Consider the following 57,377-nt stretch of genomic DNA (forward strand, 5'->3'; position numbering starts at 1 on the left):
CGCCAGGTAGCCGGCGTTGGTGGCGGTGGCCGGGTTCGGCTTCTTCCACGACTGGTAGCAGGCCCGGCCGGCGAACTCGGCGAGCGCCTGGCCCCCCTCGGCGTCGGTCGACCACGGCACGTCGTCCGGGGCCGCGAACTGGGTCCACGCGATCAACTTGACCTGGGGCTGCACCATCTCCGGCATTCCTGGGACTGTAGTGGCGCGACGCCTCCCGACCCAAGTCAGGCGCGCCCCGTGCAATGTCGATCACTCAGGCAGCGTCGTCGGTGCCGGGCGGACAGTGCCAGCGGCGTCCTTTGGAGCTGAATCGTCTGCGACATCAGTCACCGGCGAACGACCGGCCCGGCGAACAACCGGACCCGCGGCCAGCGGACCAGGCGGCCAGCGGACCAGGCGGCCAGCAGACTAGCGGCCCAGCGGACCAGGCGGCCAGCAGACCAGCGGCCCAGCGGACCAGGCGGCCAGCAGACCAGGCGGCCAGCAGACCAGCGGACCAGGCGGCCAGCGGACCAGGCGGCCAGCAGACCAGCCGGCCAGCGACCAGCGACCAGCGACCAGCGACCAGCGACCAGCGGACGAGACAGCATGAGCGGCCGAGCGGGAGGTGGTCGACTCGCCGCGATGTCCGGCGGAGGGAGACGAGTGATGTCGTAAACGACTCAGCTCCAAAGGGCCCGAACAGCACATGCCGACCGAGCGCCAGACTCGCGGGCGCGGCGCGTCGGGGGACGGGTCAGACGTAGAGCGAGGTGAACGGCGCCCAGGGCAGGTTGCGCAGCACCGAGAAGGCCAGCCACGCGGCCAGGAACCCGCCGATGACCTTCGAGCTGATCCGCAGCTCGGGCAGGCGCCAACCGAACGCCTGGTTTCCCGCCCACGCCACGAAGAGGTACGCGAGGAACGGCAGCGCGAAGACGAACAGGAAGTGGTGCCGGGCAGCGGCCGGCAGGTCGCCGTGCAGCACGTACCAGAGTGCGCGGGTGCCGCCGCAGCCCGGGCAGTCCAGCCCCGTGGTCAGCTTGAGCAGGCAGGTGGGCGCGGCGTCCGGGTCGGCGTGGGTCGGGTTGCTGAGCAGCGCGTAGCTCATCCCGATGGCGACGCAGCCGACGGCGGCCAGCGGCACCGCCCAGCGCGGCGAGCGCTCGTAGAGCCGCAGCACGAACCGGGTGAGCCGGTCCGGCTCGGGCGCTGGATAGCCGCCCGGCGGGGTCGTCGGCCAGCCCTCCAGGCCAGCGCCGCCGGGAGCCGTGCCGCCGCCGGAAGCCGTGTCGTCGGGAGCCGCTGCGCCCGGAGCACCGTCAGTCGGCATCGTGTGCACCGCCCCGGGGGCGGGCTGCGGCTGGTCGACCGGTCCGGGAGCGCTCGTCACGCCGCTCACGGTACACCGGACACGCCGGCCAACGCGGCGGTGAGCGGACCGGCCAGGTCGCCGGCCGCGGGCGGTGCCACCGCGTCCAACCCCAGCCAGCCGGCGAGCCGGTACAGCTCGGCGGCGAGTGCCAGGGCGGTCTCCCCGGGCTCGGCCCCGGGCTCGACCCAGGCGGCCGGCACCAGCAGCACCCCGGCCTTGCGATCGGCCTTCAGGTCGACCCGGGCGGTGAACCGATCGCCCTGGAGGAAGGGCAGCACGTAGTAGCCGTACACCCGCTGGGGCGCCGGGACGTAGATCTCGATCCGGTAGCTGAAGTCGAAGAGCCGTTCGGTGCGGTTGCGCTCCCAGATCAGCGGGTCGAACGGACTGACCAACGTGTTGCCGCGGACCCACCGGGGCAGTCGGGCGGACGCGTGCAGCCACGCCGGCTGCCGCCAGCCCGGCACGGTGACCGGCAGCAGCTCACCGGCCTCGGCCAGCTCGGCGACGGCCTGGCGGGCACCGGCCAGCGGCAGCCGGAAGTAGTCACGCAGCTCCGGCTCGGCGGCCACCCCGAGGGACCGCGCCGCAAGGACCACCAGGGCGCGGTACGCCTCGGCGTCGGTCGGGGTGGGCGCGGCCAGCACGGCCGGCGGCAGCACCCGCTCGGGCAGGTCGTAGCGGCGCGCGAAGGAGGTGCTGCGTTCGGCGGCGGTCACCTCGCCCGCCCAGAACAGGTATTCCAGCGCCCGCTTCACCGCCGACCAGTTCCACCCCCAGTTGCCGGTCTCCCGGGGAGCGTCGTGCTCGATTTCGGCGGCGGTCAGCGGACCACGGGCGGCCACCTCGTCGCGCACCCAGGCGACCAGCTCCGGCTGCTCCTGGGCGATCCGCCGCATGCCACCCCAGGACTCGCTGTGCGCCCGGGCCATCCGCCAGCGCAGCAACGGGTGCAGCCCGACCGGGACCAGCGACGCCTCATGGCCCCAGTATTCGAACAGCTCCCGTGGGCGGCGGTAGGCGGCCTGGTCGAGCAGCGATGTCGGGTACGGGCCGAGCCGGCTGTAGAGCGGCAGGTAGTGCGCTCGTTGCAGCACGTTGACCGAGTCCATCTGGATCAGAGCGACCCGGTCGAGCACCCGGCGCAGATGCCGGCGGGTCGGCACACCGACCGGTGCCGGGTCGGCGAAGCCCTGGGCGGCGAGCGCCACCCGCCGGGCCTGGGCGAGCGAGAGTGATTCCGGTGCGGCCATCGTCGGGACCCTAATTCATTGGTACGACGCCGGTGCGGGAAGCTGGACGTGACGGCCACCGGGGCATAGAACGGTGCAATGCTGACCATCCGCCGGGAGGAGCCGGACGACGCCGAGGCGGTCGCCCGGGTGCACGTGCACGGCTGGCAGGCGGGCTACGCCGGCTTCATGCCGGACGAGGTGCTCCGGCGGCTCAACGTGCTGGCCTGGGCACAGCGCCGCCGCGACGTCGGCACCGCCGATCCGGAGCATCCGTTCACGACCCTGCTCGGGGAGGTGGACGGGCTGGTGGTCGGCTTCACCACCTTCGGGCCGTACCGGCGAAACCAGGACCGCGACGACCTGGACCCGACGGTCGGCGAGGTGCTGGCGCTCTACGTGGAGCCGGCCCGCTGGGGCGACGGGACCGCCGCCGCCCTGCTGGCCGCCGCCCGAGCCGGGCTCGCCGAGCGGGGCTGGACCGGCTACCGGCTGTGGGTGCTGGCGGAGAACCTCCGGGCCCGCCGGTTCTGCGAGCGGGCCGGGCTGTCAGCGGACGGTGAGCGGTCGACCTACCACGTGCCGCTCGCCGGTGGGAGCCCGCCGGTCGGGCTGGTCGAGCTGCGGTACGCCGGACGCCTCGACCACTGACCCGCCCGGTGTCAGCCACCGGCGCACCGGCAGGAAGGCCAGCAACGCCAGGCTGATCCAGACGTAGGCGTTGCTGCCCAGGAAGCCGTCGACGCCGGTGAAGTCCTTCTCCCAGAACCAGACGGTCCGGCTGATCAGCAGCGCGTACCCGACGGTCGCGGCGGCCAGCAGGACGCGCCGGCGGCGGCCGGCCGGAGCGGCCATCGCGTTGTCGACCAGCAGGATCAGCGCGGGCAGCAGCCAGACCAGGTGGTGAACCCAGGTGACCGGGCTGACCAGGCACATCACCGCGCCGGTCAGCGCCAGGCCGGTCGCCTCGTCGCCGGCCGCGACGGCGGCACGGGACCGCCAGGACCAGAGCGCCAGTGCACCGAGCACCAGCAGGAGCCAGAGCAGCGTGCTCGGATGCTCCGGGTTGAGCCGGGCGACCACGCCGCGCAGCGACTGGTTGGACACGAACGCCAGCTCGCCCACCCGGCCGGTGTTCCACAGCGCCTCGGTCCAGAACTCGCGGGACGCGTCCGGGAAGAGCGCGCCGGCCAGCAGCGACACTCCGGCGGCCGCGCCGCTGGCGGTGAGTGCCGCCCGCCACCGCCCGGTGACCAGCAGGTAGACGATGAAGATGCCGGGGGTCAGCTTGATCGCGGTGGCCAGCCCGATGCCCACTCCGGCCCACCGGTTGCCCCGGGGCAGCAACCGCAGCAGATCCACCGCCACCAGGAAGAGCAGCAGCGTGTTGACCTGGCCGAAGTTGACCGTCTCCCGCATCGGCTCGAACGCGGCGGCCAGGCAGAGCGCCACCGCGAGGGCGTACCACCGGGTCCAGCCGGCCCGGCGGGCGATCGGGTCGACCAGCCACCAGATCAGCACCGTGGTGGTGACCACGCTGGCGAGCACGCTCACCACGATCGCGGCCGACCACGGCAGGTACGCCATCGGCAGCATGACCAACGCGGCGAACGGCGGGTACGTGAAGCCGTACTGGGTGCCGGGCTTGAGGTAGTCGTAGATCTCCCCGCCGTCGTGCACCCACCACGTCAACGCGCCGTAGTAGACCTTCAGGTCGAAGAAGCCGTGCCGGACGGCCGCCATCGAGAGGAAGATGGTGACCGCGGCGGCGAGCCCGACCACGCTGGATACCTGCCCGACCGTCCTGTTGGCACCCTGCGCCACCGTCGCCTCCCTGGCCCTGCGTAGGCTTCCGTCCCATGGCTCTCGGGTACGTCCGCCCGGCGCGTCCCGAGGACGCCGGCGAAATCGCACGCATCCAACTCGCGACCTGGCGGGTCGCGTACCGCCGGATCCTGCCTCGGCACGTGCTCGACAACCTGGACGAGGCCTTCCTCGCCCGGCGGTGGAGCGCCGCGGTGCTGGAGCCGCCCTCGGGCGCGCACCGGGTGCTCGTCGCCGTCGAACAGGCCGAGCAATCGTATCTGGTGGGTTTCGCCGCCTCCGGCCCGGCCGACGCCGAGGCGCTCGCCCCGGGCGAGCCGGCCGACGCGCTCGGCGCGGACGTGGCCGCCGTGACCGATCTGCTGGTCGAGCCGCGCTGGGGTCGGCGTGGGCACGGCAGCCGGCTGCTCGCCGCCGCCGTCGACCTGTGGCGGTCCGACGGCCTGACCCGGGCGGTGGCCTGGACGTTCGAGGGTGACGAGGCGACCCGGAAGTTCCTCACCAGCACGGGCTGGGAACCCGACGGCGCGGCTCGCGCGTTGGACGTCGATGACATGCTGGTGCCCCAGGTTCGCCTGCACGTGGGCGTGCCGGCCGAGAAGGTGCCGGCCGACGACTGACCTTCCACCCCTCGTACCGCAACAGCGAGGAGAGCATCGTGTTCACAGACACCAGGGCGTTCAGCGGGTTCTCGGTCGACGACACCGACCGCGCCGAACGGTTCTACGGCGAGACACTCGGTCTGCGGGTCACCCGGGACGACGCGATGGGCGGGTTGCTGACCCTGCACATCGCCGGTGACCGACCCGTGCTGGTCTATCCGAAGAAGGACCACATCCCCGCCACCTTCACGGTGCTCAACTTCCCGGTCGACGACATCGACCGGGCGGTCGACGAGCTGATCGCTCGCGGTGTGAGCTTCGCCCGCTACGACGGGATGCCGCAGGACGAGAAGGGTGTCCTGCGCGGGCAGGGACCGGCGATCGCCTGGTTCACCGACCCGGCCGGCAACATCCTGTCCGTGCTCCAGCAGGGCTGACCGGTGCGGCGGCCCCTTCGCGGGGCCGCCACACCCGCCACGTCAGCCCTTGTCCGATCCGTCGTTGGCGTCCCGGACGAAGTACCGCTGGAACACCACGAAGATGATCGCCACCGGAATGGTGGCCAGCAGGGCGGCACCCAGCTTGAGCGGGTACTGGGTGCCCTTGCCGAGCGAGCCGCTGACCAGGTCGGCCAGCCCTCGCGGCAGGGTGAACAGGTCCGGGTCCTGCACCGACACGAGGCTGTGCGGAAACTCGTTCCACGAGCCCTGGAACGACAGGATGGTCAGGGTGATCAGCGCCGGCTTCGCCATCGGCAGCACCACCGACCAGAAGGTACGGAAGATGCTCGCCCCGTCGATACGGGCAGCCTCCTCGACGCTCAACGGGATCGACTCGAAGAACTGCTTCATGATGAACACGCCGGCCGCGTCGGCCAGCAGCGGCACCACCAGACCGGCGTAGCTGTTGTAGATGCCGAGCTGGTTGAGCACCAGGAACTTCGGGATCAGCAGCACCACCCCGGGCACCGCCAGCACCGCGATCACCGCGGCGAACAGCCCGCTCCGTCCCCGGAACCGCAGTCGCGCCAGCGCGTATCCGGCAAGCGAGTCGAAGAACACCCGACCGATGGTGACCAGCACCGTGACCAGCAGTGAGTTGCCCAGCCAGAGCGGGAAGTTGGTGCCGGCGAAGATCCGCTCGAAGCCGGCCAGCGTGAGCGGGTCCGGGATCGGCGACAGCGGGTTGGCCGCGGCGTCCGGTTCGGTCTTGAGCGCGTTGCCGATCTGGATGACGAACGGGTAGAGGAACACCAGCCCGAAGAAGATCAGCGTGGCGTACCCCAGGAAGCGGGTGGCCAGGGTGCGGGCCGCGCGCTGGTCGCGCCGCGCGGGCGCCGCCGCCGGCGGGCGGTCGGTCAGCACGGCCATCTCAGGACCTCTCCGGTACGCGCCGACGCCGCCAGCCGCGGCGCGGCCGGTCGGTGTCCCGCTCGGCCAGCGCCCGACGCTGGATCAGCGTGAGCACGATGATGATCAGGAACAGCACGAAGGAGATCGCCGCTCCCGAGCCGTAGTCGAAGTCCCGGAAGGCGGTCCGGTACGACAGGTACGCCGGGGTGAGGGTGGTCTTGGCCGGGTCGCCCTGGCTCATCACGTACACCTGGTCGAAGACCTGCCAGGAGCCGATCAGGCCGAGGGTGAGCACCAGGAAGGTGGTCGGCTTGAGCAGCGGCAGGGTGACGTGCCGGAACCGCTGCCACCGGGACGCGCCGTCGAGGGTGCTCGCCTCGTCGAGGGCCACCGGCACGTTCTGCAACCCGGCCAGGAACATCAGCATGAAGGTGCCGGAGGTGGTCCAGACCACCAACGTGATGATCGACATCATGGCCACGCTGGGTCCGGCCAGCCAGTCCCACCAGCTGAGCCCGAACGGGCCGCCGCCGGTCAGCCCCGCCGGGGGCGAGTCGACGCCGACGGCGCCGAGCAGCAGGTGCAGCACCCCTCGGGAGTCGGCGAACCACTCCGGGCCGTCGATGCCGAGGAAGGCGAGCAGCGCGTTGACCGCGCCGGAGTTGGCGAAGAGGAACAGGAACACCACGCTGATCGCGACGGAGCTGGTGACCGACGGGAAGTAGAAGGCGCTGCGGAAGAAGCTCTTGCCCTTGAGCATCCGGTTGTTGACGACCAGCGCCAGCCCGAGGGCGAGCAGGGTCTGCGCCGGCACCACGATCGCCACGTAGTAGATGTTGTTGCGGATGCTGGTCATGAAGTCGCGGCGGGCCAGCCCGTCCTCGGTGAACAACTGGGTGTAGTTGTGCCCGCCGACGAACGGGACCTCACTCGTGAACGGGCTGCCCTGGCCGTTCCAGTCGGTCAGGCTGACCCAGAACGCCATCAGGATCGGCAGCAGCAGGAACAACCCCAGGATGACGATCACCGGCGCGACGAAGAGCCAGCCGGCGACCGTCTCGTCGCGGCGGATACCGCTCCGACGCCGGCGCGGGCTCTTCCCCCGCGCGGTCGCCCCGGCGGTCAGTGTTTCGGTTGCCATCTCCCCTCCCCTCCTCCCTCGGGCCGACGATGAGGCGGAGGCCCCGGTGCGCCCCGGACCCCCGCCGTCACCTCAGCTGGTGCCGAGCGCCGCCTTGGCGTTCTTGTCGAAGTTCTGCAGCACCGTCTTCGGGTCGCCGTTGGCCAGGCCCTGCAGGCCGGTGTCCAGGTCGAGGAGGACGCTGTCCATCTTCGGGGCGTTCACCGGGCCCTGCGCGTACGCGGCACCGTCGATGAAGGGCTTGTCGGCCGGGAACGCGGCGGTGTACTGGTCGCGTACCGACTGGCGGGACGGCATCACGCCGAACGCCTTGGCGAAGGCCATCTGCTGCTCGCCGCTGGTCATCGCTTCGACGAACTTGATCGCCTGCTCCTTGTACCTGCTCTTCGCCGCGATGCCCCAGCACTGGGTGAAGGAGAGCGTGCCCTGACCCTTCGCACCGGCCGGCAGCGGGACGACCCGGTACTTGATGTTCGGGAAGTCGTTCTGCAGGGCGCCCTTGATCCAGTTGCCCTCGATGGTCATCACGGCCTTGCCCTTGCCGAACGCCTCACCGGACCAGCCGGCGTCGAGCTGCTTCGGGTACTTGGCCAGGCCGGTGGTGAGCATGGTCTTGACGTACTGGAGGGCGGCAAGGTTCTCCGGGGTGTCGGCCGTGGCCTGCTTGCCGTCCTTGCTCAGCAGCCAGCCGCCGTTCTGCACCATGAAGGCGCCGATCCGGTCGCGGGTGTCGCCGAGGGCCAGCGGGACCTGCCCCTTGGCCCTGATCTTCTGGGCGGTCGCGGTGAGCTGCTCCCAGGTGGTGGGCACGTCGGCGTCGGTCAGCCCGGCCCTGGTCCACAGGTCGGTGTTGATCTGCAGGGCCAGGGTGGAGAAGTCCTTCGGCGCGCAGTAGAGCTTGCCGTCGTAGGAGAACGTCGTGCGCAGGCTCTCGTAGAAGTCGCCCGAGTTGCTGATCTTGTCGCCGTACGGCTCCAGGGCGCCGACGCTGGCGTAGTCGGCGAACCGGGCCGCGTCGACGTAGAACACGTCCGGCGGGGTGCCACCGGCGAGGGCCTGGCCGAGCTGCTGGGTGAGGTCCTGCGCGGGCGTGACCGTGGCGGTGTTGCCGGAGCTGCCGGCCCACTTCGCCGCGGCGTCCTGCACGGCCTTGGTCTCGGCCTCACCGGAGGAGCCGATCAGGATCTGCAGGCTCGCCGGGCCGCTGGACTGGGCGGCGTCGCCGGAGGAGTCGTCGAACCCGCTGCCGCAGGCCGCGGAGCCGAGAAGGGCGACGGCGGCGAGGCCGGCCACCGCCACCCGGGTCAGGTTTCGAGGTGCCATGGGTTCTCCTGGTGGGGGAAGGGACTACGCGGTGTGCCGGAGCGCCAGCGCGGGCTGGAGCAGCACGTGGGTGGGGGTCTCGTGGTTGCCGTCAAGGACCCCGGTGAGCAGGTCCACGCAGCGGGCGGCGGCCTCGCCCAGCGGTTGGCTCACGCTGGCCAGGCCGACGGCGGCGGCCACCGGCGTGTCGTCGAAGCCGATCACCGACACGGGCGGTTCGGTGCCGCGGATCGCCTGGAGGGCGCCGAGAGCCAGGGAGTCGCTGGCGCAGACCACGGCCGTCGGCTCCACGGCGGCGAGCAGGTCGCGCATCAGTCGCTCGCCCTCGGCGATGCCGTCCTCGGTCTCCCGGTGCAGCCCGGTCGGGTCGACGCCGGCCGCGTGCAGTGCGTCGCGCCAGCCGGCCCGGCGGTCGTCACCGACGCCGGATCCGAGCGGCCAGCCGATGAACGCGATCCGCCGGTGCCCGGCGGCCAGCAGGTGCCGGGTGGCCTGCGCTGTGCCGGCGGCGCCGTCCACGTCCACCCAGGGGTGGGCGTCGAGGGCGTCCCACGGGCGGCCGAAGGTCACGAACGGCACGTCCCGGCCGGCCAGCCAGGCCGTACGCGGGTCGCCGTGCTTCGTCCCGACGAGCACGAACGCGTCCAGCTCGTACGTGCCGAGCAGGTCGTCGTAGGTGGCGATCTCGCGCTCGTCGTCGGTGGCCGTGTAGAGCAGCACCCGGTAGCCGGCGGCGTCGGCGGTCTCGGTGAGGCCGTGCAGGAAGCGGTCGAGCACCGAGCCGTTGATGCCGTCCCGGGTGGGCTCGATCCGGGCGGCGATGAGCCGGGACCGGCCGGTACGCATCTGACGGGCGGCCTGGTTGGCCCGGTAGCCGAGTGCGCTGATCGCGTCCTGGACCCGCAGCCGGGTCTCCTCGCGCACGATGTGCGGGGCGTTGAGCACGTTGGACACCGTCTGGCGGCTCACGCGGGCGTGCCGGGCCACCGTCGCGATGGTCACCTTTTCGGCCACTTAATCCCTCTCGCCATCTTGAACGATCCAATTTGGATAAGGCAGGATTAGATCGTTCAAGTTTCTGGAATGTTTCGCACTTTGCACCGCCGGGGGCGGGTTGTCAAGACGTCCGCCCCGCACCCTCAGGATCTGGAGCCGCACCGTGATCGAACGCCAGCTGCAACCCCTTCTGCACGAGTTGGTGGGGGTGGTCCTCGCCCCGACCAGCGCACTGGGGGAAGCGACCGGGCAGATCCGCCCGACAGGCGTCCAGGGCGTCTTCCACGCCGACGCCCGGGTGCTCTCCCGAGCCGAGCTACGCGTCGACGACCGGGAGCCCGAAGGGCTGACCCGTGGCGACGACGGGCCACACGGCGCCCGCTTCGTGAGCCTGGCGCGCTGGCTCGGCGACCCCGTGCCCGACCCCACCGTCCGGGTCGACCGGCTCCGCCGGGCCACCCGCAACGGCCTCACCGAGGAGCTGCGGATCGTCTCCACGGCCACCGTCGGCGTACGCGCCACCGTGAGCATCGACCTCGGCTGCGACCTGGCACCCATCGAGGTGGTCAAGTCCGGTGGCGCCGTGTCGCCGCTGGAGGCCAGGACCGCTCAGCCCGGCGTCCTCACCTGGTCGGCGGAGGGGATCAGCGTCACCGTCACCGGCGCGGGCGCCGACGTGCTCGCGACCGGAGAGCGGATCACCGCCCCCCGGCTCTCCTGGCCCGTCGAGCTGCCCCCGGGCGGCGAGACGGTGCTGCGCTGGCACCTGACCGTCGAGGACCCGCACGCCGTGGTGGTCGGCCCCGCCGGCGAGCCGGAGTGGTCCCGACCCGAGGTGACCGCCGACGACCGGCGACTGGTCCGGCTGCTCGATCGCAGCCTCGACGACCTGCGCGGGCTGCGACTGGCCGAGACCGGGGCACCGTCGGACGTCTTCCTCGGCGCCGGGGTGCCCTGGTTCCTCACCCTGTTCGGCCGGGACAGCCTCTGGGCCGCCCGGATGATGCTGCCCCTCGGCACCGACCTGGCCGCCGGCACACTGCGGGTGCTCGCCCGGCGACAGGGCACCCGCGTCGACCCGGCCACCGGTGAGGCCCCCGGCAAGATCCTGCACGAGCTGCGCCGGCACGAGTTCGCGCTGCCCGACGACGGGCTGCGCCTGCCACCGGCCTACTACGGCACCGTCGACGCCACCATGCTGTGGGTCAACCTCCTGCACGACGCCTGGCGCTGGGGTCTGCCGGCCGAGCAGATCGAGCCGCTGCTGCCGCACCTGGAGACGGCGCTGCGCTGGCTCGGCGAGCACGCCGACCCGGACGGCGACGGGCTGGTCGAGTACGTCGACACCACCGGGCACGGGCTGTCCAACCAGGGCTGGAAGGACTCCGGCGACGCCGTCCGGTTCCACGACGGCTCGTTGGCCACCGCGCCCATCGTGCTGGCCGAGGTGCAGGGGTACGCGCACGAGGCCGCCGTGAACGGCGCCGCGCTGCTGGACGCCTTCGGTCGCCCGGGCGGGGACCGCTGGCGCGAGCACGCCGCCGCGCTGGCCCGCCGTTTCCGGGAGAGCTTCTGGGTCGACGGCCGGTACGGCCCGCAGCCCGCGCTGGCCCTCGACCGCGACAAGCGCCCGGTCGACTCGCTCACCAGCAACATCGGTCACCTGCTCGGCACCGGCCTGCTGACCGGCGACGAGGAGGACCAGGTCGCCCGCCTGCTCACCACCGACACGCTGGCCGGTGGCTTCGGTCTGCGGACCATGTCCACCGACGACGCCGGCTTCAGCCCGCTGTCGTACCACTGTGGGTCGATCTGGACCCACGACACCGCCGTCGTCCTCGCCGGGCTGGCGCGTGCCGGGCACCGAGACGCCGCTCTCGCCCTGGCCGAGGGGCTGCTCAGCGCCGCCGAGGCGTTCGACTACCGGCTGCCCGAGCTGTACGGCGGCGACGACCGGTCGCTGGTGAACCGTCCGGTGCCGTACCCGGCGGCGTGCCGGCCACAGGCGTGGGCCGCCGCCGGCGCGGTGCTGCTGCTCCAGGCCGCCACCGGGCTCTACCCCGACGTGCCGTCCGGCACGGTCCGGCTGGCACCCCTGGCGGGTGCAGAACTCGGTGCCATCGCGGTCAACGGCCTCCGCGTGGCCAACACCCCGGTTAACGTCACGGTCAACCGCACCGGCGAAGCCACCATCGACGGCCTCCCCACCCCCCTGACCCCGACCCCAACCCTCCCCACCCAACGCCGCCCCACAACCCCGTCCCTCCCCCGCTAGGCCGGGCCCAACACCCCGGCGATCTTGCAGTTTCGGTCGTCGATATGCGGAACATGCGCCTTATGTCGCGACAGAAAGTGCAAGATCGCGGGGGCTCAGTTCGGCGATCAGCTCGTCGTCGTCGAACGCGCCGGTGGGGTGGAAGCCCAGGGAGGTGTAGAGGGCGGCGGCCGGGGTGTTGTCGGGGTGGTACGAGAGGCGGACCGGGGGGTTGCCGTCTCGGGCCGCCAGCCACGGGGCCAGCGTCTGCACGGTGGCTCGGCCGACGCCTTGGCCCTGCTCGGCGGCGTCGATGAGCATCCCGCCGATCCAGTGCGAGCCGTCGTCGTCCACGCCCCACATGACGTGGCCGACGACGGTCTCGTCGGCGTACACCGCGAGCGAGGTCCACACCTCGGAGCGGGTGCTGAGCAGCAGGTAGCGGGCGGCCAGCGCGGCCACGAACCGGCGCTGGTCGTCGCGCGGGGCGACGTCGGCCACCGCCCGCCAGTTGTCGTCGTCCACCGGCCGCAGGGTCACCCTGCGGCCGGCCCGGTCACCACGTCCGCCATCGATCATCGGGGCAGCCTAGGGGCGGCCGGGACCGTCCCGCGAGCAGGTTTCGCCCGCCGGGGACGGCCCGTCAGTCGAGCAGGGCGTCCAGGCCGACGGTGAGGCCGGGGCGGTTGCGCACCGCGCGGACGGCGAGCAGCACACCCGGCATGAACGACGCCCGGTCGTACGAGTCGTGCCGGATGGTCAGCGTCTCCCCGGTGGTGCCGAAGAGCACCTCCTGGTGGGCGACCAGCCCGGTGGCGCGCACGGCGTGGACGCGTACCCCGTCGATCTCGGCGCCGCGCGCACCCGGCACCTCGTCCCTGGTGGCGTCCGGCACCGGGCCGAGGCCGGCCTCGGCGCGGGCCCGGGCGATCTGCCGGGCGGTGTGGGTGGCGGTGCCGCTCGGGGCGTCCAGCTTGCGCGGGTGGTGCTGCTCGATGATCTCGACGGACTCGAAGTGCCGGGCGGCCCGCGCGGCGAACTGCATCATCAGCACCGCGCCGATGCCGAAGTTCGGGGCGATGACCACGCCCACCCCGGGCTTGTCGGCCAGCCAGCGGCGCACCTGCTCCAGCCGCTGCTCGGTGAAGCCGGTCGTGCCGACCACCGCGCTGATGCCCTGCTCGATGCACCACTGGAGGTTGTCCATGACGACGTCCGGCGTGGTGAAGTCGACGACCACCTCGGCGGTGGAGACGGCGGAGCGGCTGTCGCCCTGGTCGATCGCCGCGGCCAGGGCGAGATCGTCGGCGGCGTCGACCGCCTTGCAGACCTCGACGCCCATCCGGCCGCGCGCACCAAACACGCCGACCCGCAGCGGCTCGGCCGGGGTCTTTCGCTGCTCGTCAGTCACGGGCACAACCTATCCCAATAGGGACGTGCCCCTTCGGCCGGGACGTTTTCCCCGACCAGCGGTGGCGGCCCTCAGACCGCGAAGTCGCCAGCGCCGAACGGGCCCACCACGGCCAGCGACATCGGCCGGCTGAGCAGCTCGGCGGCGAGGACGTTCACGTCCTCCACGGTGACCTCGTCGACCCGGCGGAGCAACTCGTCGACCGGCATCAGATCGCCGTAGAGCAGCTCCCCCTTGGCCAGCCGGCTCATCCGGGAACCGGTGTCCTCCAGGCCGAGCACGAACGAGCCCTTGCTCATCCCCTTGCCCCGGGCCACCTCGGCCTCGGTCAGCCCGTCGGCGGCGACGCGGGCCAGCTCGGCGCGGGTCAGGGCCAGCACCTCGTCCACCTTGCCCGGCGCGCAGCCGGCGTAGACGGCGAACAGGCCGCTGTCGGCGTACTGGCTGGCGTAGGAGTAGACCGAGTAGGCAAGGCCGCGCTGCTCACGGATCTCCTGGAACAGCCGGCTGGACATGCCGCCGCCGAGCACGTTGTTGAGCACGCCGAGGGCGAAGCGCCGCTCGTCGAGGCGGTCGATGCCGGGGCAGCCGAGGATGACGTGCGCCTGCTCGGTCTCCTTCGGCTCCACCAGGGTGGTGGCCGGCCGCGTCCGTACCGCCGGGGTGGCCCCGCGGTGCGGTGCCGGGGTCGCCGGGTCGCTGTCCAGCGGGGTGCCGCGCACCGCCTGGCGGACCAGCTTGACCACGGTGGCGTGGTCGAGGTTGCCGGCGGCGGCGATGACGATCTCCGGCGCGGTGTAGCGGCGGCGGTAGAAGCTCTGGATCTGCCGCCGGGTCATCGGCGTGACGGTCTCCTCGGTGCCGGAGATCAGTCGGCCCAGCGGGTGGTCGCCGTAGGCGGCGCGGGCGAAGAGGTCGTGCACCTCGTCACCGGGCTCGTCGTCGTGCATGGCGATCTCTTCGAGGATCACGCCGCGCTCGGTCTCCACGTCGGCCGGCTCCAGCAACGAGTCGGCGACCAGGTCGCACATCACGTCGATCGCCAGCGGCAGGTCCTCGTCCAGCACGCGGGCGTAGTAGCAGGTGTATTCCTTCGTGGTGAAGGCGTTCGTCTCGCCACCGACCGCCTCGATCTGCGAGGAGATCTCCAGGGCGGTGCGCTTGTGGGTGCCCTTGAAGAGAAGGTGCTCCAGGAAGTGCGCGGCGCCGGCCTGCGGCCGGGTCTCGTCCCGCGAGCCGACCGACACCCAGACGCCGAAGGAGACGCTGCGCATCGCCGGGATCGCCTCGGTGAGCACACGCAGGCCGCTGGGCAGCACGGTACGTCGTACCGTGCCACCCAGCGGGTCGTCGCTGAGCGTCCGGGTCACCGCCCGGGCGGTGCCGCCGGAGCGGCCCGCCCCGGTGTCCCGGGACGCAGCCACCCCCCGTCGATCCGGTGGAAACGGCGCACTGAAGGCCCGACTCACGTACTGCTCCCAGATCGACGAGGGGTGGGTGATGCGATGGTGGACGGTCAGCTGTGCCGGGTCCGGCGGCGCGGACGCTCGCCGCCCTCACCACCACCCTCGCCGCCGCCGCCCTCGCCACGGTCGCCGCGCTCCGGGCCACGGCCGCCCCGGTCGCCACCGCGCTCGCGGTCGCCCCGGTCACGCGGACCGCGGTCGCCCCGGTCACGGCCAGCCGGCCGGTCGCCGCCAGCCTCACCGGCGGACTCGCCGGCGGCCGGCGCCTCGGCGCCCTCCGGGCGGACCTTGTCGAGGTAGATCTTGCCGCGGGCGTCGATGTCCGCGATCTCGACCTCGACCCGGTCGCCGACGTTGAGGAAGTCCTCAACGCGCTCGACCCGCTTGCCGTCGCCCACCTTGGAGATGTGCAGCAGGCCGTCACGGCCCGGCAGCAGCGAGATGAACGCGCCGAACGCGGCGGTCTTGACCACCGTGCCGAGGAACCGCTCGCCCTGCTTCGGCAGCGTCGGGTTGGCGATCCCGTTGATCCGGTCGACGGCCGCCTGGGCCGACGGGCCGTTGGTGGCGCCGACGTAGATCGTGCCGTCGTCCTCGATGGAGATCTCGGCGCCGGTCTCGTCCTGGATCGCGTTGATGGTCTGCCCCTTCGGGCCGATCACCATGCCGATCTTGTCGACCGGGATCTTGACGGTGGTGACCCGCGGCGCGTAGTCCGACATCTCGGCCGGAGCCTCGATCGCGGCCTTCATGACGCCGAGGATGACCTGCCGGGCCTCGTTCGCCTGCTGCAGCGCAGCGGCCAGCACGTCCGACGGGATGCCGTTGAGCTTGGTGTCGAGCTGGAGCGCGGTGACGAATTCCGGCGTGCCGGCGACCTTGAAGTCCATGTCACCGAACGCGTCCTCGGCACCGAGGATGTCGGTCAGCGTCACGTACTGGGTCTTGCCGTCCACCTCGTCGGAGATGAGCCCCATCGCGATGCCGGCGACCGGCGCCTTCAGCGGCACACCCGCGGAGAGCAGGCCCAGCGTCGAGGCGCAGACCGAACCCATCGAGGTGGAGCCGTTGGAGCCGAGCGCCTCGGAGACCTGCCGGATGGCGTACGGGAACTCCTCGCGCGACGGCAGCACCGGGATCAGTGCCCGCTCGGCGAGAGCGCCGTGGCCGATCTCGCGCCGCTTCGGCGAGCCGACCCGGCCGGTCTCACCGGTCGAGTACGGCGGGAAGTTGTAGTTGTGCATGTAGCGCTTGCGGTTCTCGGGGGACAGCGTGTCCACCATCTGCTCCATGCGGAGCATGTTCAGCGTGGTCACACCCAGGATCTGGGTCTCGCCCCGCTCGAACAGCGCCGAACCGTGCACGCGCGGCAGCACGCCGACCTCGGCGGTCAGCGGGCGGATGTCCCGCGGGCCACGACCGTCCATGCGGACCTGCTCCCGCAGTACGCGGTTGCGCACCTCGGACTTGGTCAGCGACCGGAAGGCGGCGCTGAGCTCCTTCTCCCGGCCCTCGAACCGACCGGACAGCTCGTCGGCGACCCGGGCCTTGACCCGGTCCAGGGCCTCCTCGCGGTCGGCCTTGCCGGCGATGGTGATCGCCTCGGCGACCTCGCCACGAACCAGCTCGGCGACCGCGTCGTACACGTCGTCCTGGTAGTCCAGGAAGACCGGGAACTCGGTGACCGGCTTGGCGGCGACCTCGGCCAGCTCGCTCTGCGCGCGGCACAGCTCACGGATCGCCGGCTTCGCGGCCTCCAGGCCGCTGGCCACGATCTCCTCGGTCGGCGCGGTGGCGCCGGCCGAGATCAGGGCGACGGCGTTCGGCGTGGCCTCGGCCTCGACCATCATGATCGCGACGTCGCCGTCGTCCAGCGTGCGGCCGGCCACGACCATGTCGAAGGTGGCCCGGGCCAGCTCCTCCAGGGTCGGGAAGGCAACCCACTGGCCGTCGATGTGCGCGACCCGGGTCGCACCGATCGGGCCGGAGAACGGCAGGCCCGACAGCTTGGTCGACATCGAGGCGGCGTTGATCGCCACGACGTCGTACGGGTGCTGCGGGTCGAGCGCGAGGACGGTCTCGACGACCTGGACCTCGTTGCGCAGGCCCTTGACGAACGACGGGCGCAGCGGCCGGTCGATCAGCCGGCAGGTGAGGATCGCGTCCTCGCTGGGCCGGCCCTCACGGCGGAAGAACGAGCCGGGGATCCGGCCCGCGGCGTACATCCGCTCCTCGACGTCGACGGTCAGCGGGAAGAAGTCGAACTGCTCCTTCGGGTGCTTACCGGCGGTCGTGGCGGAGAGAACGACCGTCTCGCCCAGCTGGGCGATGACGGAACCGGCGGCCTGGCGAGCCAGCCGGCCGGTGGAGAAGGTGATCTCGCGGGTGCCGAAGGACCCGTTGTCGATCACGGCGGTACGGGATTCGGTGCCGAGTTTGGTCTCGGTCATGTGCTGTCGTGCTCCTTCGCGTCGTGGGCCCCACGACACGGGGAACTGCTCAGCCGGCCGGTCTTCGATCGAAGCGCCCGGGTGGCCGGCATGATGCCGGGATTCCCGGGGGCCACTACCGGAGACCGGTACGCTGACCGGCTCCCTGTCGGGTGGTCGCGCGGCCCGTGTTCTTCAGGTGGGACGCGGATCGGGGGAGCGGCCGGTCGGCCACTCCCCCGTCACGTCACCGGCGCAGGCCGAGCCGCTCGATGAGCGACCGGTAGCGGGCAATGTCCTTCTTCTGGACGTAGTTGAGCAGCCGACGGCGCCGGCCGACCAGCAGCAGCAGCCCACGGCGGCTGTGGTGGTCGTGCTTGTGCACCTTCAGGTGCTCGGTAAGCTCAGCGATCCGCTTGGTGAGGACCGCGACCTGGACCTCCGGCGAACCGGTGTCGCCCTCGGCGGTCGCGTACTCCGCGCGGATCGTGGCCTTGGCTTCCTGGTCGAGCGCCATGTTCTCCCTGTTTCGGTGGGTTGATCAAGTAGGTGTCCGTCGTCCCGGTGGACCGGGAACGGACCGGTACCTCGCACCCGCGGCGTCGAGCAGGCACGCGAGGCCCCACGCCGGTCACCCGACGTCTCCGCAAGACTACCAGCACTCGCCGGTAGCACCCGGTCAAGGGCCTCGGCCGGGGCCGCGTCGATCTTCCCGACGATCAGGACAGGGCGTGCCGGGTGCGCTCGACGTCCTGTTCCATCTGGGCGATCAACGGCTCGATCGAGTCGTACCGGATCTGTCCGCGCAGGTGCGCCACGAAGTCCAGGGCCAGCCGCTCGCCGTAGAGGTCGCCGTCGAAGTCCAGCGCGTACGCCTCCACCCGCCGCTCCCGGCCGGAGAAGGTCGGGTTGGTGCCCACCGACACCGCCGCCATCAGCGGCTCGCGCTGCCCGCGGCGGACCAGGCGGGCCGCGTACACCCCGTCGGCGGGCACCGCCGCGTACCGGTGGCAGAGCAGGTTGGCGGTGGGGAAGCCCAGCTCCCGCCCGCGCTGGTCGCCGCGGACCACCACGCCCTCCAGACGGTGCGGGCGGCCCAGTGCGGCCGCCGCCGCGCCCACGTCGCCCGCGTCGACGCAGGAGCGGATGTAGGTGGAGGAGAAGACGGTGCCGTCCTCGGCGACCAGCGGGCCACCCTCCACGCCGAAGCCGAAGGTGCGGCCCAACCGCTCCAGAAGTGCCACGTCACCGGCCGCCCGGTGCCCGAAGCGGAAGTTGCTGCCGACCACCACGAGCGCCGCGTGCAGGTGCTCCACCAGGATGTCGTGCACGAACTGCTCGGCGGGCAGCCGGGAGAACTCGGGGGTGAACGGCACCACGCAGAGCACGTCCACGCCGAGCGCCTCGATCAGCTCCGCCTTGCGGGCCTGCTCGGTGAGCACCGCCGGATGCGAACCGGGGCGCACCACCTCGGCCGGGTGCGGGTCGAAGGTGACCACCACCGACTGGACGCCCAGCTCCCGGGCCCGGGCCACGGCGTGGCCGATGGTCGCCTGGTGCCCCTTGTGCACGCCGTCGAAGACGCCGATGGTGACGACCGAGCGTCCCCACCCACCGGGCGCCGCGTCGTACCCCCGCCACCGCTGCATGCCGCTCCTCCCTGCTGGCCCGCCGACCGGCGGACGTCGACCGCCGGCCGCTGCCGGCGCACCTGCGCCCCGCCGTCAGGCCGGGGCGAGCACGATCTCCGCGCGGGCCCGGCCGTCCCGCTCGCTGACGATAGCGATCAGGCCACCGGCCGGCCCGAAGACGGCGTACGGCCCGGCGAGGCCCGTCGGGTCCAGCGGCCCGCCGTGGGCCAGCACCCGGGCCTCGTCGGGTGTGGCCTCCCGGCGCGGGAAGAACCGGTCGGCCGCCGCGTCCAGTGGCAGGTTGACCACGTCCGGCGCGCGCTGCTCCAGCTCGTCGAGGGTGGCCGCCTCGGCGAGGGTGAAGCCGCCCACCGCGGTCCGGCGCAGCGCGGTCAGGTGGCCGCCGACGCCGAGCGCCAGGCCCGTGTCCCGGGCGATGGCCCGGATGTACGTGCCGGAGGAGCAGGCGACGTCCACGTCCACGTCCACCACGTCCGGCTCGGTACGGCGGATCGCCAGCACCTCCAGCCGGGAGATGGTGACCCGCCGGGCCGGCAGCTCGACGCTCTCCCCGTCGCGCACCCGCTTGTACGCCCGCTGCCCATCGATCTTGATGGCGCTGACCGCGCTCGGCACCTGGTCGATCTCACCGGTCAGCGCCCCCAGCGCTGCGCGGATCGCGTCGTCGGTGACCAGGCCGGCCGGCGTGGAGGCGATCACGTCGCCCTCGGCGTCGTCGGTGACGGTGGCCTGACCGAGCCGGACGGTGCCGGTGTAGCTCTTACCGGCGCCGATCACGTACGTCAGCAGCCGGGTGGCGCGGCCCACGCCGATCACCAGCACACCGGTGGCCATCGGGTCGAGAGTGCCGCCGTGCCCGACCCGCCGGGTCTTCGCCAGCCGGCGGATCCGCGCCACCACGTCGTGCGACGTCATGCCGCCGGGCTTGTCGACCACGATCAGACCATCGGTGCTCACGTCGGCCAAGCCTGCCAGATGCCCCGGACGGACAGATGTCTGGGCGTGCTCGGCTGACGGACGGCGCGGGAGCGGGACGGATGTCGGCACGTCGCACCGGGGCTGTCGGAGAGGACCCTCAGCGGGTCGCGCCGACCACCGCCCAGCGGCCGGTGCGCAGCCGCAGCAGCAGGGCGACCAGACGGATCACCACGAACAGGGTGAGCCCGGCCCAGATGCCGCCGAGCCCGAGGTCGAGTCCGTACGCCAGCCAGATGGCCGGCAGGAAGCCGCCGAGTGCCGCCACGATGGTGAGGTTGCGCAGGTAACGCACGTCGCCGGCGCCGATCAGCACGCCGTCGAGCGCGAACACCACCCCGGCCAGCGGCTGCATGGCGACGAACCAGGGCCAGGCGACCATGGCCTGCTCGCGTACCCCGGGATCGGAGCTGAACCACGACGGCACGACGCCGGTGCCGGCGGCGATGACCAGCGCGAAGCCGACGCCGCAGATGCCGCCGAGCACGCCGATCCGGCGGGCCAGCGCCCGGGCGCCCTCCTCGTCGCCGGCCCCGAGGGCGGCGCCCACCAGGGACTGCGCCGCGATGGCCAGCGCGTCGAGCACCAACGCGGTGAAGAACCACAGTTGCAGGGCGATCTGGTGGGCGCCGACGGCGGCGGCGCCGAAGCGGGCGGCGACCGCGGTCGCGGACAGGAAGCTGGCCTGGAACGCCAGGCCGCGGATCAACAGGTCCCGGCTGAGTACCAACTGCTGGCGGATCAGCCGGGGCCGGGGTCGCAGCGACACGCGCTCGGCGACCAGCGCCCCGGCGAAGAGCACCCCGGAGAGCGTCTGCGCGACCACGTTGGCCACCGCCGAACCGACCAGGCCGAGCCCGAGGGGATAGACCAGCAGCGGGCAGAGCACCGCGGAGAGCAGGTTGGGGCCGAGCACGAAGGCCAGCGGGCGGCGGGTGTCCTGCACTCCGCGCAGCCAGCCGTTGCCGGCGGCGGCGAGCAGCAGGCCGGGCGCGCCGAGCGCCGCGATCCGCAGCCACTGCGCCGCGGCGTCGGCCACCTCGCCACCACCTCCGGCGAGGGTACGAGCCAGCGCTCCCCCGCCGATCTGCATGCCGATGGCGACCAGCAGCCCGACGCCGAACGCGAGCCAGGACGACTGGACGCCCTCGGCCACCGCTGCCGCCCGGTCGCCGGCGCCGAAGCGGCGGGCCGACCGCCCGGTGGTGCCGTACGCGACCACGGTGCCCAGCCACGCGGTGAGTGTCATGACCGTGCCGCCGACGGCGAGCGCGGCGAGCGGCACCCGGCCGAGGTGACCGACCACGGCCGTGTCGACCAGCACGTAGAGCGGCTCGGCGGCGAGCACCACGAGCGCGGGCAGGGCGAGGCCGGCGATCCGGCGGGGGGACGCGGTCAGCGTGCTGGTGTCCATCGCCGGCGATCCTGTCACGGGCCTGGTAAGGATCGCAAGGATGGTCAGCGCTTACCGGTGGCGCTGCCCCATCGGGCGGGGTGGAATCGGTGGGTGGACGCGGTGGCCCACGGCCGGTCGGGCGGTGACGCGGTCGACGGGGGCCGTCTGCGGCGTCACCGCCGGACGGGTCGGGTCACTGGCGGGTGTCCATCGACGTCTGCAGCGCGCGGCGGGCCTGCTCGCGGGCGTCGTCGGCGGTGGTCTCCGGCTTGGGCTTGTTCGGCATGGTGGCGCTCCTTCCAGGGTGCGAGCCACCGGCACGCGGCGGCCCTCACGGGCGGTCGTGCTGAGCGCCCCACGGCGGTCCGGGGTTACCGGAGCAGCCGGTCGGGCAGCGTGAGCCCGGGTCGGTCCGACCCTGGAGGGAGGCGGCGCGAGGTGTGGCACCACCGCCCATGACCTGCACCGCAACGCGGTGCCGGCCGTCTCCCAAGTTATCGTTCAGGTCCACATACTGCTCAGGGTTCCCGCCATCTGGACAGCCCGGGACCCGACTCAGCGGGCCAGGAAGTGCCAGCCCAGCCACCACCAGAAGCCGAACAGACCGATCCGGCCCACCGGCACGGGACCCACCTCGTAGCGCATCACGTACGCGCAGACCTCACCGAGCGTGGGGATGCGGGAACCCTCCCGCCGTGCCAGCCACTCGACCACGGCGAACAGTGCCAGCGCGGCGACGAAACCGCCGATCGCCAGTGCCCGCATCATCGCCGCACCAACCCCCAGAACGCGGCCAGCCAGGCGAACCAGGCCGCCGACCGGGTGAGCTGGTCCTCCAACAGGGGATCAGCCAGCCGGGAGAAGGTGGGGAAGTCGTCGCCCACCGCGAGCACGAAGGTGACGCCCTCGAAGACCCCGAAGACCACCACGGGCAGTGCCCACCAGGCCGCGCCCGCGCCCAACCGGCGCGGCGCCGGGCGGCGAGCCACCCGATTGCTGAGACCGAGCCAGATCAGCACGCCGCCGGTGCCGAGGGTGTAAAGATTGGCTTCGGTGGAGAACGACGCGAACCGGCCACCGACGAGCGACAGGCAGACGAGGACTGGCACGGAGACGGCAGGCCGGTCCCAGGTGCGGGGGGCCTCCACGGTGAGGTCGTGCGGCTGCTCCATCCCGCAATTCTTCCCGGTCCCACGGAACGCGGGAAGACCAACACTCCCCGGAGTTGACCCTGATCTTCCTGCGGGTCGACGCGCCGAGGTCAGGCGTCGGGATGGATCAATGCCGCGTCGAGCTGGCCGCGGATCGCCTCGACCACCTGCTCGGCCGTGCCCCGACCAGTGAACCCGGCGGCGAACCGGTGGCCACCGCCGCCCAGCACGACCGCCACCCGGCTGACGTCGACCGCGCCCTTGCTGCGCATCGACACGGCCCACTGGCCGGGCACGGTCTCCTTCAGCACGCAACTCACGTCCGCCTCGGCGGTGCACCGCACCGAGTCGATCAGCGCCTCCAGCACGTACGGCCGCTGGTCGTGCCGGGCGAGGTCGTCCAGGGTGGCGAAGGTCCACACCAGCCCTCGACCGTCGGCCGCGGCCGGTTCCAGCCGGGCACGACCCAGCACCTCGCCGAAGAGCCGGACCGCGCCGAAGGGCCGGGTGTCGAAGACCCGACGGGAGATGTCGCCGGGCGAGATGCCGGTGGCCAGCAGCCGGGCGGCCAGCTGGTGCACCGCCGGGGTCGTCGCCTCGAACCGGAACGAGCCCGTGTCCGTGGTCAACGCCACGTACAGGCACTCGGCGATGGCCGGATCCAGCGTCACGCCGAGCCGGGCCAGCAGGTGCTCGGCCACCACCGACGTCGCCGCGGCGGTCGGGTCGATCAGGTTGACCGTGCCGAAGCCGGCGTTGGAGGCGTGGTGGTCGAGCACCAGCGCCGCACCGGCCGACGACAACCGTCCCGCCAACTCGCCGAGACGCGACTCACTCGCCGCGTCGAAGCAGATCACCAGGTCCGGATCGGCGTCGGCGGCACCCGCCGGGACCAGCAGATCCAGCCCCGGAAGCCCACGGAACGGCTCGGGCACCTCCGGTGGCCCGGGAAAGGTCGCCTGCAACCGGTGTACGCCGAACTGACGCAGGCCCAGACCGAAGCCGAGCATGCTGCCCAGCGCGTCGCCGTCCGGGTTGACGTGGCAGATCAGCAGCACCCGGGCCGTCGGCGGAAGCGCACGGAGCAACGCCTCGGCCGCGGCCCAGTCCGCACCGGTGGGGCCGGCGCCGACCGTCCTGTCGAGTTCAGCGCCGGCGGTGCCGGTCACCGCGCTTCCCCACCCCGGGGGGTCTCGTCCGCGTCGGTGGCCTCGTCGGTCTCGTCGGCCTCGTCGTCGTCGACGCGGTACGGCTGCGGCTCGCCCGCGTACTCCGCCTGGGCGGCGAGCCGCTGCACCTCGGCGTCGGCGTTACGGGCCGCGGCGAGCAGATCGTCGATGTGCTTGACCTGGTCCTGGACGTCGTCCAGGACGAAGGTGAGGGTCGGCGAGTGCCGCAACCCGAGCGCCTTGCCGACCGTGCTGCGCAGCAGGCCCTTGGCGCTCTCCAACGCTGCCGCGGTGCCCGCCTGGGCGGCCGCGTCGCCGAGCACCGTGTAGAAGACCGTCGCGTCACGCAGGTCGGCGGTGATCCGGGCGTCGGTGATGGTGATCATGCCGAGCCGCGGGTCCTTGATCTGGCTCCGCACCACCGACGCGACCAGCTCACGCACCCGTTCCGCGTGCCGGCGTACCTTGGCCGGATCAGACATCTCGCCACCTCCACGGCGTCCTGCTCCCGGCCGACCCGGCGACCCGTGGGGCGCCAGCCGACCGGCCAACATCTCGAACACTACCTTCGCGGCCCGTCCGGGGCCTCGGCACAGCCGGCACCCCGGTCAGTCGTCGTCCCCGCCGTACAGCCGGCGCCCGACCGACAGCAGCTCGACCTCGGGCCGACCCGCCACCAGGCGCTCGCAGGAGTCCAGCACCTCGCGGACGTGCGCCGCCTCGGCGGCCACCACGGCCACCGCTATCTGCGCTCGCCCGTGCAGGTCGAGCGCTCCCACCTCGGCGGCCGACACCTCGAAGCGGCGCAGCGCCGCCACGATCGGCCGTACATATGATCTCTTGGCCTTGAGCGACCGGGAGTCGCCGGGCAGCAGCAGGTCGAAGACCGCGGTTCCAGTGAACATCGCCCTGGACGATACCGGGAACCCGCCCCGCATGATCAAGGGGTTTACGCCGGTCGGCGTAAACCCCTTGATCAGCGTGTCACTGCCGGATCAGGCGCGAACCTTCTCCCGCATCTCGAACGTCTCGATGACGTCGCCGACCTGGACGTTGTTGTAACCACCCAGGGTCAGACCACACTCGAAGCCCTCGCGGACCTCCGTGGCGTCGTCCTTGAACCGCTTCAACGAGGTGATCGTGAGGTTGTCCGCCACGACCGTCCCGTCCCGCAGCAGGCGCGCCTTCGCGTTGCGCCGGATGACACCCGACCGGACGATACAACCGGAGATGTTGCCGATCTTGGATGAGCGGAAGACGTCGCGGATCTCCGCGCTGCCCAGCTCGACCTCCTCGTACTCCGGCTTGAGCAGGCCCTTGAGCGCAGCCTCGATCTCCTCGATGGCCTGGTAGATGACGGTGTAGTACCGGATCTCCACGCCCTCGCGGTCGGCCATCTCACGGACCTTGTTCGAGGCCCGCACGTTGAACCCGATGATCGTGACCGGCTCGGACGAGGCGCTCGCGAGCATGACGTTGCTCTCGGTGATCGCGCCGACGCCCCGGTCGAGGACCTTGAGCTGGACCTCCTCGGGGATGTCGAGGTTGAACAGCGCGTCCTCGAGGGCCTCCACCGAACCGGAGACATCGCCCTTGAGGATGAGGTTGAGCGACGTCTTCTCGCCCTCCTTGAGCTGCTCCATGAGCGTCTCGAGGGTGGCCCGACCACGGGAGTTGGCGAATGCCGCCGCCCGTCGCCGTGCCTGGCGCTGCTCGGCGATCTGCCGCACCGTACGGTCGTCCGCCGCGGCGAGGAACGTGTCACCCGCGCCGGGCGGCGCGGTCAGACCCAGGACCATGACCGGACGCGCCGGCCCGGCCTCGGCGACCTGGTTGCCGTTCTCGTCGAGCATGGCCCGGACCCGGCCGTGGGCCCCGCCGGCGACGATCGAGTCGCCCGCCCGCAGGGTGCCCTTCTGCACCAGCACCGTCGCCACCGCACCGCGGCCCTTGTCCAGGTGCGCCTCGATGGCCACACCCTGCGCCGGCCCGTCGATCGGAGCGGTCAGCTCCAGCGACGCGTCGGCGGTCAGCAGGACAGCCTCGAGAAGCTCCTCGATGCCGATGCCCGGCTTGGCTGCCACGTTGACGAACATGGTCTCGCCGCCGTACTCCTCGGCGACCAGGCCGTACTCGGTCAGCTGCTGGCGGACCTTGTCCGGGTTGGCCTCCGGCTTGTCGACCTTGTTGACCGCGACCACGATCGGCACGTCGGCCGCCTTGGCGTGGTTCAACGCCTCGATGGTCTGCGGCATCACGCCGTCGTCGGCCGCGACCACCAGGATCACGATGTCCGTCACCTGGGCACCACGAGCACGCATGGCGGTGAACGCCTCGTGACCCGGGGTGTCGATGAAGGTCACCGCGCGGTCCTCGCCCTCGTGCGGGACGTGGACCTGGTAGGCACCGATGTGCTGGGTGATGCCACCCGCCTCGCCGGCCACGACGTTCGCCTTGCGGATCGCGTCGAGCAGCTTGGTCTTACCGTGGTCGACGTGACCCATGACGGTCACCACCGGCGCACGGCTGACCAGACGCTCCTCGGCCACCTCCGCGTCGAGGTCGATGTTGAACTGCGCGAGCAGCTCGCGGTCCTCGTCCTCCGGGCTCACGATCTGGATGTCGAAGCCGAGGTGCTCACCCAGCAGCTGCAGGGTGTCGTCCGAGCAGGACTGGGTCGCGGTGACCATCTCGCCCAGGTTGAACATCTCCTGGACCAGCGAACCCGGGTTGGCGTTGATCTTGTCGGCGAAGTCCGACAGCGAGGCGCCACGGGAGAGCCGGACGACCTGACCCTGACCCCGGGGAGCACCCGAGCTCATGGTCGGAGCCGACAGGTTGTCGAACTCCTGTCTGCGCTGCTTCTTGGACTTGCGACCGCGCGTCGGCCGGCCACCCGGACGCCCGAAGGCACCCGCGGCGCCACCGCCACGGCCACGACCACCGGCACCCGGACGACCACCGCCACCGGACGGAGCACCCGGACGGAAACCGCCACCGGGAGCACCACCGCCGCCGCCGGGACCGCCACGGTAGCCACCGCCACCGCCGGCACCCGCGCCGCCACCGGGGCCACCGCGGTAACCGCCGCCGCCACCGGCGCCACCGCCGGGACCGCCACGGAAACCACCGCCGCCGCCGCCACCGGGACGACCTGCGCCGCCACCGGGACGACCAGCACCACCGGGGCCGGGGCGACCGGCAGCCGGACGCTGGCTCGGCATGGACGCCGGGCTGGGCCGCGGCGGCATGGAGTTCGGGCTCGGCCGCGGCGGCATGCCCGCCGGGCTGGGCCGGGGGCCACCCGCGCCCGCGGCCGGCGGCCGCTGCTGGCCACCCTGGATGCCGAACGGGTTGTTACCGGCGCCGCGCGCCGGCGGGCGACCGCCCGGTCGGGCACCAGGACCCGGGGCCGGCGTGCTCGGACGAGCGGCCGGCGAACCGGGACGGGGCGGCATCGCCGTGGGACCCGGCCGAGGGCCGGGACCGGGACGGTTACCGTCGGCCGGAGGCTCCCGGCGGACGTTGTCCCGCTGCTGCTGGCGGGCGGCCTGCGCGGCCTTGACCGCGGCCTCCTGCTCAGCCTTCAGCGCGGCGGCACGCGCCTCCGCGGCCGCCACCTCGATGTCGTGGGCACTCGCCGGCTTGGCGACCGGGGCCGACGGCTGCGGTGCACCGGGAACCGGACCCTTGGGCTTCGGACCCGGGGCCGGGGCCGACGGCCGCCGCGGCGGCATCGGCTTGGCCGAGACCGAGGCCCGGGGCGCGCCCGGGGTCGGAGACGGCGTCGGGGTCGAGGCCGGTGCCGGCGCGGGCGCCGACGGGGCGGCCGGCGCCGGAGTACCGGCGGACGCGACGAATGCGTTACGCAGCCGCCGGGCGACGGGCGCCTCGACGGTGCTGGACGCGGACTTCACGAACTCGCCCATTTCCTTCAGCTTGGCGAGAACGGTCTTACTCTCGACCCCGAGCTCTTTTGCAAGCTCGTGTACGCGGGCCTTGCCTGCCACTGCACTCCTCACTCCGAGGTCGTGCGGGCAGCACCCGCAGCGACCTCACTCGTGCACTTGAAGCCTGGTCATTTCAGGGACTTCATCGTGTGCTCATGTCGGTCGTCCTACCCTGCTAGCGACCCTCGCCCGGTCGGGCTGACCGGACGTAGTGGTTGGCGCATCGACGTGTTCCGCCAGCGCACCGTGGTCGAGGACCTCGGTGATGCGCAACGCACGCCCGAAGGCGCGACGCCGCACTGCCAGCGCGAAGCAGGCCGGATCCGGGTGCATGTTCGCTCCCCGACCCGGCAGCCTGCGGAACGGATCAGGAATAAGGCTGTGACCAGCCTCGTCCCTGATCGCTACGACCCGCAGCAATTCGCTGGCCGGCGCACGTTGCCGGCAACCCACACAGGTGCGCTCCGGCTGCGCGCGTCGTACCACTGGAGGAAGTCTACCCCTAGCTGCCCGAGATCGCGCCGCCCGGCTCCCGCACGTGATCAGCAGCCTCGCGTGCGGCGGGGCTGGTCTGCTCAGCGTCGGAGCGGATGTCGATCCGCCAACCGGTCAAGCGGGCCGCGAGGCGGGCATTCTGCCCCTCCCGACCGATGGCGAGAGAAAGCTGGAAGTCCGGAACGGTCACCCGGGCGGTCCGGGTGGCGAGATCAACCACCTCGACCCGCAGCGCCTTGGCCGGCGACAGCGCGTTGCCGACGAAGGTGGCCGGGTCGTCCGACCAGTCGATGATGTCGATCTTCTCACCGTGCAGCTCGCTCATCACGGCGCGCACCCGCTGGCCCATCGGGCCGATGCAGGCGCCCTTGGCGTTCACCCCGGGGGTCGTGGAGCGTACGGCGATCTTGGTGCGGTGACCTGCCTCACGGGCGATCGCGCCGATCTCCACCGTGCCGTCGGCGATCTCCGGCACCTCCAGCGCGAACAGCTTCTTCACCAGCGCCGGGTGCGACCGGGACAGGGTGATCTGCGGACCACGCATGCCCTTGGCCACGTGCACCACCACGCAGCGGACCCGCTCGCCGTGCACGTACCGCTCGCCGGGCACCTGCTCGGACTGCGGCAGCACGCCCTCCAGCTTGCCCAGGTCGACGCTGACGATGCCCTTCTCGGTCCGCGTCTCGTGCGCCTGCACCACGCCGGTGACCAGGTCACCCTCGCGGCCGACGTACTCGCCGAAGTGCACCTCGTCGGTGGCCTCCCGCAGCCGCTGGAGGATCACCTGCTTGGCGGTCATGGCGGCGATCCGGCCGAAGTCGTGGGGAGTGTCGTCCCACTCCCGCACCAGACTGCCGTCGGAGTCCATCTCCTGCGCGTACACCAGGGCGGCGCCCGACTTGCGGTCGATCTCCACCCGGGCGTGCGGCTCGGCACCGTCGGTGTGCCGGTAGGCGGTCAGCAACGCGGTCTCGATCGCCGCGAGAATCGTGTCGAACGGGATCTCCCGCTCGCGCTCGAGTGCGCGCAGCGCCGCGAGGTCGATGTTCACCTCTCCTCGTCCTCCACATCATCTTCGTCGTCGATGTCGTCTGAATCGTCAATGTCGTCCGCGTCGTCGAACTCGTCCGGCTCACCCAGCTCGGCGAGCCGGGTGAACTCGACCTGCACCCGTCCCGGGCCGAGCTGGGCGTACGCCCAGGAGGCCCGGCCGTCGTCGGTCTCGAGCTGGATGCCCTCGTCGTCGGCGGCGACCACGCGGCCGGTCAGCTGACGGTCGCCGGTGGGCTGCTCCCCGCGCTGGTCCGGCAGCACGGCCGCGCCCCGCACGGTGACCTTGACCAGCCGGCCCACGTTGCGCCGCCAGTGCCGGGGCAGGGTGAGCGGCCGGTCCACGCCCGGCGAGCTGACCTCCAACTGGTACTCCCCGGCGACGATGTCGCCGCCGGTCTCCTCCGCGGCGTCCAGCGCGGTCGAGACCGCACGGGAGACCTCGGCCACGGCGTCCAGGTCGATCCCGCCGTCGGCGTCCACGATCACCCGCACCACGTGCCGGCGGCCGGCCCGGGAGACCGTCAGGTCCTCCAGGTCGTAGCCCACGCCGTTGACGACGGGTTCGATCACGGCCCGCAACCGGGTACGCCGCGCGGCGAGATCACCGCCGCGGGGACCCGCACCACTGCGGGGTCGGTCCGTCGACCTGGTGGCACGGCCACGCTGCGTCATCTCCGCACCCTTTCCCTGGTCGACGGCGACGGTCGTCCCGCCATGCCGGCGCGCCACCGGAGCGGACGCGCCGGTGGTTGCGCAGAGCGTAACGCGCCTGCCCGCTGTCGGGCCGGGCGGCGCACCGACGCCGGTGGCCCCTGGATCGGCGCAGATGGTGTTGACTTGCCCGGTGGGGATCGGCAGAACGACACAGCGCGACCAGGCATCCGGACATACCCGGCGAAAGCTCCTGCGCGTCGGGACACTGCTGGCACTCGGCGGCGCCGCGGCACCGCTGACCGGCTGTGATCTTTTCGACCGTGACGACGAGCCGTCGCCGCCACCCGACCCGCTGCGACCGATGGTGGACGAGTCGCTCGGGCTGGCCGCGGCACACCAGGCCGCCGCGACGGCGCACCCCGAACTGGCCGACCGGCTCGGCCCGATCGCCGAGGCACACACCGCGCACGCCACCGAACTGGCCCGGGTGATCGGCGTCGCGTTGCCGTCGCCACCCGCCGCCACTCCGACCACCGCCCCGGCCGCCACCCCCGCCGCCGCGCTGGCCGCCCTCCGGACGCTGGAGAAGACCGGCCAGAAGTCCGCGACCCTCGCCTGCGCGGCGGCACCGGCCGAACGAGCGGAGCTGCTCGGGTCGATCGTCGCCGCCCGCGCGACCCACCAGGAGGCACTCAAGTGAGGCAGCCATCCGCCGGGGAGGCGCTCGCCGCCGCCCTCTCCGCCGAGTACGCGGCCATCTACGCCTACGGGCGGATCGGCGTCCGGCTCAGCGGGGCGGCGCGGGACGCCGCACGTCAGGCGGAGGCCGCGCACCGGCGCCGGCGCGACGCCCTGGTGGTGCAGCTCAGCACCAGCGGAGGCAGTGTGCCGCCGGACCGGGCCGGGTACGCGCTGCCGTTCCCGGTCACCGACCGGGCGAGCGCGTTGCGGCTGGCCGTCGAGGTGGAGGAGCGCACCGCCGCGCACTGGCGGGCGGCGCTGGCGTCCACGACCGGCGCCGACCGGGACCAGGCGCTGGCCGCCCTGGTCGAGTACGCCGTGCGCGCCACCCGGTGGCGGAAGACGGCGGGGCTGACACCGCAAACTGTCGCGTTTCCCGGCCGCCCGGCCTGAGCCGGTGCGCTCCGGTTGCGGAGCGCCATACCAGGTATGCATACTCCGTTGCCATGTCCATCCGTCACGGGTTGCTCGCCCTGCTCGAACGCGGCCAGATGTACGGCTACCAGCTGCGCGCCGCGTTCGAGGAGTCGACGGGCTCGACCTGGCCGCTGAACATCGGGCAGGTCTACACCACGCTCTCCCGCCTGGAGCGGGACGGTCTGGTGCGCCCGCTGCCGGAGAGCGAGGCCGGGCAACGCCCGTACGAGATCACCGACGCCGGCCGGGCGGACCTGGCACTGTGGTTCGCCACCCCGATCAGCCGCACCGACCGGCCCCGCGACGAGCTGGCGATCAAGTTGGCGCTGGCGTTGACCACCCCCGGCGTGGACGTCCGCTCGGTGGTCCAGGCGCAGCGCAGCGCGACGATGCGGGCGTTGCAGGAGTTGACCCGGTTGAAGTACCGCAGCGACCGGCCGGAGGACCTGCCCTGGCGACTCGTACTGGACTCGATGGTCTTCCAGGCCGAGGCGGAGGTGCGCTGGCTGGACCACTGCGAGACCAGTCTGGTCCGGCACCAGCCCGGCGTCCCCGCGCCGCCCGCACCCAGGCCGGGTGACGCGGACGCGTCCGACGCGGCGCGGTGGGCCGACGAGGAGGCGCGACGGTGAGCGGAACGGACGACGCGGTGCTGGAGCTTCGCGCCGTCCACCGCACCCACGGGGCCGGGCCGGCGGCGGTGCACGCGCTGCGCGGCGTCAGCCTGGTCGTCCGGCCGGGTGAGCTGGTCGCCGTGATGGGTCCGTCCGGTTCCGGCAAGTCGACGCTGCTGGCCCTGGCCGGCGGGCTGGACCGCCCGACCCGGGGCGAGGTCCGGGTCGAGGGGCAGCCGTTGGGGGCGCTGGACCGCCGAGGGCTGGCCCAGCTGCGCCGCCGACGGATCGGCTACATCTTCCAGCAGCTCAACCTGTTGGGCAGCCTGAGCGCGGTGGAGAACGTCGCACTCCCGCTGGAGCTCGACGGCGCCGGCGGCCGGCGGGCCCGCTCGGCGGCCCTGGCCGCGCTGGCCGAGGTGGGTCTGCCGGCGCTGGGTGACCGCTTCCCCGACCAGCTCTCCGGCGGGCAGCAGCAGCGGGTGGCCATCGCCCGCGCGCTGGTCGGCGATCGGCGGCTGGTGCTCGCCGACGAGCCGACCGGGGCGTTGGACTCGCAGACCGGCGAGGCCGTACTGCATCTGCTGCGCCGCCGGGTCGACGCGGGAGCCGCCGGCGTCCTGGTCACCCACGAGGCGCGGCATGCCGGCTGGGCCGACCGGGTGGTGTTCCTGCGCGACGGAGTGCTGGTCGACACGACGGCACCGCTGGGCAGCGTCGAGCAACTGCTGTCCGGAAGCGACCGGTGACCATCCGCCGGGTGTCGCGTGCCATCGGGCGCACCGACGTCCCGGCGGTCCCGCCGCCCGTACCCCCGGGCCGGAGGCGGTGGGCCGAGCTGACCGGCTCCTGGCGGGCGGCGCTGCGGATCGCCCGGCGGGAGTCGCGACGGTCCCGCAAGCGGACCGCCCTGGTGCTGGCCATGATCGCCCTGCCGGTGCTGGTGCTGGCCTTCCTGGCCGCGAGCTACGACATGGCCGAGCTGACCCCGCAGGAGCGGGTCGACCGCCAGCTCGGCGTCGCCGACGCGGAGTTGCGGTGGCTCGCCGACACCCCGGTCGGACAGGACGGGTGGGGCGACTCCTGGTACTCCCGCGACAGCGACCACCCGGCGACCGGCCGCGTGACCACCGCCGCCGAGCTGACCACGCTGCTCGGCCCGGGCAGCCGCGTCACCGAGATACGCGCGCGGCTCCCCCTGACGGTCCGAGGCCCGGAGCGCGACGAGAACGTCGAAGGACGGGTGCTGGACCTCACCGACCCGTTGGCCCGCGGGTTGGTGCGTTTCCAGGCCGGGCGGGCGCCCCGGCAGCCCGGCGAGGTCGCCGTGAGTCCGGATGCGTCGCGGCGCCTCGACCTGCGCCTGGGTGACGCCCTGGTCACCGCCGACCGGACGCGGGCGTACACCGTGGTCGGGTTGGTCGAGTTTCCCGACGACCTCGGCCCGGTGGTGGCGCTGCACCCGGGCGCCGTGCCACGAAACGATGCACCGCTGGAGAGCAGCTGGCTGGTCGACGTGCGCGGCACCGTCGACGCCGCACTGGTGTCCCGGCTCAACGAGCACGGCGTGGTGGTCACCCCGCGCCACCCGACGACGCCGACGGCGCGATCGTCCCGGACGTGGTTCGGGTCCATCCGACCGGGCGACACCACGGACCTGAGCACCGGCGTACTGATCGCCGGCCTCGGGCTGCTGGAGGTGGTGCTGCTCGTCGGGCCGGCCTTCGCGGTCGGCGTCCGCCGGCGGCGGCGGGACCTGGCGCTGGTCGCGGTCGCCGGCGGCGACGCCGCCCAGCTGCGTCGGGTCGTGCTCGCCGACGGCGTGGTACTGGGTGTGCTGGGTGCCGCCGCCGGGCTGGTTCTCGGCGTCGGCGCGGCGTTCGCCAGCCGTCCACTGGTGGAGCAGTACGTCTTCGGCGCCCGCTTCGGCGGGTACCGCTGCTGGCCGTCGGCGCTGCTGCTGCTCGGTGGGGTCGCGGTGCTGACCGGGGTGCTCGCCGCGCTCGCACCGGCGTGGACGGCCGCCCGGCAGGACGTCCTCGCCGGACTCGCCGGGCGACGCACCCCACCCCCGCCCCGAGGCCGGTGGCTGGCCCTGGGGCTGGCTCTGGTGGCCGGCGGGGCGGCACTCGCGGCCTTCGGGGCGACCCGGACCTCACCGGCGGTGATTCTGACCGGTCTGATCCTCGGCGAACTGGGCCTGGTCTGCTGCACCCCCACGCTGATCGGCGCGCTCGCCCGACTCGGCCGGGTGCTGCCGCTGGCGCCCCGGATCGCGCTGCGCGACGCCAGCCGCAACCGGGCGGCCGCCGCACCGGCGATCTGCGCCGTGATGGCGGCGGTGGCCAGCAGCGTCGCGCTCGGCGGATACCTGGCCAGCGACGGTGCCCGCGACGCGCGCGCCTACCAGCCGGTGCTGCCGACGGGGCACGTGCTGGTCAACCCGGTCGCCCCGACACCGCTGCCCCGACCCACGCTGGCCGAGGTCACCGCCGCGGCTCGGGCGCAGCTCGGTGCCGGTCCGGTGGCCGCGGTGCAGGCGGTGACGTGCGCACCGGAGGGCGACTCGGCCGGCTACTGCTACGTCGCGCCCGGGTTGCCACCGGAGCGGGCCTGCCCCTGGCTGCCGGGGGACGACCTCCCGGCAGCGGAGCGCCGGCAGGCCCGGGCCGACCCGCGCTGCCGGCTGCACGACACGGACCACTACGGCGGCTACGTCGAGACGCTGGTGGACGACGGCAGCGCCCTGCCGATCCTCACCGGCGCGGACCCGGCGGTGACCGCCGAGGCCACCGCGGTGCTGCGCGCCGGGGGCGTGGTGGTGACCGACCCGCGCTACCTGCGCGACGGCCTGGTGTCCGTGCAGGTGAGCCGGGTGGAGGCCGGCCCCGACCAGCCGGACACCGTCGGCGAACTGCCCGGGTACGCGCTGCCCGCGGCGATCGGGCAGCCCCGCATGCTGCTGTCCCCCTCCGCCGCCCGACAGCTCGGCCTGCGCTGGTCGACGACCGGCTGGGTGATCGGCACCCCGGCGCCGCCGGACCAGGACCGGCAGGAGCGGTTCACCACCGCGCTGCGGTCCGCCGGGCCGTTGTCGGTGATCGTGGAGCAGGGCGCCGCCCCCCGCGACGTCTCACCGCTGCTGCTGTTGCTCGCCGCGGCGGCCGGCCTGATCACGGTGGGTTCGGCCGGGATCGCCACCGCTCTCGCCGCCGCCGAGGGGCGCGCCGAGCTGTCCACCCTCGCGGCCGTCGGCGCGGCCCCGGCGGTACGTCGGCTGCTGGCGATCTGCCAGGCGGGGGTCATCGCCGGTCTCGGCTCGGTGCTCGGCATCGTGGCCGGGCTGGGCACCGCCGCGATCGTGCTGTTCTCCGTCAACCGCCGGTACGCCACCAGCTGGCCCCTCAGCGAGCCGTATCCCTTCCTGATGCCGTGGCCGGTGCTCGGCGTCCTCGTGCTGGTCCCGATGGTGGCGATGCTCGGCGCGGGCCTGTTCACCCGCGCCCGGCTGCCGATCGAGCGGCGACTGGACTGATCCGCCGCCCAGGCACCGAACCGGGCCGCCGGGGGGTGCCGTCGGGGGGCGGCAGCCGGCAGACTGAGCGCGTGTCAGTGCTGGGAACCCTCACCCGCCGAGTCGGCCACCACCGCTGGTTCGGCGCCGCCGCCCGCCTGCTGGTCCCCGCCGACCGGATGGTCGGCCGGCTCACCCGGGGCCGGGTGGTGGCGCTGGGTCTGATCCCGTCCCTGGTGATCACCACCACCGGCCGCCGCTCCGGCAGACCACGCAGCAATCCCCTGCTCTACGTGCCGGACGGCGACGCGTACGTGGTGATCGGCTCCAACTGGGGGCAGACCCAGCAACCCGGCTGGGCGATGAACCTGCTCGCCGAGCCGACCGCCGAGGTGGACATCAAGGGTCGGCGGGTTCCGGTGCGCGCCGACCGGGCCACCGGCGTCGAACGGGACCGGCTGTGGGCGCTCCTGGTCACCGAGTGGCCGGCGTACCGCACGTACGTGCAGCGGGCCGGCGGTCGGGACATCCCCATCTTCCGGCTCGTGCCGACCGGGCGCGGCGCACCGGACAGCCCGCCACCGGCTGGCTAGTCTGACGCTGAGTCACGAAGCGGTCCCGTGAGCGCGAGGAGTAAGCCGGTGTTGCGAGCCCCGCAGTCGCGAACGAAAGGGCGGGCCGGTGAGCGCGAGGAGTGAGCCGGCCGACGTCGACCGGGGCTTCGACGATCGACGGTGGACGGTGGCGGAACGGGTCGCCGAGGCGGCCCGGCGGCGGTTCCCCGCCGACGTGTTCGCGGTCGCGGTGCACGGCCCGCTGGCGCACGGCGACGACGACGGCGGCGGGGACGGCGAGGTGGGGATGCTGGTGGTCACCTACCGACCGGGCACCGGCCCGCCGCCGGCCACCCGGCGGGTGGACGGGGTGCTGGTCGACCTGACCGTGGCCGCCGCCGAGGACTACCTCGGGCAGGCCCGGGTTCTTTCGCCGCTCTGGCCGTTGACCGCCGACCGGTACGTCACCACCCGGGCTCTGCACGACCCGACCGGCTGGCTGCGGACGCTGCGGGACGAGCACCTCGGCCGGCTGGCCCGGGCGCGGCCGGCGGAGTTCAGCACCGCGGCGCGGCAGGCCTGGTACCGGGGCAGCGCGGCGCACGCGCGGGCCGCCCGGCTGGCCGAGTGGTACGAGACCGACCAGGCGCTGCTGATGCTCGGCGAGGCGCGGTTGGCGGCGGCCACGGTGACCGGGCTGCTGAGCCGCACCTACTTCCGGGACCCGGGGGACGCGGTGCGCCGCACCGGTCTGGCCGGTGCGGACATGACCGAGGTGGGGCTGGTGCTCACCCGGCAGGCCGAGGAACTCGCCGCCCGGGGCCGCCCGGTGGACGGCACGGTCGACGAGCTGCTCACCGGCTGACCGTCGTCACAGCCCGCCGTGCACGCCGATCAGGGTGCCGACCAGGTAGGTGGCACCGGCGGCGGCGGCTCCGAGCAGCAGTTGGCGCAGCCCGCTGGTCCACCAGGGTCGGTTGGTGAATCGGGCCACGACAGCGCCGGCGGCGAACAGCCCGAGGCCGCCGACGGCGAGCGCCGGCCACAGCGCGGTGGCGCCGAACAGGTACGTGAGCAGCGGGACCAGCGCCCCCACCGAGAAGAACAGGAACGAGGAGATCGCCGCCGCCCACGGGCTGGGCTGGTCGTCGGGGTCGACGCCCAACTCCTCGCGGACGTGCACCCGCAGCGCCTCCTCCGGGTCACGCCGTACGGCCTCCGCGACCTGGGTCGCCAGGTCCCGGGAGAGGCCGCGGGCGACCCACGCGTCGGCCAGCTCGCGGGCCTCGGCCTCGGGGTGCCGCTCCAGTTCGCGCCGCTCCTTGGCCACCTCGGCGGCGACCTGCTCGTTGGCCGAGCGCACGCTGGTGTACTCGCCGAGCCCCATGGAGATCGCTCCGGCCACCAGACCGGCGCTGCCGGTCAGCACGATGCTGCGCGGTGAGACACCACCGCCGCCGACCCCGGCGATCAGGGCGATGTTGGTGACCAGCCCGTCCATCGCGCCGAAGACGGCCGGGCGCAGCCAGCCGCCGGAGACGTCCGCGTGGTGCGCCTCGCGCAGGGCGGCAGGGGTGTCGGTCACGGCAGGGTGAGGATCTCGTGGCCGTCGTCGGTCACCACGATGGTGTGCTCGAACTGGGCGGTCCACTTCCGGTCCTTGGTGACGACGGTCCACCCGTCGTCCCACATGTCGTACTGGTAGGTGCCGAGCGTGATCATCGGCTCGATGGTGAACGTCATCCCCGGCTCCATCAGGTCCGTGGGGCGCGGGCTGTCGTAGTGCGGCACGTACAGCCCGCTGTGGAACGTCTCGCCGATGCCGTGGCCGGTGAAGTCACGCACGACGCCGTAGCCGAACCGCTTGGCGTACGACTCGATGACCCGGCCCACGACGTTGATCTGGCGGCCCGGGGCGACGGCGCGGATGCCGCGCATCATCGCCTCGTGGGTCCGCTCGACCAACAGGCGGGCCTCCTCGCTGACCTCACCGACGCAGAAGGTGGCGTCGGTGTCGCCGTGCACCCCACCGATGTACGCGGTGACGTCGACGTTGATGATGTCGCCGTCCTTGAGGACCGTGGAGTCGGGGATGCCGTGGCAGATGACCTCGTTGAGGCTGGTGCAGCACGACTTGGGGAAACCCTTGTAGCCCAGCGTCGACGGGTACGCGTCGTGGTCGCAGAGGAACTCGTGCACCACCCGGTCGATCTCGTCGGTGGTCACGCCGGGCTTGCAGTGCTCGCCGGCGAGCTGGGTGGCCTGGGCGGCCAACCGGCTGGCGATCCGCATCTTCTCGATGGTCTCCGGCGTCTGCACGTGCGAGCCACGCCACTCCTGGGGGCGCTTCTTGCCCACGTACTCCGGTCGGGGAATGTGGGTGGGCACCGGTCGCATCGGGGAGAGCGTGCCTGGGGTCAGCGGCGGACGGACGGTCATGCCGCAAGCCTATCGCCGGGCCGGCTGGTGACCCGCGCCACGGCCGCTCGGGACCGGTTGTTGCCGTGCCAGGTCGGCTGTGCCATGGTGTCTGCGTGGATCAAGGGGGAGCACCACCCGTCTTCTCCGCCAGCGCGGAGATCGACGGTGATCACCTCCAGGTGGTTGTCGCCGGTGAGGTCGACATGGCCACCGCTGACACCATGCTCCAAACGGCCCTGCGGGAGCCCTCCGAGCGGATCACGCTCGACCTGACCGCGGTCACCTTCTTCGATTCGGCCGCCATTCACGCCCTGGTCCGGCTCGCCCAGCAGTTCTCCGGCACGCTGACCGTGCTGCCGTCCCGGCAGGTCCGCCGGGTGCTGGACATCTCCGGCCTGGGCGAGCAGAGCTGGCTGAGCCCGCCCTGAGCCGCCCGCGACCCGCGCGGCCGGTCGTGGCCGTGCCGGCCGCCGTCGGACGGGCGGTCAGTCGTGCAACTGCCGGCGCAGTGTCACCTCGGTGCCCTCGTCGGTACGCCGTACCGTCAGGTCACCCAGCGCCTTGATCAGGGTCAGCCCACGCCCCCGGAACCCGGCGCCGGTCGACTCCCGCCACCGCCCGCTGTCGCGCACCGTGGCGGTCACCGTCCGGTTCTCGATCGCCACCTGCACGCTGATCACCGGCTCGGCGGGATGGATCGGGTGCTCGATGGCGTTCGCGGCGGCCTCGGAGACCGCCACGGTCAGGTCGAACAGGTCCGTCTCGCCTACCCCGTGCGCGACCAGGAAGTCCTCCAGGCGCTTGCGCAGCACGCTCAACCGGGTCGGGTCCGCGGGCAGCCGCAACGCGAACCGGTTCAGCTCGGCCGCCTCCAGGGCGAGCACCGCCACGTCGTCGCGACGCGGGCGACCGGCGACCCGTTCGACGACCGCGTCGACCAGGTCCGCCACGTGCTCGCCGGGGGTGGCCGCGTCAGCCCGCAGCTGGGCCAGCGCGGCGTCCATGTCGAGCTGCCGGTCCTCGATCAGGCCGTCGGTGTAGAGCAGCAGCCGGCTGCCGGCGGGCAGTTCCCCCTCGACCGCCTGGTACGTCGCGTCGGGGATGGCGCCGACCGGCGGGCCGAGTGCCCGGTCGTGCAGGAACGCCACGTGACCTCCCCTGATCAGCAGCGGGGACGGGTGGCCGGCGCTGGCGTACCGCAACCGCCCGGTACGGGGGTTGAACACCAGGCAGAACACGGTCGCGAAGGAGCGGCGGTCGGTGGACCCGACCAGCCGGTTGAGCCGGGTCAGTGACTCACCCGGGTCGAAGCCTTCCAGCAGGTACGCGCGCAGCCCGTTGCGGAGCTGCCCCATCGCGGCGGCGGCCTGGACGCCCTTGCCGACCACGTCGCCGATGACCAGCACCAGCTCCTCGCCCTCCAGGGCGATGACGTCGTACCAGTCGCCGCCGACCTCGACGTCGGCGGTGCCCGGCAGGTACCGGCTGGCCACCACCGCGCCGGGCAGCTGGGGCAACGACTGGGGCAGCAGGCTGTGCTGCAACGTGGTGGCGATGCGGTGTTCGGCCTCGTAGAGCTGGGCGTTCTCCAGCCGTACCCCCACCAGCCTGGCCAGTTGGGTCAGCGCGGCCTCGTCGGCCTGCGCGTCGTCGCGGGTCGACCGCCAGACCCGCAACTCCCCGAGCCGCTCGCCGGTGGTGCCGGTCAGCTCGGCCACGAAGGACGGATCGGTGGCGCTGGTGCCGCCGTCGTCCGCCTCGGCTCGGGCCCCGGTCGCGGCGACCACCACCCGGGCGGCTTCGGCGAGGCTGAGTGCGTGCCGGGCGGCGACCTGGAGCACGTCGGCGGTGGACCGGGCGGTGTTCACCGCCACCGCCGCGTCGGCCAGCGCGCGGAGCCGGCGGATGATCTGACCCCGCAGCTGGCCCAGCTCGACGTTGGCCCGGACCCGGGCCACCAGCTCCTGGCTGGAGAACGGCTTGGTCAGGTAGTCGTCAGCGCCGGCGGAGAGACCGGCGACCGCCTCCGCGGAGCCGGCCCGGGCGGAGAGCAGCACGATCGGCACGTGCCGGGTGCGCGGGTCCGCCCGCAGCGCGCCGACCAGCCCGAAGCCGTCCAGCCGGGGCATCATCACGTCGGTGAGCACCAGATCGAACCCGCCCTCACGGGCCAGTGGCAGGGCCGCCAGCCCGTCGCTCGCGGTGACCACCTCCCAGGTCGGGGAGAGCAACCGGGTGACGTGCTCGCGCAGGTCCGCGTTGTCGTCGACGACGAGGATCCGACCGGCCGCAGCGGCGCCCGCCGCCTGGCCGGCGACCTCCGGCAGCTCGCCGTCGGCCCACAGCGCGGTCTCCGCGACGTAGAGCCGGGCCTGTCCCGGCTCACCCGTCGGCTGCGGGCCGAACGGTGCCACCCGGTCCGCGGGCAGGTGCGCCGATCCGAACGGGAGGGTCACCGTGAACGTGCTACCCCCGTCGACCTGGCTGGTCACGCCGACCTCGCCGCCGTGCATCTCCACCAGCTCCCGGACCAGCGCCAGGCCGATCCCGGTGCCCTCGTGGGTCCGGGAACGCACCCCCGGCACGCGGTGGAACCGCTCGAAGACGTGCGGCAACTCGGCCGGCACGATCCCCACGCCGGTGTCCGTCACCTCCAACCGGGCGGCGCCGTCGACGACCCCGACCCGGACCCGGATCTCGCCGTCGAAGGTGAACTTCACCGCGTTCGACATCAGGTTGAGGACGACCTTTTCCCACATGTCCCGGTCGACGAAGACGGGCGCCGGCAGTGGCGGGCAGTCCACCACCAGTCGCAACCCGGCCCGGTCGGTGGCCGAGCGGAAGGTGCTGGCCAGCCGGGCGGTGTAGCCGGACAGGTCGGTGGGCTGATAGCTCGCGGCCAGGCGGCCGGACTCCAGCCGGGAGAAGTCCAGGACCGTGTTGACCAGCTTGAGCAGACGCAGCGCGTTGCGGTGCATCATCGTGAGCCGATCGGTGTAGCCGGCGGGCAGCGCCGAGTCGGCCAGCAGATCCTCCAGGGGACCGAGCACCAGGGTCAACGGGGTACGGAACTCGTGGCTGACGTTGGCGAAGAAGTCGGTCTTGGCCCGGTCCAACGCGGCCAGTGCCGCAGCCCGGGCCCGCTCCTGCTCGTACGCCCGCTGCACGCCCACCGCGCGGGAGATCTGGGCGGCCACGAGGTCGAGGAAGTTGCGGTACTCGTCGCTGAGGGCCAGCCGGCGGGACACGCCGGCCACCAGAACGCCGACCGGCTCGTTGGTGGCCGTGATGGGCAGCAGGAGGGCCTGGCCGGCGGCGTCGGCCGGCGGCGGGTCGAGCAGCCCTGCCACGTCGACCGTGGCGGGCGTGCCGCTGTCGGCCACCCGGGCCAGCACCTCGGGGGCGATCTCGATGGCGGCCGATCCGGTGCCCTCGGAGCCGGCCAGGCTGAACCGGCCCTCGTCGTCGGCAAGGTAGATCAGCGCGAACGGCACGTCCGCCCGGTGCCGGCTCAGCACCTCGGCGGCGGTCCGGCCCAGCTCGGCGGCGCTGCCCACGTCGGCCAACTCGCTACCCAACTCGGCCAGCGCCCGCAGCCTGCGCTCACCGAGCACCCGCCCGGTGGTCTCGTTGACGATGCAGTAGACGCCGTGGACGGAGCCGTCCGCGCCCCGGATCGGGTCGTACGAGACGTCGAAGTAGGTCTGTTCGACGAAGCCGTGCCGGTCCAACAGAAAGGGGTGATCTTCGCCGCGGTAGGACTGCCCGGTGCGCCGGACCCCGTCCAGAAGCGGGCCGAGCACCTCCCATGTCTCCGCCCAGTGCAGCCGGGCCGGTTGACCCAGCACGTCCGGGTGCTTGCTGCCGATCGTCGGCCGGTAGGCGTCGTTGTAGAAGGTGAGCTGGTCGTCGCCCCAGAACAGAACGATCTGCGCGCTGGAGGCGAGCATCATGCCGACCGCGCTGGAGAGCGCCACCGGCCAGCGAGCGGGCGCGCCCAGCGGGACGGCGGACCAGTCGAGGCCGCTCAGCCGCTCGCCCAGTTCGCCGCCGGCCGCGAAGGCTGCCGTCAGCAGCGGGGGGATTTCGCTGTCGTCCGCGAGGACGTGCCCCGCGTCCGCGCCCCCCAGGGCCGAGCTCATAAAGCCTCCCGCTCCGGCCGTGCCCCCCAGCCGTTGATCTTCACCCGCCGTGTTCGGACTTGTACCCAGGTGGACGAGCAACGTAACGCATGCCGCCCGCCCGACGCTGTTTAGCCCGCCGCACCCCGTCGGCCACCCGACAGTGATCGGCGGGCAGGGAGTCGGCGCCCGTTCCCGGTCACCGCAACAGTGCTGCTCGGCCGGGTCGCCGACGGATCTTGGGCAGTGCGTCGAGGCGCAGAATATCGGCGCGATCCGGGCACGGTGAAGCGACGTACGTCACACCTGGGCGCGGCCGCGAGTCAGGTCGTCGAGAGCCCCGCGCGACCCTCGTGATCCTTGCGCGCGGCCACGGGTGTGCCCGACGGTCGCTGGCCGGCGGCCCGCACCAGCGCGGCGATCGGCCGCGGGTCCGCCTCGTTCTCCGGATGCCACTGCACGCCCAGCACGAACGCCCGGCGCGGGTCCTCGACCGCCTCGATCACCCCGTCCGCCGCCCAGCCGGTGACCCTGAGCCGCCCGGGGTCGGCAACCGCCTGGTGGTGGTACGAGTTGACCTCGTCGACGCCGGCCAGCACCGTCGCGGCCAGGCTTCCCGGGGCGAACCGCACCGGGTGCGCGCCGTAGACACCGGGCGCCGGGCGGTGCGCCTCGTGACCGACCACGTCCGGCAGGTGCTGGTGCAGGGTGCCGCCGTAGGCGACGGCGAGCAACTGCATCCCCCGGCAGACGCCCAGCACCGGCAGATCGGCGTCGAGCGCGGCGGCCAGCAGGGTCAGCTCGCCAGCGTCCCGGTCCGGCCGGTCCTCGGTGCGCGGGTCGGGCGGCTGGCCGTACCGGCCAGGGCCGACATCGGCACCGCCGGCCAGCAGCAACCCGTCGAGGACCCCCACCACGTCGCCGTCCTCGTCGTCGGGCGGCAGCACCACCGCGCGACCGCCGGCGGCGCGCACCGCCCGCGCGTACGCCTCGGGCACCAGCACGGCCGGCACGGCCCGCCAGGCCGCCCAGTCGGCGGGCTCGACGTACGCGCTGATCCCGATCAGCGGCCTGGTCACAGCGGGGTGACGTACGCGCCGGTGATGCCGCCGTCGACCACGAACTGCGCCGCGGTCATGAAGGAGGCGTCGTCGCTGGCCAGGAACGCCACCGCGGCGGCGATCTCCTCCGGTTGCCCGAACCGGCCCATCGGCACGTGCACCAGACGACGGGCGGCCCGCTCCGGGTCGGCGGCGAAGAGTTCCAGCAGCAGCGGGGTCGCCACCGGGCCGGGACAGAGCGCGTTGACCCGGATGCCCTCGCGGGCGAACTGCACACCCAGCTCCCGGGTCATCGCCAGCACCCCGCCCTTGCTGGCGGTGTACGCGATCTGCGACGTCGCCGCGCCCATCAGCGCCACGAACGAGGCGGTGTTGATGATCGACCCCTTGCCCTGACGGCGCATGTGCGGGATCGCGTACTTGCAGCAGAGGTAGACGCTCGTCGTGTTGACCCGCAGCACCCGCTCCCAGGCGTCCAGGCCGGTGTCCAGGATGGAGTCGTCGTCCGGCGGGGAGATGCCGGCGTTGTTGAACGCGATGTCGACCCGGCCGTGCCGGTCGGCAACCCCGTCGAACAGGTCCCGCACCGCCGCCTCGTCGGCGACGTCGGTGGCGACGAACTCGCCGCCGCACTCCTGCGCGGCCCGCTCGCCGGCCGCCGCGTCGATGTCCACGCAGACCACCCGGGCACCCTCGGCGGCGAACCGCCGGACGGTGGCCAACCCGATGCCGCTGCCCGCTCCGGTGACCACGGCCACCCGGTCCTGCAACCGACCCTGCACAGGCGTCACTCCTCTGTCGCGATGAACACGTTCTTGACGTCGGTGAAGGCGTGCAACGCGTCCGGGCCGAGCTCCCGGCCCAGCCCGGAGCGCTTCATCCCGCCGAACGGGGTCCAGTAGCGCACCGAGGAGTGCGAGTTGACGCTGAGGTTGCCCGAGTCGACCGCACGGGCCATGCGCAGCGCGCGGCCGACGTCCCGGGTCCAGATCGAGCCGGAGAGGCCGTACTCGGTGTCGTTGGCGAGCCGGACCGCGTCGGCCTCGTCGTCGAACGGGAGCACCGAGACCACCGGGCCGAAGATCTCCTCCCGCCAGTGCCGGTCGGCCGGCGACTCGGCCAGCAGCACGGTCGGGGCGTGCCAGAAGCCGGGGCCGTCGGGGCAGGAGCCGGTGAACGCGACCCGCGCGTCGGCCACGTAGTCGGCGACGCGGTCCCGCTGCCCGGCGGAGATCAGTGGGCCCATCTCGGCGGTGTCCCGGGCCGGGTGTTCCACCCGCACCGCCCGCACCGCGGGTTCGAGCAGTGCCAGGAACCGGTCGTACACCGGTCGTTGGACCAGGATCCGCGAGCGGGCGCAGCAGTCCTGGCCGGCGTTGTCGAAGACCGCGCCGGGCGCGGTCGCGGCGGCGCGTTCCAGATCGGCGTCGGCGAACACGATGTTCGCGCTCTTGCCGCCCAGCTCCAGGGTGAGCCGCTTCACCTGGGCGGCGCAGCCGGCCATGATCCGGGTGCCGACCTCGGTCGACCCGGTGAAGCAGATCTTGCGGACGGCAGGGTGGCTGACGAACCGCTCGCCCACCACCGCGCCCTCGCCGGGGACGACGACGAACACGTCCTCGGGCAGGCCGGCCTCGCGGGCCAGCTCGGCGAGGCGCAGGGCGGTGAGCGGGGTCAGCTCGGCGGGCTTGAGCACGACCGTGTTGCCGGCGGCGAGAGCGGGAGCGAACCCCCAGGCGGCGATCGGCATCGGGAAGTTCCACGGCACGATCACGCCGACCACACCGAGCGGCTCGTGGAAGGTGACGTCCAGCCCGCCGGCCACCGGGATCTGCCGGCCGGTCAGCCGCTCCGGCGCTCCGGCGTAGTAGTCGAGCACGTCCCGGACGTTGCCGGCCTCCCAGCGGGCGTTGCCGATCGTGTGCCCGGAATTGCGGACCTCCAGTGCGGCCAGCTCGTCCAGGTGCGCGTCCACCATCGCGGCGAACCGCCGCAACAGCCGCGCCCGATCCCCCGGTGCCACCCCCCGCCACGCCTCGAACGCGGTCGCCGCGCGCGAGATCGCGGCATCGACCTCCGCCACCGACGCCCCGGCAACCTCCCGAAACCCCTCCCCGGAAGCCGGATCCACAACAAGAGTCACGCCCCCACCCACCCCTTTTCCGCGCGATCGTGCGGTTGCTGCCGCGACAAAAGCCATGATTCACCGCACACCAGCGACCCAAAGTGCAAGATCGCGGGGGATGGGGGTGGGTCAGAGCCGTTCGAAGCCACGGGTCAGCTCCCAGTCGGTCACGGCGGCGTCGAAGGTGGCGATCTCCACCCGGGCCTGGTTGGCGTAGTGGGCGACAACCTCGTCGCCGAAGGCTTCCCGGGCCACCGCAGAGGACTCCCAGAGGGCCAGGGCCTCCCGCAGGGTGCCGGGCACCCGCTCGGCCTCCGGGTCGTCGTACGCGTTGCCGGCGCACTCCTCGCCCAGCTCCAGTTCGCGGTCGATGCCGTGCAGCGCGCCGGCGACCAGGCCGGCGATCGCCAGGTACGGGTTGACGTCGGCGCCGGGCACCCGGTTCTCCACCCGCATCCCCTGCCCGTGCCCGACCACCCGCAGCGCGCAGGTGCGGTTGTCCACCCCCCAGCGCAGGGCGGTCGGCGCGAACGATCCCGGCTGGTACCGCTTGTAGGAGTTGATGTTCGGGGCGAAGAGAAGGCTGAACTCCCGCATGGTGGCCAGCAGCCCCGCGAGCACCCGCCGCCCGGTCGACGACAGGTGCGCCGGGCCGTCGCCGAGCATCGCCGAGGCCCCGGTGCGGTCCCGCAGCGAGAAGTGGATGTGGCAGGAGTTGCCCTCCCGCTCGTTCGGCTTGGCCATGAAGGTGATCGCCATGCCCTCCTGGGCGGCGATCTCCTTCGCTCCGTTCTTGTAGATCACGTGGTGGTCGGCGCAGGCCACCGCCTCGTCGTAGCGGAAGGCGATCTCGTGCTGGCCGAGGTTGCACTCACCCTTGGCGCTCTCCGGGGTCAGCCCCGCGCCGGCCATCTCGGTGCGGATCCGGCGCAGCAGCGGCTCGACCCGGGCGGTGCCGAGCAGGGAGTAGTCCACGTTGTACTGGTTGGCCGGGGTGAGGTCGCGGTACCCCCGGCGCCAGGCGTCCTCGTACGAGTCACGGAACAGCACGAACTCCAGCTCGGTCCCCGCGTACGCGGTCAGCCCGTGCCCGGCCAGCCGGTCCAACTGGCGGCGCAGGATCTGTCGGGGCGAGGCGACCACGTCGCCGGAGCCGTCCAGCCAGGCCAGGTCGGCCAGCAGCAGTGCGGAACCGGGCTGCCAGGGCGTCCGGCGCAGGGTGCCGAAGTCCGGCACCATCGCGAAGTCGCCGTAGCCGCTCTCCCAGCTCGACATCGCGTACCCGTCGACGGTGTTCATGTCGACGTCCACGGCGAGCAGGTAGTTGCAGCCCTCGCTGCCGTTGGCCACCACCTGGTCGAGGAAGTAGGGAGCGTGGAAGCGTTTGCCCTGGAGGCGGCCCTGCATGTCGACGAGGGCCAGCACCACCGTGTCGATCTCACCGTCGGCGACGGCGACCCGCAGTTGTTCCAGCGTGAGCGGAGCTTTCCTCATTCGCGGGCCTCCATCACCAAGGTCTACCGGTCGAGCGGATCATCGTCAATGCCCGCTGCGGTCACCCCCGCAAACGGGATCGCCCGGATGTGCGGAGGCGGCGGGCCGGGGCCGTACCGCGTCCCGGCCCGCCGCGCGGCGGACCGGGACGTCCGGGTCAGCCCGGCCCGTCGACCGGCGCCGGGTCGGGCGCCGGCGAGCGGTCCTCGACGGTACGCACCGGGCCGGTGAACCACTTCCGAGCCGAGGCGTACCACCAGACGGCGACCACGAGCAGCACCCCGCCCACGGCCAGCGGCGCGTAGTTCACCGCCGACCAGGTGAACCCGTCGTTGCCGGGCACACCGGCGGGCACGATCGGCAGCACGAAGTAGACCGCGATGACCGTGATCTCGATGACCGCGATCCAGCCGAGCAGTTTGTACTTCCGCCCGAGCGTCCACGGGCCGGGGACGAACCGGTCGCCCATGCGCAGCCGTAGTGCGATCGGGATGAGGAAGGACAGGTAGAGCCCGAGCACCGCGACGGAGACGACCGCGTAGAAGGCGATCGGGATGCCGGCGGAGCTTTCGTAGAGCGCCGGCAGGGTGAGGACCAGGCCGGCCAGGGTGGCACCGATGATCGCGTTGGCCGGGGTGCCGTTGCGGTCCACCGTGGACCAGAGTCGCCATCCGGGCACCGCCCGGTCGCGGCTGAACGCGTACGCCATCCGGCTCATCGAGGTCACGCAGCTCATCCCGCAGAAGAACTGCCCGATGGTGGAGATGATGATGACGATCTTGAAGAAGACCGGGGTCAGCGCCGACTCGAAGATGGCGCCGGAGAAGCCGCCGGCGGCGTTGACCGCCTCGACGTCGGTGGCGGCGAAGAGGAACGCCAACAGCAGGATCCAGCCACCGACCGCCGAGTAGAAGATCGACTGCCAGAGCCCTCGCGCGGCGGCCTGCGACGCGCCCCGGGTCTCCTCGGAGACGTGCGCGCAGGCGTCGAAGCCGGTGATCGTGTACTGGGTGAGCAGGAAGCCCAGCGGCAACACGTAGAACCAGAAGATCAGCCCGCCGGTGTCCCCGTCACCGAAGCCGGAGTTGTTGAACCGCTCGGTGAACACGAACTGGAAGCTCTGGTGGTTGTCCGGGACGAGGACCAGGATGGCCACCACGACGGCCGCCCCGGCCACGTGCCACCAGACCGAGACGTTCTGCAGGACGTCGATGATCCGGTGCCCGAAGACGTTGATCAGCCCGTGCAGCACCAGGATGATCACGAAGAGGACGAACGCCTGACGCAGCGTGCCCGCCCAACCGTCGAACAGCGCCGACAGGGTGAGGTTGAGGAACGTGGCGCAGCCGTAGTCGACCGAGGCGGTGACCGCCACCAGGCCGATCAGGTTCAACCAGCCGGTGAACCAGCCGTGCACCGGGCGGCCCATGGTCGCCGCCCACCAGTAGATCCCGCCGGCGGTCGGGTACGCCGACACCAGCTCCGCCATGCAGAAGCCGATGATCAGGATGAAGAGCGAGATCAGCGGCCAGCCCCAGGAGATGGCGACCGGACCGCCGTTGTTCCACGCCTGGCCGAACGTGGTGAAGCAGCCGGCCAGGATCGAGATGATCGAGAAAGAGATGGCGAAGTTGGAGAAGCCACTCCACTTGCGGCGCAGCTCCTGTTTGTAGCCGAGTTCGGCGAGCCGTCGGGCGTCGTCGTCCATCGGTTGCTCGGCGGTTGGCACGGGGGTCGTTGCCACTGCACACCTCCCTGAGGTGGTTCCGCGTGCGAGTGGGCAAAGTGTCGTCCCGTCGATCAAGACGGTCAATACGTAGTCGGTGGGAATCTCACCGCCGGCTCGGCTAATTGCGTTGCCGCCCGGCCAGCCCGGACGGCATCCTTGACCTCGTGACCAGGCCCGTTCGCGACGGGCCCCCGCCGGGCACTCGGACGCCCGGCACCGCGGCGGCGCGGGGCACACCTCTCTCTCACCTACGGCATCAGCCGTACCCAAAAGTGCCCCGCGCCCGCCCTCCCCTCTCTCTTTCCCTCCCTTTCCCCTCGTGATCAAGAGGTCTGCGTCAGGCGCGACCCGGGATATGACGCGAACCTCTTGATCAACCGGGGTGAAAGGAGGGGTCAGGTCAGGAGGAGGCCGGTTGTCCAGAGGGCTGCGATCATCAAGCCGGCGAGGAACTCCACCAGCATCGACAGGCCGGCGGCCTTGAGGGCCTGCACGGTGGACGGCCAGGCGAGCTGGTTGCTGCCCAGCCGAAGCCGTTCCGCCGCCCAGACCCCGGCGACGAAGCCGAGCACCAGCCCGACGATCGGCACCACGAAGAACCCGACGATTCCGAGCACCCCGCCGGCGAGCAGCGTGGACGTCGGCACGCCGGTGCGTTTCAGGTTCCGCCCGGGCCACGCGTACTTGATCACGGTGCCGCCGGCGGCGACCAGCGTCGCGGCGGCGAACACCGCCCATCCGCCCGGGCCGGCGCCGCCGAAGATCGCCCAGAGCAGCACGCCGCCCCAGCACAGTGGCAGCGCCGGCAGGCCGGGCACCACCACGCCCGCCAACCCGGCCAGGATGGCCAGCGCGGCCACCACGGTCACCGCCGTCTGCGAGTCCGTCAGGTCCACGCCGCCACCTTCCGTCGCCACCGTCGCGGCCCACCCGGCCGGACGGATCCCCCGCTCACGCCGCCGGCCGCCGCACAGCCAGCCGGCGCCCCGGCCCGCCGACAGGCATCACGCCATCGCCAGAGCCAGCCGGGCGGTGATCGTCTCGGCCGGGGCCGGCGCGCCGAAGAACCGCCCCTGCCCGGTGTCGCAGCGCAGCGCCCGTAGTCGCTCCGCCTGCACCCCGGTCTCCACCGCCTCGGCGGTGACCCACAGCTCCAGCGCGTGCGCCAGGCGGACCAGCGCGTCCACGATCCGCTCGTCGCGGTGGTCAGCCGCGATGTCCGTCCCGTCTGCGCGGATGCCCTCGACGAACGGCCCGGCCAGCTTCAGACAGTGGATCGGCAGCCGCCGCAGGTACGCCAGGTTGGAGTACCCGGTGCCGAAGTCGTCCACCGCCAGCCGGACACCCAGCGCCGCCAGCCGGTGCAGGCTGCGCAGGGGCTCGTCGGTGCTGCCCATCACGGCGCTCTCGGTCAGCTCCAGCTGGAGCAGCTCCGCCGGCAGGCCCGTGGTCCGCAGCGCGTCGGCCACGGTGTCCACGATCGCCGGGTCGTCGGCCTGTCGGGCAGCCAGGTTGACGCTGACCACCAGCCGGGCGTCGGGGAACTCCTGCCGCCACCGCTCGGCGTCCCGGCAGGCCTGCCGCAGCACCCACTCACCGAGCCGCACGATCAGCCCCGTCTCCTCGGCCAGGCCGATGAACCGGTCCGGCCCGATCAGACCCAGCTCCGGATGCTCCCAGCGGACCAGCGCCTCCACCGCGAGCATGGTGCCCTCCAGCAGCGACACGATCGGCTGGTAGTGCAGCACGAACTCGCCCCGGTCCAGCGCCGCCGGCAGCCCGGCGACCAGCGCCGACCGGGCGATGTCCCGGGCGCTGCGCTCCGGGTCGTAGACGGCCCACCGGCCCCGGCCCGCCGCCTTGGCCCAGTAGAGCGTCGTGTCCGCGGCCTTCATCAGCTCCGAGGCGGTGGTCTCCCCGGCCGGGCACTCCACGATGCCGACGCTCGCCGAGACGGCCAACTGCTGGTCGCCGACGTGCATCGGGGCGGCGACGGCGGCCAGCGCGGCCTTCGCCACGGCCACCGCGTCGTCGATGTCGTCCCCGCCGTCGACGAGGATGACGAACTCGTCGCCGCCCATCCGGGCGACCAGGTGGCCGTGGTCGGCCACACACGCGGCCAGCCGCCGGGCGATCATCACCAGCAGCCGGTCACCGAGATCGTGGCCCAGGCTGTCGTTGATCGCCTTGAAGCCGTCCAGGTCGAGGAAGCACACGCCGACCCGCCGACCCGGCCCGGCGGTGTCCAGGACCCGGCCCAGCGTCTCGAAGAACAGCGTCCGGTTGGGCAGCCCGGTCAGCGGGTCGTGCAGCGCCTGGAAGCGCAGCCGCTGCTGGAGTTCGTACCGCTCGGTGATGTCCTCGATCATCGCCACGGTGAACCGGGGCCGGCCGTCGTCGTGGCGGATCAGCGAGACCGCCAGATCCGTCCACACCACACTGCCGTCCTTGCGGTGGTAGCGCTTCTCCACCCGGACCGAGTCCTGCTTACCCTCGATCAGCTCCTGGTACAGCTCCCACATCCCGGCGGCGTCGTCGGCGTGGAACAGCCCCGCCACGTTGGTGTCGCGCAGCTCCTCGATCGAGTAGCCGAGCATGTCGGCGAACGACTGGTTGACGTCGATGATCCGGCCGTCCACCCCGGCGATGCCGATCCCGATCGCGGCACCCGTGAAGACAGCCCGGAACCGCGCCTCGCTGTCGCGCAACGCCTGCTCGACCTCGTCGCGCGCCTGCCAGGCCGACCGGGCGATCCGCTCCTGCTGGGTGAAGGTGCGGTCGCGCAGCGCGCGGGCGAACCCGGCGGCCAGCCCGCCCTGCACCGCCGCGATCCGTTCGGTCAGGTCCGCGGGCCGGTCGTCGGCGGCCAGCACCCGGCGGGGAAAGTCCTCACCGAGGGCGCGCAGCGACCACTCCAGCGCCCGAGGCTCGGTCAGGTGCGCCTCCACCAGGGCCCGACCGACCTCCTCGGCGGGACGGGCCGAGAACGGCTCGGCCCGTACCGCCTGGGCCAGCCGTACCGTGTGCACCAGCAGCAGCCGCTCGATCTCGGCCGCGCTGTGCGGCACGAAACCGAGGCGGCGTACCGCGCGGGCCCAGTCGGCGGCGTAGCCCTGGGCATCGGCACGGCCGACGTCGACCCCGACGGGATCCGGGACGGCGGCCACGGGATCAGCCGGCGGGCTGGTCGTACCGGGCGACTGCCCCGAACGCGCCGAACCGCTCGGGGTGCTCGTCCACATCCGACGGTGAGTCGGGACGCCAGAGCGGCATGTGCACCACGCCCGGTTCGAGGATCGTCCAGTCGCCGAAGAAGCCGGTCACCTGCGCGCGGGAGCGCAGCGTGATCTCGGTGTCCGTCCGTGCGGAGAGCCGCTGGGCGTCCAGCATCTCCTGCGGCTGGTCCTCGAAGGTGGAGTGCGAGACGACCAGGAAGCTGCCGGGCGCGGCGGCGGCCCGCAGGGTGGCCAGGATGTCCTCGGGGCGGTCGGCGTCGGGGACGAAGTGCACCACCCCGGCGAGCAGGATGCCCATCGGCCGGCTGAAGTCGATCAACCCGAGCCGTCGGGTCTCGGCGAGGATCCGCTCGGGCTCGCGCAGATCGGCGTGGATCACCCCGGTCAGCTCGTTGCCGGCGAGCAGCTCTCGGCTGTGCGCCACGGCCACCGGGTCGATGTCGACGTAGACCACCCGGGCCTTGGGGTTCGCCCCCTGGGCCACCTCGTGCACGTTGCCCACGGTGGGAATTCCGGAGCCGATGTCGAGGAACTGGTCGATGCCGGCATCGAGCAGCGCCCGGACGGCCCGGCGCAGGAACTCCCGGCCGGAGCGCATGGTGGCGGCGAGGTTCGGGGTCATGCTGGCGATCTGCTCGGCCAACTGCCGGTCGATCTCGAAGTTGTGCGCACCGCCCAGGAAATAGTCGTACACCCGGGCCGCGCTCGGCCTGGTCAGATCGATCTCGGTCGGCAGTGCGTCCGGCATGAGCGTGCTCCCCAGTTCATCGCCGCGGCGCGGGACGGCACCGGCGTCGGCGGGCGCGCACGACCACCGGCCGACCCGCGGGTCGTGTGGTGTGGACCACTCTAGGCCGCCGACTGCCGCGTCCGGGAGATCCCTTCAGGCTCTTTCCGGGCTCAGCTCGCCGACTCCAGCAGCAGTGAGATGCCCTGCCCGACCCCGATGCACATGGTCGCCAGCGCCCGACGGCCGCCGCGACGGCGCAGCTCCAGGGCCGCGGTCAGCGCCAGCCGGGCGCCGCTGGCACCCAACGGGTGGCCCAGTGCGATGGCCCCGCCGTTCGGGTTGACGTGCTCGGCGTCCACGGGCAGGCCCAGCTCCCGCAGCACCGCCACCGACTGCGCGGCGAACGCCTCGTTCAGCTCGATCACGTCGACCGCGCCCACCTCGACGCCGGCCCGGTCGAGCAGCTTGCGGGTGGCCGGCACCGGGCCGATCCCCATGATCCGGGGCGGCACACCGGCCGCCGCCGCGCCGCCGATCCGGGCCAGCGGGGTGAGGCCGTACCGGGCGACCGCGGCCTCACCGGCCACCAGCAGCGCGACCGCGCCGTCGTTGACCCCCGAGGAGTTGCCGGCGGTCACGGTGCCGCCCTCCCGGAACGGGGTGGGCAGCGCGGCCAGCTTCTCCAGCGAGGTCTCCCGGGGATGCTCGTCGACCTCGACCAGCCGGGTCTCCCGGCGACCTGCCGGCACGGAGACCGGCACGATCTCCTCGGCGAACCGGCCGTCGGCCTGCGCCTTGGCCGCGCGCTGCTGCGACCGGTACGCGAAGGCGTCCTGATCGGCCCGGCTGACGCCGTACTCGGCGGCGACGTTCTCCGCCGTCTCCGGCATCGAGTCGATCCCCCAGCCGTCCCGCATCAGCGGGTTGACCAGCCGCCAGCCCAGGGTGGTGTCGTACACCTCGGCCGAGCGGGAGTACGCCGAGGTGGCCTTCGGCATGACGAACGGCGCCCGGCTCATGCTCTCCACGCCGCCGGCGACCACCAGCTCCGCCTCCCCGGCCACGATGGACCGAGCGGCGGTGGCCAGCGCGTCCAGCCCGGAGCCGCACAGCCGGTTGACCGTGCTGCCCGGGACCTCCTCGGGCAGGCCGGCCAGCAGCGCCGCCATCCGGGCCACGTTGCGGTTGTCCTCGCCGGCCTGGTTGGCGCAGCCGAGCACGACGTCGTCCACCCGGGCCCAGTCCACCGACGGGTGCCGGGCGACCAGTTCGCGGATCACGTGCGCGGCCAGGTCGTCGGGGCGGACGCCGGCCAGCGCGCCGGCGTACCGGCCGATCGGGGTGCGGACACCGGCCACCAGGTATGCCACGGTCATCGCGAGTCCTTCGGGGTGGGGGCGGCGGGGGGGGTGGTGGCACCCACCGGGGTCGGGTGGGCTACCGAGGGCCAGGATATCCGCGTCGGCAGCGGATAGGTTGACGGCATGGCCCGGGCCCAGTTCAGCGCAGAGACCAGCGGCGGTGGTGCGTTCGTCCGCCAGCCCAACCGGTTCACCGGCCGGGTGACACCGGACTCGACCTCCCCGCCCGGCGGCGGCCCCGACGAGCAGGACCGCTGGCCGCTGGAGGCCGGCCGCTACCGCCTGATCTGGTGCCGCGCCTGCCCGTGGGCGCACCGCGCCCGGATCGTGCGGGGCCTGCTCGGGCTGGACGACGCGATCTCGCTGGGCACCGTCGACCCGATCCGGGACGAGCGGGGCTGGGCGTTCGCCCTCGACCCGGACGGCTTCGACCCGGTCCTCGGCGTCAGCTTCCTCTCCGAGGCGTACCTGGCCACCGACCCGGACTACACCGGCCGGGTGACGGTGCCGGCGCTCGTCGACACACTGACCGGTCGCGTGGTCACCAACGACTACCCGCAGCTCACGCTCGACTTCTCCACCGAGTGGCGGCGGTTGCACGCGCCCGACGCACCGGATCTGTACCCGGCGGACCTGCGCCCCGAGATGGACGCGCTGATGGCCGAGATCCACACCGACGTCAACAACGGCGTGTACCGGTGCGGCTTCGCGACCTCCCAGGAGGCGTACGACGAGGCGTTCCGGGCGCTCTTCGCCCGGCTGGACGCGCTGTCCGAGCGGCTGGCCGGGCAGCGGTACCTGATGGGCGACGCGATCACCGAGGCCGACGTGCGGCTGTTCACCACGCTCGTCCGCTTCGACGCCGCCTACCACGGGCACTTCAAGTGCAACCGGCAGAAGCTCACCGAGATGCCGGTGCTGTGGGCGTACGCCCGGGACCTGTTCCAGACCCCGGGCTTCGGCGAGACGGTGGACTTCGACCACATCAAGCGGCACTACTACGGCACCCACCGGGAGATCAACCCGACGGGCATCGTGCCGCTCGGTCCCGACGAGGCCGGCTGGACCACGCCGCACGGGCGTGGCTGAGCCCAATCGGCCCGGCACCACGACCGCGCCCGCCGTCCGCGCGGACGTCGCACGCCGGGTCGCCGCGTCGGCCGCCGCCGGTTGCACGCTGGCCGGGGCCGTCGCGGTGACGGTCGCGGTGCTCGCCGGTCCCGACCCGGCACTCACCGGGTACGTCAGTGAGGCGGGCATCGCGGGCAGCGGGCACGCCACGACGTACCGGATCGGGATCCTGGCACTGGCCGGCGCTTTGCTGCTGCTCGCCGCGGCGCTGCCCACCGGGGTGTGGGCGGCGGCGCCGGCGCTGCTCGCCGTCGGTGCCGTGTCCTCCGCCGTGTCCGGGGCGGTGACCTGCTCCGCCGGCTGCCCGCTGCCGCCGTTCGAGCGATCCACGGCGGCTGACCTGGTGCACGGCGGGGCGAGCATCGCGGCGACCGCGGCGGTGGTCTTCGCGATGGTCGCGCTCGCCGTGTCCGGGTCGGTCGGCCCGGCGGTGCGCCGGCTGGCCGGCGGGGCCGCAACGCTGGCGCTCCCGCTCTGCGCCGCGGTCGGGCTGGCCATGCTCGTCGTCGGGCGCGGCGACGTGGTGGGCGTGCTGGAGCGGCTGATCCTCGCGCTCGCGACGCTGTGGGGCCTGGCCACCGCCACCGTGCTCGCCCTCGCCCCGGTGAGGGCACCCTCCGGACGCTCGGACGGCGGGCGCATGTAAGGAGCGTCACGCCGATCGGCACCTTCCAATAGCCGACCGTCGGCGTATCGTCGGCGAGCGATGACCAATGTCTGGGGCCTCACCGTCCGCCTGTATGTCGATCTCCGACTGCAGGCCAGCGGCGTCTGTCCGGCGTAGCCGCGCTTTCACGCCTACCCCCGACCAGACCAGACAATTGGACAGATCCTCATGCCTTTCGGCCTGCGCAAGATTCCCTTCTCCGTGCAGATCCTGCTCGGCCTCGTGCTCGGCGTGGCGCTCGGCTTCCTCGCCCGCAGCAACGACCTGAGCTGGCTGACCAGCACCCTGCACACCGTCGGCGGCCTCTTCGTCCAGCTGCTCAAGCTGGCCGTGCCGCCGCTGGTCTTCACCGCCATCGTCGTCAGCGTGGTCAGCCTGCGTGGCGTGGCCAACGCCGCCCGGCTCGCGCTGAAGACCCTGCTGTGGTTCGGCATCACCGCGCTGATCTCGGTCGGCATCGGCATCGGCCTCGGCCTGCTCACCAACCCGGGCCGCGGCGTGACCCTCGACCTGGGTGGCGCGACACCGCCGAAGAACACCGGCTCCTGGACCGACTTCCTCACCGGCATCGTGCCCACCAACCCGGTCGGCGCGTTCGTCGAGGGCAACGTGCTCCAGATCGTCTTCCTCGCCCTCGTGGTCGGTGCCGCGGCGCTGCTGGTCGGCGACGCCGCCGAGCCGTTCGTGGCGCTGAACCGCTCACTGCTGGAGATCGTCCAGAAGGCGCTCTGGTGGGTCATCCGGCTCGCCCCGATCGGCACCCTCGGCCTGATCGGCAACGCCGTCGCCTCGTACGGCTGGGACCTGCTGGCCCCCCTCGCCAAGTTCACCACCGCCGTCTACGTCGGCTGCGCCCTCGTGCTGTTCGTGGTCTACCCGCTGGTGCTGATCCTCGCCGGCCGGCTCAACCCGCTGCGCTTCTTCGCCGGCGCCTGGCCGGCGATCGAGCTGGCCTTCGTGTCCCGCTCCTCGGTGGGCACCATGCCGGTGACCCAGCGCTCCGTCGAGCGGCTCGGTGTGCCCCGCGAGTACGCCTCGTTCGCCGTGCCGTTCGGCGCCACCACGAAGATGGACGGCTGCGCCGCCATCTACCCGGCGCTCGCCGCGATCTTCGTGGCGCAGGTGTTCGGTGTGCAGCTCGGCGTCACCGACTACCTGCTGATCGCCTTCGTCTCGGTGGTCGGCTCGGCGGCCACCGCCGGTCTGACCGGCGCGATCGTGATGCTCACCCTCACCCTGAGCACGCTGGGCCTGCCCCTGGCCGGCGCCGGCCTGCTGCTGGCCATCGACCCGATCCTGGACATGATCCGCACGGCCACGAACGTGGCCGGGCAGGCACTGGTGCCGACCGTGGTCGCCGCCCGGGAGGGCACCCTCGACCGGGCCGCGTACGAGTCCGCCGGCCGGCGGGACCTGACCGACCCGGAGCCGGTCGCCGACACCCGGCCCGAGCGGCAGGACGAGCTCAGCCCCGTCCCCGCCTGACCACCGCGCACGAGTCCGCGACGGGCCTCTCACGCGAGAGGCCCGTCGCGGGCTTTTCCGAGAGGATGCCGAGATGAGTTCCCTGTTCACGCCGCTG

54 protein-coding genes (2 of these 54 cut by a window edge) are annotated in these 57,377 nt (G+C 72.8%); 16 read left to right on the forward strand and 38 right to left on the reverse strand.

Features of this window, described 5'->3' with window-relative positions; genetic code table 11:
• The 4 genes from thyX to ACTWLT_RS05270 form a co-directional block, all read right to left on the reverse strand.
• On the reverse strand, positions 1–177 hold the 5' portion of the coding sequence (gene thyX / locus ACTWLT_RS05255; RefSeq protein ID WP_445317406.1) for an FAD-dependent thymidylate synthase. 564 nt of this gene lie to the left of the window's left edge; 177 of the gene's 741 nt are visible here — the first part of the coding sequence; the start codon lies at positions 175–177; the stop codon falls past the left edge of the window.
• A gap of 149 nt (positions 178–326) precedes the next feature.
• Complete coding sequence (locus ACTWLT_RS05260; RefSeq protein ID WP_445317349.1) at positions 327–590, reverse strand: hypothetical protein; 264 nt, start codon at positions 588–590, stop codon at positions 327–329.
• Between the two features lie 146 nt (positions 591–736).
• The gene (locus ACTWLT_RS05265) at positions 737–1,381 is read right to left on the reverse strand and encodes a DUF2752 domain-containing protein (protein ID WP_445317350.1); all 645 of its coding nucleotides are present in this window, start codon (positions 1,379–1,381) and stop codon (positions 737–739) included.
• The gene (locus ACTWLT_RS05270; RefSeq protein ID WP_445317351.1) at positions 1,378–2,607 is read right to left on the reverse strand and encodes a winged helix-turn-helix domain-containing protein; all 1,230 of its coding nucleotides are present in this window, start codon (positions 2,605–2,607) and stop codon (positions 1,378–1,380) included. The genes ACTWLT_RS05265 and ACTWLT_RS05270 overlap by 4 nt, the downstream gene beginning before the upstream one ends.
• 78 nt (positions 2,608–2,685) lie before the next feature.
• Here ACTWLT_RS05270 and ACTWLT_RS05275 point away from each other — a divergent pair, with 78 nt between their 5' ends.
• Complete coding sequence (locus ACTWLT_RS05275) at positions 2,686–3,237, forward strand: GNAT family N-acetyltransferase (RefSeq protein WP_445317352.1); 552 nt, start codon at positions 2,686–2,688, stop codon at positions 3,235–3,237.
• On the opposite strand, the gene ACTWLT_RS05280 is transcribed toward ACTWLT_RS05275, so the two are convergent.
• Positions 3,136–4,410, reverse strand: a complete 1,275-nt coding sequence (locus tag ACTWLT_RS05280; protein ID WP_445317353.1) for a glycosyltransferase 87 family protein — start codon at positions 4,408–4,410, stop codon at positions 3,136–3,138. The two genes, ACTWLT_RS05275 and ACTWLT_RS05280, sit on opposite strands and share 102 nt — an antisense overlap.
• Positions 4,411–4,445: 35 nt before the next feature.
• On the opposite strand from ACTWLT_RS05280, the gene ACTWLT_RS05285 reads away from it, so the two are divergent.
• Together ACTWLT_RS05285 and ACTWLT_RS05290 are read left to right on the forward strand one after the other, a co-directional pair.
• A complete protein-coding gene (locus ACTWLT_RS05285) occupies positions 4,446–5,030 on the forward strand; it encodes a GNAT family N-acetyltransferase (protein WP_252416631.1) in 585 nt (194 codons plus the stop codon).
• 38 nt (positions 5,031–5,068) lie between these two features.
• Positions 5,069–5,449: a VOC family protein gene (locus ACTWLT_RS05290; RefSeq protein WP_252416632.1), complete on the forward strand. Its 381-nt coding sequence runs from the start codon at positions 5,069–5,071 to the stop codon at positions 5,447–5,449.
• 42 nt (positions 5,450–5,491) lie between these two features.
• Here the strand turns inward: ACTWLT_RS05290 and ACTWLT_RS05295 are convergent, their stop codons facing one another.
• The 4 genes from ACTWLT_RS05295 to ACTWLT_RS05310 all read right to left on the reverse strand — a co-directional run bounded on the left by ACTWLT_RS05295 (position 5,492) and on the right by ACTWLT_RS05310 (position 9,842).
• Complete coding sequence (locus ACTWLT_RS05295) at positions 5,492–6,382, reverse strand: carbohydrate ABC transporter permease (RefSeq protein WP_445317354.1); 891 nt, start codon at positions 6,380–6,382, stop codon at positions 5,492–5,494.
• Between the two features lies 1 nt (position 6,383).
• Positions 6,384–7,505 carry a carbohydrate ABC transporter permease gene (locus tag ACTWLT_RS05300; RefSeq protein WP_445317355.1) on the reverse strand — a complete coding sequence of 374 codons (1,122 nt, stop codon included), beginning with the start codon at positions 7,503–7,505 and terminating at the stop codon, positions 6,384–6,386.
• Positions 7,506–7,577: 72 nt separating this feature from the next.
• Positions 7,578–8,828: a sugar ABC transporter substrate-binding protein gene (locus ACTWLT_RS05305; RefSeq protein ID WP_445317356.1), complete on the reverse strand. Its 1,251-nt coding sequence runs from the start codon at positions 8,826–8,828 to the stop codon at positions 7,578–7,580.
• A 24-nt stretch (positions 8,829–8,852) separates the two neighbouring features.
• Entirely contained in the window at positions 8,853–9,842 is a 990-nt protein-coding gene (locus ACTWLT_RS05310) for a LacI family DNA-binding transcriptional regulator (protein ID WP_445317357.1), read from the reverse strand.
• A gap of 145 nt (positions 9,843–9,987) precedes the next feature.
• Here ACTWLT_RS05310 and ACTWLT_RS05315 point away from each other — a divergent pair, with 145 nt between their 5' ends.
• Positions 9,988–12,099 carry an amylo-alpha-1,6-glucosidase gene (locus ACTWLT_RS05315; RefSeq protein WP_445317358.1) on the forward strand — a complete coding sequence of 704 codons (2,112 nt, stop codon included), beginning with the start codon at positions 9,988–9,990 and terminating at the stop codon, positions 12,097–12,099.
• 60 nt (positions 12,100–12,159) lie between these two features.
• On the opposite strand, the gene ACTWLT_RS05320 is transcribed toward ACTWLT_RS05315, so the two are convergent.
• The 17 genes from ACTWLT_RS05320 to rimP form a co-directional block, all read right to left on the reverse strand.
• Entirely contained in the window at positions 12,160–12,657 is a 498-nt protein-coding gene (locus tag ACTWLT_RS05320) for a GNAT family N-acetyltransferase (RefSeq protein ID WP_445317359.1), read from the reverse strand.
• A 64-nt stretch (positions 12,658–12,721) separates the two neighbouring features.
• Positions 12,722–13,489 (reverse strand): 4-hydroxy-tetrahydrodipicolinate reductase, encoded by a 768-nt coding sequence (gene dapB / locus ACTWLT_RS05325; protein WP_445317360.1) that lies wholly within the window; start codon positions 13,487–13,489, stop codon positions 12,722–12,724.
• 71 nt (positions 13,490–13,560) lie between these two features.
• Positions 13,561–14,958, reverse strand: coding sequence for a M16 family metallopeptidase (locus tag ACTWLT_RS05330; protein ID WP_445317361.1), 1,398 nt, complete (start codon positions 14,956–14,958; stop codon positions 13,561–13,563).
• A 47-nt stretch (positions 14,959–15,005) separates the two neighbouring features.
• Positions 15,006–17,405, reverse strand: a complete 2,400-nt coding sequence (locus ACTWLT_RS05335; RefSeq protein ID WP_445317362.1) for a polyribonucleotide nucleotidyltransferase — start codon at positions 17,403–17,405, stop codon at positions 15,006–15,008.
• Positions 17,406–17,631: 226 nt separating this feature from the next.
• Positions 17,632–17,901 (reverse strand): 30S ribosomal protein S15, encoded by a 270-nt coding sequence (gene rpsO, locus ACTWLT_RS05340; RefSeq protein WP_074317913.1) that lies wholly within the window; start codon positions 17,899–17,901, stop codon positions 17,632–17,634.
• Between the two features lie 202 nt (positions 17,902–18,103).
• Positions 18,104–19,033 carry a bifunctional riboflavin kinase/FAD synthetase gene (locus tag ACTWLT_RS05345; RefSeq protein ID WP_445317363.1) on the reverse strand — a complete coding sequence of 310 codons (930 nt, stop codon included), beginning with the start codon at positions 19,031–19,033 and terminating at the stop codon, positions 18,104–18,106.
• 75 nt (positions 19,034–19,108) lie between these two features.
• Positions 19,109–19,993: a tRNA pseudouridine(55) synthase TruB gene (gene truB / locus ACTWLT_RS05350; protein ID WP_445317364.1), complete on the reverse strand. Its 885-nt coding sequence runs from the start codon at positions 19,991–19,993 to the stop codon at positions 19,109–19,111.
• A gap of 118 nt (positions 19,994–20,111) precedes the next feature.
• Positions 20,112–21,425 carry an MATE family efflux transporter gene (locus ACTWLT_RS05355; protein ID WP_445317365.1) on the reverse strand — a complete coding sequence of 438 codons (1,314 nt, stop codon included), beginning with the start codon at positions 21,423–21,425 and terminating at the stop codon, positions 20,112–20,114.
• A gap of 537 nt (positions 21,426–21,962) precedes the next feature.
• Positions 21,963–22,172, reverse strand: coding sequence for a DUF6186 family protein (locus tag ACTWLT_RS05360; protein ID WP_252416788.1), 210 nt, complete (start codon positions 22,170–22,172; stop codon positions 21,963–21,965).
• Positions 22,172–22,579 carry a hypothetical protein gene (locus ACTWLT_RS05365; protein ID WP_252416643.1) on the reverse strand — a complete coding sequence of 136 codons (408 nt, stop codon included), beginning with the start codon at positions 22,577–22,579 and terminating at the stop codon, positions 22,172–22,174. Before ACTWLT_RS05365 ends, ACTWLT_RS05360 begins: the two co-directional genes overlap by 1 nt.
• Positions 22,580–22,668: 89 nt before the next feature.
• Positions 22,669–23,727, reverse strand: coding sequence for a DHH family phosphoesterase (locus ACTWLT_RS05370; protein WP_445317366.1), 1,059 nt, complete (start codon positions 23,725–23,727; stop codon positions 22,669–22,671).
• A complete protein-coding gene (gene rbfA / locus ACTWLT_RS05375; protein ID WP_252416645.1) occupies positions 23,724–24,209 on the reverse strand; it encodes a 30S ribosome-binding factor RbfA in 486 nt (161 codons plus the stop codon). Before rbfA ends, ACTWLT_RS05370 begins: the two co-directional genes overlap by 4 nt.
• A 126-nt stretch (positions 24,210–24,335) precedes the next feature.
• Positions 24,336–24,632 carry a DUF503 domain-containing protein gene (locus ACTWLT_RS05380; RefSeq protein WP_252416646.1) on the reverse strand — a complete coding sequence of 99 codons (297 nt, stop codon included), beginning with the start codon at positions 24,630–24,632 and terminating at the stop codon, positions 24,336–24,338.
• Between the two features lie 90 nt (positions 24,633–24,722).
• Positions 24,723–27,737, reverse strand: coding sequence for a translation initiation factor IF-2 (gene infB, locus ACTWLT_RS05385; protein WP_445317367.1), 3,015 nt, complete (start codon positions 27,735–27,737; stop codon positions 24,723–24,725).
• Between the two features lie 93 nt (positions 27,738–27,830).
• Positions 27,831–28,163, reverse strand: coding sequence for a YlxR family protein (locus ACTWLT_RS05390; protein ID WP_252416648.1), 333 nt, complete (start codon positions 28,161–28,163; stop codon positions 27,831–27,833).
• A 16-nt stretch (positions 28,164–28,179) separates the two neighbouring features.
• Positions 28,180–29,223, reverse strand: coding sequence for a transcription termination factor NusA (gene nusA, locus ACTWLT_RS05395; RefSeq protein WP_445317368.1), 1,044 nt, complete (start codon positions 29,221–29,223; stop codon positions 28,180–28,182).
• Positions 29,220–29,897: a ribosome maturation factor RimP gene (gene rimP / locus ACTWLT_RS05400; protein ID WP_445317369.1), complete on the reverse strand. Its 678-nt coding sequence runs from the start codon at positions 29,895–29,897 to the stop codon at positions 29,220–29,222. Before rimP ends, nusA begins: the two co-directional genes overlap by 4 nt.
• 154 nt (positions 29,898–30,051) lie before the next feature.
• Here rimP and ACTWLT_RS05405 point away from each other — a divergent pair, with 154 nt between their 5' ends.
• The 7 genes from ACTWLT_RS05405 to ACTWLT_RS05435 all read left to right on the forward strand — a co-directional run bounded on the left by ACTWLT_RS05405 (position 30,052) and on the right by ACTWLT_RS05435 (position 36,584).
• The gene (locus tag ACTWLT_RS05405) at positions 30,052–30,579 is read left to right on the forward strand and encodes a hypothetical protein (protein WP_445317370.1); all 528 of its coding nucleotides are present in this window, start codon (positions 30,052–30,054) and stop codon (positions 30,577–30,579) included.
• Positions 30,576–31,013, forward strand: coding sequence for a ferritin-like domain-containing protein (locus ACTWLT_RS05410; protein ID WP_252416652.1), 438 nt, complete (start codon positions 30,576–30,578; stop codon positions 31,011–31,013). The genes ACTWLT_RS05405 and ACTWLT_RS05410 overlap by 4 nt, the downstream gene beginning before the upstream one ends.
• 53 nt (positions 31,014–31,066) lie before the next feature.
• Positions 31,067–31,669, forward strand: coding sequence for a PadR family transcriptional regulator (locus ACTWLT_RS05415; RefSeq protein WP_252416653.1), 603 nt, complete (start codon positions 31,067–31,069; stop codon positions 31,667–31,669).
• Entirely contained in the window at positions 31,666–32,400 is a 735-nt protein-coding gene (locus ACTWLT_RS05420) for an ABC transporter ATP-binding protein (protein WP_445317371.1), read from the forward strand. Before ACTWLT_RS05415 ends, ACTWLT_RS05420 begins: the two co-directional genes overlap by 4 nt.
• 11 nt (positions 32,401–32,411) lie before the next feature.
• Positions 32,412–35,186 carry an FtsX-like permease family protein gene (locus ACTWLT_RS05425; RefSeq protein ID WP_445317372.1) on the forward strand — a complete coding sequence of 925 codons (2,775 nt, stop codon included), beginning with the start codon at positions 32,412–32,414 and terminating at the stop codon, positions 35,184–35,186.
• A 71-nt stretch (positions 35,187–35,257) separates the two neighbouring features.
• Positions 35,258–35,758 carry a nitroreductase/quinone reductase family protein gene (locus ACTWLT_RS05430; RefSeq protein ID WP_445317373.1) on the forward strand — a complete coding sequence of 167 codons (501 nt, stop codon included), beginning with the start codon at positions 35,258–35,260 and terminating at the stop codon, positions 35,756–35,758.
• Positions 35,759–35,846: 88 nt separating this feature from the next.
• Positions 35,847–36,584, forward strand: a complete 738-nt coding sequence (locus ACTWLT_RS05435; protein ID WP_445317374.1) for a nucleotidyltransferase domain-containing protein — start codon at positions 35,847–35,849, stop codon at positions 36,582–36,584.
• A gap of 6 nt (positions 36,585–36,590) precedes the next feature.
• Here ACTWLT_RS05435 and ACTWLT_RS05440 read toward each other — a convergent pair whose 3' ends face one another.
• Both ACTWLT_RS05440 and map read right to left on the reverse strand, forming a co-directional pair.
• Positions 36,591–37,304: a VIT1/CCC1 transporter family protein gene (locus ACTWLT_RS05440; RefSeq protein ID WP_445317375.1), complete on the reverse strand. Its 714-nt coding sequence runs from the start codon at positions 37,302–37,304 to the stop codon at positions 36,591–36,593.
• Entirely contained in the window at positions 37,301–38,158 is an 858-nt protein-coding gene (gene map, locus ACTWLT_RS05445; RefSeq protein ID WP_252416659.1) for a type I methionyl aminopeptidase, read from the reverse strand. Before map ends, ACTWLT_RS05440 begins: the two co-directional genes overlap by 4 nt.
• Before the next feature lie 95 nt (positions 38,159–38,253).
• Between map and ACTWLT_RS05450 the strand changes: the two genes are divergently transcribed.
• Positions 38,254–38,568 carry an STAS domain-containing protein gene (locus ACTWLT_RS05450; protein ID WP_252416660.1) on the forward strand — a complete coding sequence of 105 codons (315 nt, stop codon included), beginning with the start codon at positions 38,254–38,256 and terminating at the stop codon, positions 38,566–38,568.
• A 57-nt stretch (positions 38,569–38,625) separates the two neighbouring features.
• On the opposite strand, the gene ACTWLT_RS05455 is transcribed toward ACTWLT_RS05450, so the two are convergent.
• The 10 genes from ACTWLT_RS05455 to pcaF form a co-directional block, all read right to left on the reverse strand.
• On the reverse strand, positions 38,626–42,282 hold the full coding sequence (locus ACTWLT_RS05455) for a SpoIIE family protein phosphatase (protein ID WP_445317376.1): 3,657 nt from the start codon (positions 42,280–42,282) through the stop codon (positions 38,626–38,628).
• Positions 42,283–42,584: 302 nt separating this feature from the next.
• Positions 42,585–43,340 carry a gamma-glutamyl-gamma-aminobutyrate hydrolase family protein gene (locus ACTWLT_RS05460; protein WP_445317377.1) on the reverse strand — a complete coding sequence of 252 codons (756 nt, stop codon included), beginning with the start codon at positions 43,338–43,340 and terminating at the stop codon, positions 42,585–42,587.
• Positions 43,337–44,104, reverse strand: coding sequence for a 3-oxoacyl-ACP reductase (locus ACTWLT_RS05465; protein ID WP_445317378.1), 768 nt, complete (start codon positions 44,102–44,104; stop codon positions 43,337–43,339). The genes ACTWLT_RS05460 and ACTWLT_RS05465 overlap by 4 nt, the downstream gene beginning before the upstream one ends.
• Before the next feature lie 5 nt (positions 44,105–44,109).
• Positions 44,110–45,522, reverse strand: a complete 1,413-nt coding sequence (locus ACTWLT_RS05470; RefSeq protein ID WP_445317379.1) for an aldehyde dehydrogenase family protein — start codon at positions 45,520–45,522, stop codon at positions 44,110–44,112.
• A gap of 54 nt (positions 45,523–45,576) precedes the next feature.
• Complete coding sequence (locus tag ACTWLT_RS05475) at positions 45,577–46,941, reverse strand: glutamine synthetase family protein (RefSeq protein WP_445317380.1); 1,365 nt, start codon at positions 46,939–46,941, stop codon at positions 45,577–45,579.
• Between the two features lie 157 nt (positions 46,942–47,098).
• The gene (locus ACTWLT_RS05480; protein ID WP_445317381.1) at positions 47,099–48,685 is read right to left on the reverse strand and encodes an amino acid permease; all 1,587 of its coding nucleotides are present in this window, start codon (positions 48,683–48,685) and stop codon (positions 47,099–47,101) included.
• 380 nt (positions 48,686–49,065) lie between these two features.
• A complete protein-coding gene (locus ACTWLT_RS05485) occupies positions 49,066–49,566 on the reverse strand; it encodes a DUF456 domain-containing protein (protein ID WP_252416667.1) in 501 nt (166 codons plus the stop codon).
• 108 nt (positions 49,567–49,674) lie between these two features.
• On the reverse strand, positions 49,675–51,837 hold the full coding sequence (locus tag ACTWLT_RS05490) for a putative bifunctional diguanylate cyclase/phosphodiesterase (RefSeq protein WP_445317382.1): 2,163 nt from the start codon (positions 51,835–51,837) through the stop codon (positions 49,675–49,677).
• Between the two features lie 4 nt (positions 51,838–51,841).
• Entirely contained in the window at positions 51,842–52,654 is an 813-nt protein-coding gene (locus ACTWLT_RS05495; protein ID WP_445317383.1) for an SAM-dependent methyltransferase, read from the reverse strand.
• A 152-nt stretch (positions 52,655–52,806) separates the two neighbouring features.
• Positions 52,807–54,012, reverse strand: a complete 1,206-nt coding sequence (gene pcaF / locus ACTWLT_RS05500) for a 3-oxoadipyl-CoA thiolase (RefSeq protein ID WP_445317384.1) — start codon at positions 54,010–54,012, stop codon at positions 52,807–52,809.
• A 108-nt stretch (positions 54,013–54,120) separates the two neighbouring features.
• Here pcaF and ACTWLT_RS05505 point away from each other — a divergent pair, with 108 nt between their 5' ends.
• The 4 genes from ACTWLT_RS05505 to ACTWLT_RS05520 form a co-directional block, all read left to right on the forward strand.
• The gene (locus ACTWLT_RS05505) at positions 54,121–55,086 is read left to right on the forward strand and encodes a glutathione S-transferase family protein (RefSeq protein WP_445317385.1); all 966 of its coding nucleotides are present in this window, start codon (positions 54,121–54,123) and stop codon (positions 55,084–55,086) included.
• Complete coding sequence (locus tag ACTWLT_RS05510) at positions 55,079–55,774, forward strand: DUF998 domain-containing protein (protein WP_445317386.1); 696 nt, start codon at positions 55,079–55,081, stop codon at positions 55,772–55,774. The genes ACTWLT_RS05505 and ACTWLT_RS05510 overlap by 8 nt, the downstream gene beginning before the upstream one ends.
• Before the next feature lie 201 nt (positions 55,775–55,975).
• A complete protein-coding gene (locus tag ACTWLT_RS05515) occupies positions 55,976–57,280 on the forward strand; it encodes a dicarboxylate/amino acid:cation symporter (RefSeq protein WP_445317407.1) in 1,305 nt (434 codons plus the stop codon).
• A gap of 73 nt (positions 57,281–57,353) precedes the next feature.
• Positions 57,354–57,377: the 5' portion of an NADH:flavin oxidoreductase/NADH oxidase gene (locus ACTWLT_RS05520; protein ID WP_252416673.1), read on the forward strand. It continues 1,044 nt past the right edge of the window; only the first 24 of its 1,068 coding nucleotides appear in the window; it begins with the start codon at positions 57,354–57,356; the stop codon falls past the right edge of the window.

Source organism: Micromonospora yongxingensis (assembly GCF_052601155.1).

What these genes read in the sequence shown, in the direction of transcription:
- ACTWLT_RS05260 (WP_445317349.1), bottom strand. Translation starts at nt 590, where the DNA reads ATGCTGTCTCGTCCGCTGGTCGCTGGTCGCTGGTCGCTGGTCGCTGGT.
- ACTWLT_RS05270 (WP_445317351.1), bottom strand. Translation starts at nt 2,607, where the DNA reads ATGGCCGCACCGGAATCACTCTCGCTCGCCCAGGCCCGGCGGGTGGCG.
- ACTWLT_RS05275 (WP_445317352.1), top strand. Translation starts at nt 2,686, where the DNA reads ATGCTGACCATCCGCCGGGAGGAGCCGGACGACGCCGAGGCGGTCGCC.
- ACTWLT_RS05285 (WP_252416631.1), top strand. Translation starts at nt 4,446, where the DNA reads ATGGCTCTCGGGTACGTCCGCCCGGCGCGTCCCGAGGACGCCGGCGAA.
- ACTWLT_RS05295 (WP_445317354.1), bottom strand. Translation starts at nt 6,382, where the DNA reads ATGGCCGTGCTGACCGACCGCCCGCCGGCGGCGGCGCCCGCGCGGCGC.
- ACTWLT_RS05300 (WP_445317355.1), bottom strand. Translation starts at nt 7,505, where the DNA reads ATGGCAACCGAAACACTGACCGCCGGGGCGACCGCGCGGGGGAAGAGC.
- ACTWLT_RS05305 (WP_445317356.1), bottom strand. Translation starts at nt 8,828, where the DNA reads ATGGCACCTCGAAACCTGACCCGGGTGGCGGTGGCCGGCCTCGCCGCC.
- ACTWLT_RS05320 (WP_445317359.1), bottom strand. Translation starts at nt 12,657, where the DNA reads ATGATCGATGGCGGACGTGGTGACCGGGCCGGCCGCAGGGTGACCCTG.
- ACTWLT_RS05335 (WP_445317362.1), bottom strand. Translation starts at nt 17,405, where the DNA reads ATGACCGAGACCAAACTCGGCACCGAATCCCGTACCGCCGTGATCGAC.
- rpsO (WP_074317913.1), bottom strand. Translation starts at nt 17,901, where the DNA reads ATGGCGCTCGACCAGGAAGCCAAGGCCACGATCCGCGCGGAGTACGCG.
- ACTWLT_RS05345 (WP_445317363.1), bottom strand. Translation starts at nt 19,033, where the DNA reads ATGCAGCGGTGGCGGGGGTACGACGCGGCGCCCGGTGGGTGGGGACGC.
- ACTWLT_RS05355 (WP_445317365.1), bottom strand. Translation starts at nt 21,425, where the DNA reads ATGGACACCAGCACGCTGACCGCGTCCCCCCGCCGGATCGCCGGCCTC.
- ACTWLT_RS05360 (WP_252416788.1), bottom strand. Translation starts at nt 22,172, where the DNA reads ATGCGGGCACTGGCGATCGGCGGTTTCGTCGCCGCGCTGGCACTGTTC.
- ACTWLT_RS05365 (WP_252416643.1), bottom strand. Translation starts at nt 22,579, where the DNA reads ATGGAGCAGCCGCACGACCTCACCGTGGAGGCCCCCCGCACCTGGGAC.
- rbfA (WP_252416645.1), bottom strand. Translation starts at nt 24,209, where the DNA reads ATGTCTGATCCGGCCAAGGTACGCCGGCACGCGGAACGGGTGCGTGAG.
- ACTWLT_RS05380 (WP_252416646.1), bottom strand. Translation starts at nt 24,632, where the DNA reads ATGTTCACTGGAACCGCGGTCTTCGACCTGCTGCTGCCCGGCGACTCC.
- rimP (WP_445317369.1), bottom strand. Translation starts at nt 29,897, where the DNA reads ATGACGCAGCGTGGCCGTGCCACCAGGTCGACGGACCGACCCCGCAGT.
- ACTWLT_RS05405 (WP_445317370.1), top strand. Translation starts at nt 30,052, where the DNA reads ATGGTGTTGACTTGCCCGGTGGGGATCGGCAGAACGACACAGCGCGAC.
- ACTWLT_RS05415 (WP_252416653.1), top strand. Translation starts at nt 31,067, where the DNA reads ATGTCCATCCGTCACGGGTTGCTCGCCCTGCTCGAACGCGGCCAGATG.
- map (WP_252416659.1), bottom strand. Translation starts at nt 38,158, where the DNA reads ATGACCGTCCGTCCGCCGCTGACCCCAGGCACGCTCTCCCCGATGCGA.
- ACTWLT_RS05455 (WP_445317376.1), bottom strand. Translation starts at nt 42,282, where the DNA reads ATGAGCTCGGCCCTGGGGGGCGCGGACGCGGGGCACGTCCTCGCGGAC.
- ACTWLT_RS05470 (WP_445317379.1), bottom strand. Translation starts at nt 45,522, where the DNA reads ATGGCTTTTGTCGCGGCAGCAACCGCACGATCGCGCGGAAAAGGGGTG.
- ACTWLT_RS05475 (WP_445317380.1), bottom strand. Translation starts at nt 46,941, where the DNA reads ATGAGGAAAGCTCCGCTCACGCTGGAACAACTGCGGGTCGCCGTCGCC.
- ACTWLT_RS05495 (WP_445317383.1), bottom strand. Translation starts at nt 52,654, where the DNA reads ATGCCGGACGCACTGCCGACCGAGATCGATCTGACCAGGCCGAGCGCG.
- pcaF (WP_445317384.1), bottom strand. Translation starts at nt 54,012, where the DNA reads ATGACCGTGGCATACCTGGTGGCCGGTGTCCGCACCCCGATCGGCCGG.
- ACTWLT_RS05505 (WP_445317385.1), top strand. Translation starts at nt 54,121, where the DNA reads ATGGCCCGGGCCCAGTTCAGCGCAGAGACCAGCGGCGGTGGTGCGTTC.